Below are 51,806 nucleotides of genomic sequence, written 5' to 3' on the forward strand. Positions count from 1 at the left end.
CGGATCGAAGTTCATCGAGTCTTACCGAGCAGCGACAGGGCCGAACGCAGTGCTACCGACGTAGTGGCCTCGGGCGATTCCGCCAGAACCGAATCCGTGGCCTGCTCGGCCTGCTTGATCGGGAAACCCAAACCTTCGAGAGCTTCGACGATCTGATCGCGGATCGAACTACCGGCGACGACACCGGTGGCCGCGCCGGCCGTCGTCGCAACCGCGTCGACCTTGTCGCGCAATTCGACGACCATGCGCTCGGCACCACGTTTGCCGATGCCGGGGACCCTCGTCAACGCCGTCAGGTTGCCTTCCGACAGTGCACGCCGCAATGCGTCGGGTTCGAGAACTGCGAGAGTTGCCATCGCCAGGCGCGGCCCGACTCCCGAGACCGTCTGCAAGAGGCTGAACAGGTCCTTCGACTCGGTGTCGGAAAATCCGTAGAGCGTCATCGAGTCTTCGCGAACGATCATCGTCGTGAACAGGCGCGCTTCGCTTCCGCGATGGAGCGCACCGAGCGTCACGGGGGTGGCGTTGACCCGATAGCCGACACCCGACGCTTCGATGACCGCATGGTCGAGCGCAATATCGAGTACCTCGCCGCGTACCGACGCGATCATCGTGAACCTGCCTTCTTCATCTCGGCCAATTTTGCCTGATACTTACGCATTTGTTCGGCGGCCATCGCCTCGGCGCGGGCCATTCGCTCGATCATGGGCGCTCGCCAGCAGTGACAGATCGCCAGCGCCAGAGCGTCGGCGGCGTCGGCCGGTTTCGGCGCCGTCTTCAGATTCAGGATTCGAGTCACCATCGCGGTGACCTGCGCCTTGTCTGCGTTACCGCTACCGGTGACGGCGGCCTTCACCTCGCTGGGCGTGTGGAAACACACCGGGATTCCGCGTCTGGCGGCAGCGAGCGCCACAACTCCACCTGCTTGCGCCGTCCCCATCGCGGTACTGACGTTGTGCTGCGCGAACACACGCTCGATCGCGACAACCTCCGGCTTGTACTGCTCGATCCACAGTTCAGCCGCATCGGAAATCCGTAGGAGCCGAGATCCGAGATCCATCTCTGCCGGAGTCCGCACCACGTCGACGGCAATGGGGCGCACTTTCCTGCCGTTGCTCCCGTCGACCACACCCAACCCGCAGCGAGTCAAGCCTGGGTCCACTCCGAGCACGCGCACTTTGTCACACCTCTCCATACCGAACAGCTGTTCGATAGCTTAGCGGTGCGCGGGACTACTGCCCCGCATCAACACGCAACCCGGCCGTGACGAGGACGTCATGGCCGGGTTGAGTTGAAGGGCAATCAGTCTTCGAGGGCCGCGAGAACCTCGTCGGACAGATCGATGTTGGTGTAGACGTTCTGCACGTCGTCCGAGTCTTCGAGTGCGTCGACGAGCTTGAAGATCTTGCGTGCGCCGTCGACATCCAGCGGAACCTCGACGGAAGCGCGGAAATCGGCTTCGGCGGAGTCGTAGTCGATGCCGGCTTCCTGCAGTGCCGAACGTACGGCAACCAGATCCTGTGGCTCACTGACGATTTCGAAGGTTTCACCGAGATCGGTGACCTCTTCGGCGCCGGCGTCGAGCACAGCCATCAGGACGTCGTCCTCCGACTGGCCGTTCTTCTCCAGCGTGACGACGCCCTTGCGAGCGAACAGGTAGGAGACCGAACCCGGGTCAGCGAGGTTGCCACCGTTGCGGGTCATCGCGGTGCGAACTTCACCGGCTGCGCGGTTGCGGTTGTCGGTGAGGCACTCGATCAGAACGGCGACGCCGTTGGGTCCGTAGCCCTCGTACATGATGGTCTGCCAGTCTGCGCCGCCCGCTTCTTCACCGGCGCCGCGCTTGCGCGCACGCTCGATGTTGTCATTGGGAACTGACGTCTTCTTCGCCTTCTGGATGGCGTCGAACAAGGTGGGGTTGCCCGTGGGATCGCCACCGCCGGTGCGTGCCGCCACCTCGATGTTCTTGATCAGCTTCGCGAAGGATTTGCCACGACGTGCGTCGATCACAGCCTTCTTGTGCTTGGTGGTGGCCCATTTTGAGTGGCCGCTCATGCGATTCAAGCCCCTTTCCTGCTGCGTTGCGCACGCCGAATGCGCGTCTTTCAGCTCTGCCGATGTTACCCGTCCCACGTCACAACTCGCTGCATCCCCCGACACGAATTGACCAAACACAGCATTGTTTGCATAGAATGCAAACATGTTGGTGCGAATAGATCACGCCTCCACAACTCCACTCGCGGAACAGATTGCCGCCGGGGTTCGTGGCTCGGTCATCCGCGGCGAAATCGGCCCGGGCGATCGACTGCCGTCCGCTCGCGCTCTCGCCGAGTCGATCGACGTCAATCTCCATACGGTCCTTCGTGCGTACGCAACACTCCGCGACCAAGGCCTGATCGACCTCCGACGCGGACGTGGCGCCGTCATTCGCGCCGAATTCGACTCGGGAAGAACGGCTCTCAACGAATCTGCACGCGAGTTCGTTCGACAGGCCCGAAATCTGGGACTCGACACCGCGCACATGCTCGACCTCATCAAGGAGACCAGCACACAATGACGACCAGCAAGATCCGACTCTGGACAGCGGCCTCGCTGACTCTGATCCCGACCCTGATCCTGGTTCTCGCGCGCTTCGCGTGGGGCGATCGGCTACCCCAGACCGTCGCGAGCCATTGGTCCGGATCGGCCCCGGACGGGTTCAGCACCACAACGACGTTCTTCGCCATCGCGCTGGCACTTTCACTGGTGGCAGTCGTTTTCGCGTGTGTCGTCGCGGCCCGTTCGAGCGCCAATGCTCCCCTGTTTCTGGCCGTCACCTCGATCTCGAGTGCGACGTTGGCGACGATCTGGATTCTCAGCGTCGCCCTCACGATCGACGCCGGAGCACCGGAAGACGCACGTATCGGTTGGTGGATTCTTGCGCCGATCGCGGCCGTGCTCGTCGGAGTTCTGGCGTATGCACTGCCTGAGCAGCAACGCGACCCTGAGACACCACTTCCGACCCCGACGCTGGACACGCCGCTCGCGGCCTCCGAACGTGCAGTGTGGGTCGGGCAGGTCCGCAGCATCTGGCCGTGGATCCTCACCGCCGGCCTCGTCGTTCTCGTGATCGCCACTGCCGCGTATTCGGATTGGTGGGTTGCCGTGATCCTGGGTGTGTCGACCCTCGCGATCACGGCTTTCGCTTCGGTCACCGTGCGCGTCGACCGTCACGGTCTCGGCATCAGTTCCTGGGGCGTTCGATGGAAGAAAATCCCCATCTCGACGGTGAAGTCCGCATCGGTCGATTCGATACGTCCGGCCGAATGGGGTGGATGGGGTTACCGGATCACACCGCGCGGAACGGCCGTCACTCTCCGCTCGGGTGAGGCGATCGTGGTCACTCTCGAGAACGGACGATTGTTCGCCGTGACCGTCGATCACCCGGAAGACGGTGTGAAGCTGATCAATTCGTTGGTTCAGGCTGGCTGATTCACGAACAACACGGCAGCGGCATTGCCGGCGAGGTAGAAGCCGGCGATGCCGAACACCCATCCGATCGCACTGTCGCCGTAACGGGACATCAGCGAGTCCACCTGGCGCAGCGGCTTGTCCAGGCGGTTCCCGGCCACGAGCCGACCGCACAGAAGAATGACTGCCGGTGCGGCCATGATCAGGCAGTAACCGGCAAGTATCGACGCCGACATGACTGAGGACAACCCAGCCGCTGTGATCATCGCGATCGCCGCCAAGTAGGGCAGCATCGTCACCAATTCGGCGGTTCCGGCTGCAATGGCCAGAAGTACGACGCTTCTCGCCGAACGACTCGAATCGAGTACCCGCTCCCGCCAGGCGTGTGTTCGATCAGCCTGACCGGATGTGCGCCGCTTCTCGGAGTCGAATCGAAAACTCAACGCGAACAACGCGATACCGAGGATCAACTGTGCGCCCCGGGCTACCGGAGTGTCGAGAATCGGGGCGACAACCGGCATGCCCACGCGGGCCGTCGTCCAGACGGCTACCCCGACAACAAAATAGAACGTCGTGATGACTACCAGGTAGGTCAGCAGACTGCGAACCTGCGGCCGTCCCGGTTTCAACAACATCCACACCGGGACGACCAACGTTCCGATGCTCGTACTGTCCAACAGGGCGAGGCCGCCCAGGGTCGTCAGAAGGACGAGTTCCACGTCAGTCGTGTCGACGCTCGGGTGTCACCGTGTCCCTCGTCCGGACTGCGTTCACGATGTCGAAAGCACCGATGATCGCCAAAATCACCCCGAGTGGCCCGCCGCGAAACCAGAAGAACTCGGCGTCACGCGCGAACAGCCACAGACAAGCGCCCCCGACGACGAGGAGAATGCCGATCATCAACTCGAAACGAAATTTCATACCTCGAGCGTGTCGTCTCGCTCGGATCCGCACATCAGCCGTCGGAACAACGCCGACCTCATCATTTGGTATGACAAGTCAGGCGCCCCGATGTGCTCTGATAAGTCTGTGGTGACCAGAAGTCGGAGCGTCGGCAAGTGGAACGATCCGCTCATCGCCATCGGTCTGTTCGCGATCGGGGTACTTCTCTACCTCGTCGGCCTGTACAAAATGTGGACCGATGTCGGAGGTGTCGCCGACGTTCCCGTCGGGGTTCGGATCGGGATGCTGGCTCTGCTGTGTGCGATCGACTCGTTTCGGCGGGTGCGCCCGGCAACGGCCTTGGCGGCGGGAGCCGTCATCGTCGCGGTCGACGCCGCCCTGGGCCCCACTCTGCCGATGTGGCTTGTCCTCTCGGATCTCACCTACGCCGCAGTTCTGTACGGGACGGCGCGACTGGGCCGAGTGGTGTGTTCTCTGACCGCGGTGACGGTTGCCGCGCTCACCGCACTCGTTTACCTGTCCACCAGGGACGTTCGCGCTGCGGCTGGGGCGGGCGTCGTGACTGCTCTGTTCTTCGGTACGCCGGTGTGGTGGGCACTGGTCATCCGTCGACAAGTCGAACTGACCGAGGCGGAACGCGAGCGTTCCAGAGTCCACGAAGCACTCGCCGCGCTGGACCGCGAGGCCGCTGTCGCTCACGAACGCGCAACCATGGCGCGGGATCTGCATGACGTGATCGCGAGCCACCTCTCTGCCATCGCCATCCACTCCGAAGCTGCACTCTCCACCGCAACTCTCTCCTCTGAACGGGGTGAACCCGACGATGGCTTGCGGGAGATGATCGGGGCGATCAGATCGAGCAGCCTCGCGGGGCTTTCCGAGATGCGGTCGATGATCGAACTGCTTCACGCCGGGGGCTGCGAGACGCCTGACCCGCGTTCCTCTCCCCCGCGGCTTACCGAGTTGCCCGTTCTACTGAACGCGGCCCGTGCCACCGGCAGCGCAGTGGATGTAGCGATCGACGTCGACGCCGCCGAGCTGCCGAGCGTGGTCGATCACACGGCGTATCGAATCACCCAGGAAGCGTTGACCAACGCACTCAAGCATGCGCCGGGCGCGCCGATATCGATGTCGATCTCCCTCCAGCACAATGCATTACAGATCGACATCCGAAACCCCATCGGTCCCGACATATCCAGTCCGCGGGCACGAACGCGCGGGCTTGCAAACATGCGTCATCGCGCCGAGCTGCTGGGCGGTTCACTCGACGCACTGCCGGTCGACGGAGAATGGACGGTATGCGCGCAGCTACCGGTCCACACACCGAACGGAACGGATCGGTGATCACCGTCGCCCTGGTCGACGACCACGCCGCAATCCGCTCCGGCCTGTCGATGATTCTGCGGCAGCATGACGACATCGATGTCGTTGCGGAAGCGGGAGACGGCGCGTCGGCAATCACCGTCACCCGCACACATCATCCCGACGTCGTGCTGATGGACATCCGGATGCCTGGCACCGACGGCATCGAAGCGACCCGTCAGATCATCGGTACGACCCGCAGCCGCGTTCTGGTGTTGACTACCTTCGACCTCGACGAATACGTCTTCGCAGCTCTGCGCGCCGGTGCATCGGGCTTCCTGCTCAAGACCGCGACAGCGGACGAACTGACCAGCGCCATCCGCAATGTCGCGGGCGGCGATGCGGTGCTCGCTCCCCGAGCCGCACGCGCACTGATCGGCGAGTTCGTTCAGCGCACTCCCAAGCCCGCCGAGCCGCTCGGACTGAGCGAGCTCACCGATCGCGAACGCGAAGTTCTCGTTCTACTGGGTATGGGTCTGTCCAACGCCGAACTGTCGCGTGAACTCGGTGTCGGTGCCCCGACGGTGAAGTCGCATGTATCGCGAGTTCTGTCGAAGCTGCACCTCACCTCACGCGTCCAGGCGGCGATCCTTGCGCGCGAACTCGAGCTGTAGTTCAGCCGAAGTGAACTAGCGCCCTAGCCGCGCACCAGATCGACGAACATCTCGTGGACTCGACGGTCCCCGGTGACCTCGGGATGGAACGAAGTGGCGATCACCGAGCCCTGCCGAACCGCGACGATGCGACCCGCGGCCTCCCCCGCCGCGGCGGGAACCTGCGCAAGCACCTCCACACCCGGACCGACCCGCTCGACCCACGGTGCGCGGATGAAGACTGCGCGGATGGGATCACCGATGATTCCCTCGAACTCCAGGTCGGACTCGAAGGAATCGACCTGACGACCGAAAGCGTTGCGGCGCACCGTCATGTCGATAGCGCCGAGATGTTCGGCGTCCGGCCGGGTGTCGAGTACCTCGCTGGCGAGCAGAATCATGCCTGCACAGGATCCGTAAGCCGGCAGCCCGCCGCGAAGTCGATCACGAAGCGGTTCCAGCAGCTCGAAAACCTGCAGAAGCCGGCTCATGGTGGTGGATTCGCCACCCGGGATCACGATGCCGTCGACCTTGTCGAGTTCCTCGGGTCGCCGGATACCGACTGCGTCCGCTCCCGAATCATCGAGTGCGGCAAGGTGTTCGCGAACATCACCTTGCAGGGCGAGAACACCGATCAACGGACGAGTCATCACACAGTTCCTGTCTTGTTCTCACGGCTGTCCTTGTTCGCACTGCTGTTCTTGTTCTCACTGCTGTCGGGTTCGCGTTCCAGCCGCGTCAAACCCTCCTGAACCACAGCTGCCACCATGTTGCCATCGCGATCGTAGATACGCCCCTGAGTGAGCGCGCGACCGAAACCTGCCGACGGTGAGGTCTGGTCGTAGAGCAACCATTCGTCGGCTCGGAAGGGCCGTAGGAACCACATCGCGTGATCGAGCGAAGCCGTTTGCGTCTTCACGCCCCGGTGCGGGACTTTGGAAGTTCCGAGCAAAGTCATGTCACTGAGGTACGCGAGGGTGCAGATGTGCAGCAGCGGACGATCCGGCAGAGCCTCGCGGTAGCGCATCCACACGCGTTGTTGCGCGGCGAGATCCGGCGCTGACGCGCTCTGCTCAGCGGGCACAATTCTGATGTCCCAGTTCTTCCACTCCTGATAGAACTGCGATTCAGCCAACTTCGGAACAGTCTGCGCATCCGGCAAGTCCTCCGGCGCCGGAACGGAGGGCATCCGATCCTGGTGCTCGATGCCTTCGTCGTCGACGTGGAACGAGGCCGACATCGTGAAGATCGTCTTACCGTCCTGGACTGCATTGACCCGACGCGTGCAGAACGAACGCCCGTCGCGAATCCGGTCGACCAGGTAAACCGTCGGAATCTTCGGGTTGCCCGGGCGCAGGAAGTATCCGTGCAACGAATGCACGTGGTAGCTCTCGTCGACGGTGCTCACGGCAGAAACCAACGACTGCCCGGCAACCTGCCCGCCGAACGTCCGTTGAAGTGCAGTGGGATGGACCGCACCGCGGAAGATGTCCTTCTCCAGGTGTTCGAGCGCGAGGATCTCCTCGATACCAACCATGAGTCCTCCGGAAACTTTGACCGCCTACACAGACCGCCGCACTAGGCGCGATGACGGTTCACAATATCGCCTTGGCGAGCGGGCACGGCACCATGGTGGGCGTGAGTACATTCATCCCGTCCACTCCCCTCGCTCTGGCCGAGCAGATCGCAACGCTGAGCGGATCATTTCCATCGGTGGTGGTAGTAGCGATCGACGGACCGGATTGTGCGCAACCGTCGCGGCTCGCGGAACTGGTCGGGGTTGCAGTCGAGTCGCACAGCAGGCCGAGTGCCGTTGTATCACTGCACGACTACGTGCGGCCGGCGTCGCTGCGATACGAGTTCGGCCACGAGGATGCGCTGAGTTACCGCACTATCTGGTTCGACTACCCGGCACTCGATCGTGAAGTGATCACCGCGGCCCGCACCAAACGAACGCTGTTGCCGAAACTCTGGGACGAAACCACTGATCGCTCGGCTCGCTCGAGCCGTATCCCTGTCCACGAGCGCGCGGTCATCGTGATCGCCGGTCCGATGTTGCTCGGGCGCGGACTGGAGTTCGACGTCACCGTCCACCTGGACATGAGCGAAGCTGCCATGCGGAGGCACACACCGGAGGCGGACCTGTGGACAGTCGACGCACTCCTCGCGCACCGCTCAGCGGTGTCCGAGGAGGTCGATTTCGAGGTCAGGTACGACCATCCGCCCCGGCCTGCGGTGCGGTCTCGCCGCGTTTGATTTCACGGCGGTTGACTTCACTGCGGTTGATCTCACTTCGGGCGATAGAGCCTGGTCAGGCCTTCCTGGACGACCGCGGCAACCATGTTTCCTCGGCTGTCGAAGATGCGCCCCTGCGTCAGTGCCCGGCCGAAGCCCGCCGAAGGCGACGTCTGGTCGTACAACAGCCACTCGTCGGCCCGGAACGGCCGCAGGAACCACATCGCGTGATCGAGCGACGCGCTTTGCATGGCGACATCCATGTGGGGGCCGCGAGAAGAGCCGAGCAACGTCATGTCGCTCATGTATGCGAGCGTGCAGACGTGAAATACCGGGTCGTCCGGGAGCGCCTCGCGGGAACGGAACCACACTTGCTGCTGTGCGGCAGCGCCCGGACGTTTGTTGATGTCTGCCTTCGGCACCATTCGCAGGTCCCAGTCGGACCACTCGCGAGCCAACCATGCGGTCTCGGGGTCCTCCGAATCCTGGGCGATGGCCAGCGTTTCAGGGTCAGGGACGGGCGGCATCTCGTCCTGGTGCTCGATGCCTTCGTCCTGGACGTGGAAGGATGCAGACATCGTGAAAATGGCTTGTCCGTCTTGGATTCCGGTGACCAGGCGAGTCGCGAACGATCGTCCGTCGCGAACACGATCCACCAGGAAGACGGTCGGTTCCATCGGATTTCCCGGACGCAGGAAGTATCCGTGCAACGAATGAACTGAATAGGCCGGATCGACCGTTCGTACTGCCGACACCAATGCCTGGCCGGCGACCTGGCCGCCGAAAGTACGGGTCAGGGTGGTTTCCGCGATGATTCCTCGGAAGATGTCACGCTCGAGGCGTTCCAACTCCAGAATTTCTTCGATCCTCGCCATCGATGCTCCACATCTTCCCGTGTACCGACGTCTACCGACCTTCACACAATGCCTGATGCAGCCCCGGCCACCAAAGTGGGCATCCGAAAACTGGGCACCCGAAAACACTGAGCGACGGGGCGCATCTACTCAGAACGGCGGTAGATCGTCTCCTCGATCGACGGTCCTCCTCTGGACCTTCTTCTTCATCCGCAGGTGCATCCGTATCCGCTGGCGCCGGCGTTCACCCCGCACGCGGGCCGCCTTGTTCTCCAAACGCGTACGTCGACGCCGACCGCCCTCGGGCAGTACAGGCTCGAGCATTCCTGCGAGCAGACCTGACGGCCGAGTTCGGTAACAATGTCCGGTCGCCGAGGTCAGCGTGACGCTCCGGTCCGGATTCGAGGTGTGCACCCACTGACCGGAATGCTTGAGGCGGTGATGATTTCGACAATAGGCACTCAAGTTCGAGGCCACGGTCTTTCCACCACGTGCTGGATCGCGATGATCGAAAGGTTCGGTGTGATCGAGATCGGAATTCCATGCCGCGACATCGCAGTGCAACCACTGACAGCTACCCGATATCACCCTCACCCACGTGTCGAGGACAGCGCCCGGGCGGTACACCATCGCCGAAGGAACTACAGGCGACGGAACTACAGGCGAAGGTACTGGCTCGCCCTCATCGGCAGACTCGAGCGCCGCATCGGCTGGTACCTTCACATTCCGAATCAACGCACCCGCGGCGATGTCACGCGCATGCTCTGCACTGATCACTCCGTATCCGTCGAGGTGAGCGGGTTCGTCTGTACCTGGCGAGTCACCGCCCTGGAGCGCGGATTCCACCATGACCACGTGCACTAACGGCCGACGCACCACAACAATCCCGCTGCGGTCTTGTGGGCAGTCGGCCCGGCCACAGTCGCACGGCAGAATTGTCGACCCAGCTACCAACGCTCCCAAGGCGTCGGCTCGTCGCTGCTCGTATTTACGGGAATCGTGTCGGCACACCGACATCGCCAACTCCCGCAACCGACCGTCGAAAGCCCGTGCGTCCTCCGCCGGAATACTCCCCAAGATCCGCGCCATTCCGTCTTCTGCGGCGCTCACGCCTACGAATCGGTCAGCCAGGGCGCGGCGTCGACGCTCCCGCATCCCCTCCGGATCCACCACGGCGACGATTCGGTCGATGGCCGCCGTCAATCGGCGGCCGGTCAACCCGGTACCGCCATGCATTGGTGGTGCTGAAATCTTCTCGAGGAGTTGGCGTTCCACCTCGTCTATCAAATCGTCATCGACGTTGGCTGTAGCGGAGTCGATCAATCCGACTCGATACAAATCCAGTTCTCCGCGTGCCATAGCGGCACGCGTGCGATGGAGTCGAGTCTTCAGAGAAAAGCCGAGGCCGATCAACTTTCCCGCCGCGGCACGGCCCATGGTCAACGCTGCGCCGAGCTCGGCCTCAGCTAGTTCGTGCGCGGTGGACGACCACGCGCCGGCATCGGAGTGTTCAGCGCTGCGACGCTCGAAAAACTCGGCAACGGCAGCGAGTTTCCGTTCCACGAGCATCGACTCGCGCGCATGCAGTTCGGCAATGAGATCGATGAGGGCGCAGTCGGATTCAGCACCGAACAGCTGCGCTGCGGTACCCGAACTTCCTGCTCCGTTATCAAACATTCCTCCACAATATTCGAAACTATGTTCGAACTTCTACAGTTTCCGGAAATCAGTCCGAAGAATTCCGTTTGACCGAAAATCGTTGCGGAGCAACCCTTGCGGCCACTCTTGTTCCGGCAACGGATTCCCCTACTGAACCAGAGCGTTGACAATGCGGGAGACTTCGGCCGGGTAGATGTGGCTCGAAGATATTCTCGACGACCTCGAGCAACTCGACGCTTCCCAACGTGACGCCTAGTTCCTCCGCGAACTCGCGTCGCAGCGCTGCCTCGGCCGTCTCACCGAACTCGATACCGCCACCGATCAATCGATGGAAGGTTTCCCCCGTGACGGAGTCCGTGCCTTCGAGCATGACTAATCCGACGGCAGTGAGTATCACCAAAAGTGATGGGGTGGGCACAAATACGACTTGGACTTGCCGAGACTCCCGATGACAGACTCGAACATCATTCCCAGACAAAAGAATCCATTGAGGAACTCGATGAACGACGCCAGTACCTGGACCGCACGACTTGCCGCACTCGACCTGACGCTCCCGCCGGTCGCTACCCCGGCAGGCTCCTACCTCCCCGCCGTTCGCACGGGGGCATACGTCTACACATCGGGGCAATTGCCGCTCGTCGACGGCACCACGACGTGCATCGGCAAGTTGGGTGAAGGTGTCTCCGTCGAAGACGCCGCTCAGGCGGCGCGGCTGTGCACTCTCAACGGACTCGCGGCCGTCGACGCCCTGGTCGGGCTCGACCGCATCGTTCGCGTCGTCAAGGTCGTTGGATTTGTTGCTTCCGGATCCGGATTCTCCCAGCAACCCCAGGTGATCAACGGTGCGTCCGACCTGCTGGCCGAGATCTTCGGTACCGCAGGACAACACGCCCGCTCCGCGATCGGCGTCGCAGAACTCCCCCGCAACAGTGCCGTCGAGGTGGAATTCGTGTTCGAGGTCTCCGAAGTCTGAAGACCAACAATCAGTACGTAGTTCCCATCGCGCGCCGGACCTCGTCGAGGGTTCGGCGCGCGAACTCGCTGGCACGGGTATTACCAGCTCTCACGACACCGTGAACAAACCCAGGATCGGCCGCGATCTCGTTTCGACGGATTCGGTGGCCGGCGAAATATTCGTTGACCGCGGTAGCGGTGAGCTCCTTGAGCGCTCGAGCACCACCATTCCCAACTTCAGCTGCAAGGGACTCTTCGTCCCTGCCCAGGCACAGCGCCGCTGTGGTCAGTAGTGCAGATATCCCCGGACGGTTGGCGCGGTCGAAAGTGATCGTCCGTTCAGAGTCGGTCGGCGCCTTCCGGATTATCTTCACTGTCTGGTCGGCCGTCATCGACAGTGAGATCGCGTTGCCATAACTCTTCGACATTTTCCTTCCATCGATACCTGGTACTTCCGGAGCAGAAGTCAGCAAGGCTTGTGGCTCCGGGAATACGCGACCATAACGATCGTTGAAACGGCGCGCAATAACTCTCGTCAACTCCACATGCGGGAGGTTGTCCTTGCCCACAGGCACCAAGTTGCCCTTGCAGAACAACACGTCCGCGGCTTGATGTACCGGATACGTCAGAAGCAAACCACTGAGCGCTCTTCCCGAAGCGTCGTGTTCGGCTTTCACAGTGGGATTTCGATGCAGTTCTGCCTCGGTGATCAGGCTCAGGAACGGCAGCATCAATTGATTCAACTCTGGAACTGCGGAGTGCGTGAATATCGTCGAGCAATGGGGGTCGAGACCAGCGGCGAGATAATCGATTACTGCGCTGTAGACATTCTCGCGCACTCGCCCAATCGCGTCGCGATCCGCGATCACTTGATAGTCGGCAAGAATGACAAACGTTTCGATCCCCAGTGCTTGCAGACGGACACGCTCGATGATCGTGCCGAAGTAGTGTCCGAGATGCAACGATCCGGTTGGTCGTTCACCCGAAATGAGGCGGTATCGCTCCGGGTTGGAAGCGATATCGACATTGAGTTCTGCGCTTCGTCGACGAGTGCTCTCGAAAGAATCCACGATACAGCTCCTGTTTTGGGGGCTGCACGAATCCATATGCCGAGCAAGGCATTCACGGGCTACGTACAGCCCGTGAACATGATTAGACGGACTGCGGAAGCAGCCACCACCATGCCTGTCGAATGCTAGTCATCAGGAAACAATAGCAACCCGCTTGCAGATCGCCTTCCCGTTACCTGACTAGATCGCAACGGGAACCGAGGAAAGAAAACGGCGGTAGCTGCATCTGCAACCACCGCCGTCTCACACAACTATCCCGAGCCCGTCGAACCTGGTGTCACCAGCCGCGCTCTGCGAGGCGGTGTCCAACCGGCAGGTCGTCGACGTTGATGCCGACCATTGCCTCGCCGAGTCCGCGCGAAACCTTGGCGAGCACGTCCGGGTCGTCGTAGAACGTGGTGGCCTTGACGATGGCCTCGGCGCGCTGCTTCGGGTTGCCGGACTTGAAGATGCCCGATCCGACGAACACGCCCTCGGCGCCGAGCTGCATCATCATCGCAGCGTCTGCCGGGGTGGCGATGCCACCGGCGGTGAACATGGTGACCGGCAGCTTGCCGGCCTTGGCGACCTCGACGACAAGTTCGTACGGGGCTTGCAGTTCCTTGGCAGCGACGTACAGTTCGTCTTCGCTCAGCGAGGTCAACCGGCGGATCTCGCCACGGATGGTGCGCATGTGGGTGGTGGCGTTGGAGACGTCCCCGGTGCCGGCTTCACCCTTCGAGCGGATCATGGCCGCACCTTCGTTGATGCGACGCAGCGCTTCGCCGAGGTTGGTGGCGCCACAGACGAAGGGAGCGGTGAACTTCCACTTGTCGATGTGGTTGGCGTAGTCGGCCGGGGTCAGGACCTCGGACTCGTCGATGTAGTCGACGCCGAGGCTCTGCAGGATCTGCGCTTCGACGAAGTGACCGATGCGTGCCTTTGCCATGACGGGGATGCTGACGGTGGAGATGATGCTGTCGATCATGTCAGGGTCGCTCATGCGCGAGACGCCGCCCTGTGCGCGAATGTCCGCGGGGACCCGCTCGAGTGCCATGACGGCGACGGCGCCTGCGTCTTCGGCGATCTTGGCCTGCTCAGCGGTGACAACGTCCATGATCACACCGCCCTTGAGCATTTCAGCCATGCCGCGCTTGACGCGTGCGGTGCCGATGGCGGTGGTGGGGGCAGAGTCGGGGGTGCTCACAGCAAACTCCTGCAGTAGTGGCGTGACAAAAGAAACGAGGCACGGCGAACACACGAGTTCATTCGCACGGAGGCCTCTGGCCAGAACTCTAGGACCAACCGGCCTTCGATTCCGTATCCAATTTGCCATTGCTGGCCTTAAATGGCCGCGGCACCTGATCTGCCGAATGGATCAGCGGATGGAGCGCACTTCCGGATCCTCGGTACCGTCCGCAATCGTCGCCGCTTCCACCAGGAGGTTTGCCAGATCCAACGGGTAGACGGGCTCACCGGACTTGGCCAGTCGGCGGATCTCGTCGGCACTGCACCAGCGATGGCCCGTAATCGCGCGCTGCTCCAATTCCGTATGGCCTTGGAAGACCGGCTCGAAGCCGTGAGTCCGCGTCGCGAAGAACAGCTCTTCCGAACGGATCAGCTCACCGTCGAACGGGAAAATCGCCACACGACGCCAGAGCGGACCTCGCAGATTCTCCGGAGCCACGACGAATCCGGTTTCCTCCTCGATCTCACGAACGGCAGCGGCCCGCAGATGTTCACCGCGTTCGAGCCCGCCGCCGACGGTGAACCAGAAGTACGTGTTCGGGATCTGAGGATCGTGCCCGCGCAGCAGCAGCACCCGATCGTCCTCGTCCAGCATCACCACGCGCGCGGAGGTCCGCGACGTATCGACGGTGATGCCCTCGGGCACCGCGGCCGCGGTGGTGCGCTCGGAGATCTCGAAATACTGAGGCAGCGGCGCCGTTCCTCCGAGGTGAAGCCAGCGAACAAGTCGACGCGTACGGAGTGCAAGGGTGTCTCGCACCGCGTCGTTGTGGAACCGTCTGGCGATCAGAACCCGCGCTTCGGCGTCGGCCAGCTCGGCCACCAGTTGAGGTCGCAGCGACGTCGTGCCGTAGGCGGCTAGAGCGTTGGACAACCGGTTCTCCGCGAGTTCTCGGTCTTGCCGGTCTGCCCGTTCAGCGGCGTCCGCCAAGGTGACGAATCTGCGGGCGTCGTCGGCGCTCATGTCCACGGCCGCCGCGCGGACCACCGCTGCACGGCGGGACAGCGCCGCATCGAGCGCCAACCAGGACTGATCAGAACGCACATGCAGCCGATCGAGTCGATTCGCCGTCCCGTACGCCCACAGTCCGACGACCAGGACGACGGCGGCGACGAGTCCGAGAATGAAGATCGTCAGAGCGGAAAAGGTCATGACCCCACCACACGAACACCGGTGCCGCCGACCGTGACGGTCTCGTAGACACGCAGGATCTGCTCGGCAACCACCGGCCAGTCGTATTCGGCGACAACACTTGTCGCGGTGTTGACCAGAGCACGGCGTCGGTCCGGATCGCCGAGTACGGAATCGATTGCCTCGGCCAGGGCATCGGAGTTCCCGATGGGAACCAGCAAGCCGGCCTGGCCGTCGCGGAGTACCCGACGGAAGGCGTCCAACTCACTCGCGACGACGGCGGTACCGGCCGCCATGGCCTCGACCAGCACGATCCCGAAGCTCTCGCCGCCGAGGTTGGGCGCGCAGTAGACGTCCGCACTGCGAAGTGCCGACGCTTTCTCCTCGTCGCTGACCTGCCCGAGCAGTCGGAGATGCTTGAAGTACTTGCCCGCCTCTTTGCGGAGTTTTTCCTCGTCGCCGCGCCCGACCACGATCACTTCGAGATCAGGATGACGCTCGACCAACTCCGGCAGCGCACCGAGGAGGACGGCCATCCCCTTTCGCGGTTCGTCGTAGCGCCCGAGGAACAGAATGGTTCCACCCTCGCGCGGATAGCCGGGCAACATATCGGCCTCGGCAAACGCTGCGACGTCGACGCCGTTGGGTATTTCGACCGCGTCGGATCCGAGGGACTCGACCTGCCAACGACGCGCCAACTCCGAGACTGCGATCCGGCCACTGATCTTCTCGAGATACGGGGCCAGGACACCCTGAAAAGTGCTCAGCACCAACGACTTCGTGGTCGACGTGTGGAAGGTGGCCACGATCGGGCCTTCCGCGATACGCAACGCGAGCATGGACAGACTCGGCGCATTGGGTTCGTGGATGTGCAGAACGTCGAAGTCACCTTCCGCGATGAACTTGCGGAGGCGGGCGTTCGCCGTCGGGCCGAAGGACAACCGTGCAACAGAGCCGTTGTAGGGAATCGCGACGGCTTTACCAGCGGAGACAACAAAATCCGGCAACTCGTCGTCGTCGGACGACGGCGCAAGCACGCTCACCTTGTGGCCGCGTTCGATCAGTACCTCGGCCAGATCCACCACGTGCGCCTGCACCCCGCCTGGGACGTCGAAGGAGTACGGGCAGATCATGCCGATTTTCATTCACCCTCCATGCGGGCGAGCCGCGATTCGGAGAGATCCGAGCGCCACAGCGGCTGAAGCATGTGCCAGTCAGCGGGGTGCGCTGCGATGTTGACCGCGAATCGGTCGGCCAGTGCCTGCGTGGCCGGGCCGACTCCGCCGGAAACGTCGATCGGCGGGTCGATCTTGAAACCCCACCCGTCGGGAGTGAACCAGCAGTGGACCGGTAGAAGCGGCGCTCCGGTGTCGATCGCGAGCTTCGCCGGGCCTGCGGGCATACGAGTGGGTTCTCCGAAGAACGTGACGGGCACACCCTTCTTCGCCAGATCGCGCTCCCCCAACAGGCACACGATCTTGTTCTCACGCAGATGCTTGGAGAGTTCGACGAACGGAGGATGCTCTCCGCCGCTGAGCGGGAAGATCTCGAAGCCGAGACTCTCGCGATATTCGACGAACCGTTCGTACAGGGATTCGGGTTTGAGCCGCTCGGCCACCGAGGTCAATCCACCCCACTGCTGAACGCACCACACGCCGGCCATGTCCCAGTTGCCACTGTGGGGCAGCGCCAGCACTGCGCCATGACCTGCCGCCATCGCCTTTTCCAGATGTTCCTGGCCCTCGACCAGCGCATGCAATGCTTTACCGGTGGCGACCAGGTCCATCGACGGTAGACGGAACGCCTCACGCCAGTACCGGGCGTACGAGCGCATCGAATCCTTGATCAGCTGATCCGGGACTTCCTCCGGTGTCGTGCCCAGAACTCTCGCGAGGTTCTTCCTGAGTTGTTCGGGTCCGCCCTTGCGTACCGCGAAATCCGCTCCGGCGTCGAACAGCTTGACTGCCACCGATTCCGGCAGGCTTCGCACCAGACGCCAACCCGCGGCGTATCCCAGATCGGTTGCACGCTCGGAAAAACTCATTGCTCTGCCTCGCCGTCGGTGTTCGACTCACCATCGGTCGTAGATGACGCCGGGGCGATCGGCAGAAGTTCCCGGGCGCCAGGTGAATTGCGGACCGCGAGCACTCGTTGGAAGACAGTGACGATACTTCCGGCGGCAAGTACCCACATCGCGATGTGGATTGCCCACGGTAGACCCATGCCCGTAAGGCCCGAGCCGACCAACACGATGATCAGCCGGTCCGGACGCTCGATCCAACCACCGTCGGCAGTCAGCCCGCTCGCCTCGGCGCGTGCCTTCGCGTACGAGATGACCTGCGAGGTGACGAGGCAGATGAGCGTCGCCACGAGAAGCCACTTGCTGTTCTCGTGGTAGACCGCCCACCACGCAAGGCCGGCAAAAATCGCACCGTCGGCCACGCGATCACAGGTGGCGTCCAGGACGGCCCCGTAACGCGTTCCGCCACCGCGAGCACGGGCCATGGCGCCGTCGAGCATGTCGAACATGACGAAGAACCAAATGAACATGGTTCCCCAGAACAGGTGTCCGGACGGAAACAGAGTCACCGCCCCGGCGACACTCGCCACCGTGCCGATCACCGTCACCGCGTCTGGCGTCAGGCCGGTCTTGACCAGCGCCTTCCCCATAGGTGCCGTCACCTTGGACACCGATTCGCGTCCGAAGAAGCTCAACACCGCAGGAAACCTCCCCGTCGTGAGTTCCGGATTGGAACTCGTCGCAGCACAGCATCCTGCCATGAAGCCGGACGCATCGATCTATTGTTGCCAGGCACCGGCGAGTAGTCCCCTGGTCTCCCGCAGCAGTTGCGGCATCACCTTCACCCCACCGAGCACGGTGATGAAGTTGGCGTCGCCACCCCAGCGAGGCACTACGTGTTGGTGAAGGTGCTCGGACAGCGAACCGCCCGCAGCGGCACCGAGATTCAGGCCGACGTTGAATCCGTGAGGATTCGACACACTCTTGATCACCCGCAGCGCACGCTGGGTGAACGCCATCAGCTCGGCGCTCTCCTCCGGCGTCAGATCTTCGAGAGCCGCGACCTTGCGATACGGAACCACCATGAGATGCCCGGGGTTGTACGGGTACAGGTTCAGAACCGCGTAGACATGCTCACCGCGGGCGACGATGAGCCCTTCTTCGTCCGACATCTTCGGGATGTCGATGAACGGCTCACCCGTCGTACCCGGAGTGTTGGGCGCCTCGGTGATGTACGACATCCGATGCGGCGACCAAATGCGCTGCAAATGGTCAGGGTCGCCGACGCCGTGGTCGATCAGCGAACCTGGTCCCTCGTCACCGGGGGCGCTCACTGCGCCACGCTTGGCTGCACCAGTTCGGCTGTCGGCGAGGCGTTCTCGCGACGGCTGATCCACTCGGTGATGATCCGGACGGCGTCGTCGACGGGAATTCCGTTGATCTGGGTTCCGTCGCGGAAGCGGAAACTGACTGCGCCGGCTTCCACGTCACGCTCGCCCGCCAGGAGCATGAACGGGACCTTCTGCGTGGTGTGGTTGCGGATCTTCTTCTGCATGCGGTCGTCACTGAAGTCGACCTCGGCGCGCACACCGGCAGCCTTGAGCTTCTTCGTGACGTCGAACAGGTGATCGGCGAATGCCTCCGCCACCGGGATTCCGACGACCTGCACCGGCGCCAGCCACGCCGGGAAAGCGCCGGCGTAGTGCTCGGTCAGAACGCCGAAGAACCGTTCGATCGAGCCGAACAGAGCGCGGTGGATCATGACCGGACGAGTCTTGACGCCGTCGTTGCCGGTGTACTCGAGCTCGAACCGCTCGGGCAGGTTGAAGTCGAGCTGAATGGTCGACATCTGCCAGGTACGGCCGAGTGCGTCCTTGACCTGAACGGAGATCTTGGGACCGTAGAACGCGGCTCCGCCCGGGTCCGGCACCAGAGTCAGGCCGGAAGCTTCGCCGACCTCGGCGAGCGTTGCGGTCGCCTCTTCCCAGACGTCGTCGCTACCGACGAACTTGTCGGGGTTCTTGGTCGACAGCTCGAGGTAGAAGTCGTCGAGGCCGTAATCCTTGAGCAGGTTCAGCACGAACTGCAGCGTGGTGGTCAGCTCGTCGCGCATCTGCTCACGGGTGCAGTAGATGTGAGCGTCGTCCTGAGTCATGCCGCGCACACGGGTCAAACCGTGGATGACGCCGGACTTCTCGTAGCGGTAGACCGAGCCGAACTCGAAGAGCCGCAAGGGCAATTCACGGTACGAACGTCCGCGAGCACGGAAGATCAGGTTGTGCATCGGGCAGTTCATCGGTTTGAGGTAGTAGTCCTGGCCCGGCTTACGCACGGTGCCGTCCTCGTTGAGTTCCTCGTCGACGTGCATCGCCGGGAACATGCCGTCGCGGTACCAGTCGAGGTGACCGGAGACCTCGTACAGATGGCCCTTGGTGATGTGCGGGGTATTGACGAACTCGTAGCCGGCCTCGATGTGGCGGCTGCGGGAGTAATTCTCCATCTCGGTGCGGATGATGCCGCCCTTGGGATGGAAGACCGGCAGACCGGAGCCGAGTTCGTCGGGGAAGCTGAAGAGGTCCAGTTCGGTACCGAGCTTGCGGTGATCGCGACGCTCGGCCTCGGCGAGCAACTCGAGGTACTCGTCCTGAGCCTCGGCGGACTCCCACGCGGTGCCGTAGACACGCTGAAGATCGGCGTTGTCCTGATTTCCGCGCCAGTACGCGGCGGAGCTACGCGTCAGCTTGAACGCCGGGATGTGCTTGGTGGTCGGAATATGCGGACCGCGGCACAGATCGGACCAGATCTTGTCGCCGGTACGAGGATCGAGATTGTCGTAGATGGTCAGCTCGTTGCCACCCACCTCCATGATCTCGGGATCGTCGATTCCGGACTTGTCGTCGATGAGTTCGAGCTTGAACGGCTCGTCGGCCAACTCGACCCGGGCGTCCTCGATCGAATCGACGACTCGACGCGAGAAGCGCTGCGATCCCTTGATGATCTGCTTCATGCGCTTTTCGAGCTTGGTCAGATCTTCCGGAGTGAACGGACGATCCACCGCGAAGTCGTAGTAGAAGCCGTCTTTGATCGGCGGCCCGATGCCCAGCTTCGCATCAGGGAATTCCTTCTGGACCGCCTGAGCGAGGACGTGGGCCGCGGAGTGTCGGATGACGCTGCGACCGTCTTCGGTAGATGCCGCGACCGGCTCGACGTCGACATCGACCTCAGGAGTCCACGACAGATCCTTGAGCGTTCCCTCGCCGTCCCGCACGACGACGATCACGTCGGGCCCCTTCGTGGGGTATCCGGCTTCGCGCACTGCAGTCCCGGCGGTCGTCCCCGCGGGCACCCGAAGTGGGGCGGCTGAGTGCTCTGGCGCGGGACTTGTCACGGCGATGTGCTCCTAAGGTATTGCGACAGGTTAAGACAGGCGTCGTACCCACTGCGAGCACGCGCACGATCATGTTATCGGCCCTACCGACATGTCGAGACAACCGAGTGAAGGAAACCGACCTCGTTCAGCTCACAGTGGCGACTCGAGCCACGAGTAGTCCAGCCCTACCCATGTCCCGATCAGGCCGAAGGTGCCGAGCACCCACAAAGTCGCCAGGACGAACACTGTGGTGAACAGAACGCCCAACCCTTTGACGAACAGCGACTGCTTGCCGAACCATTCCATGAACCTGTCGTATCGAGCCTTCGCAAAATGAAGGAGTCGATGAGCCCAGGCAAACTCCGACGCCAGGATCCCCAGGCCGGCGAACACGATGAGCCATCCGGGGCCGGGGTACGGAATAGCTACGACACCCGCGGCGAGCACGATCACGCCCACGACTCCGACGCCGATGCGGTACGCAAGATTGAGGGTGGGCCGCGCGGCGATTCCAGCGCGCCACCGCTCCCAGCGGGACTCTGCGTCTTGGAAGACGGACAGGTCTGAATCGTCGACGGGAGAATCGACCTTTTCGGTACTCAAGTCGGTCACCTTTTCCGTCGCGAAATGTCTCTTCGACCAGGCTACCGAAATCGTCGACCGGCGACCTGCGACGACGGTCTGCATGCCGAAATAACTGTGCTCTCGAACGACTGTGCTCTCGAACGACTGTGCTCTCGAACGACTGAAGGCGTCCCCGATGATCGGGAACGCCTTCAATGTTTTCTGTGGTCCCGGCTGGGATCGAACCAGCGACCTTCCGCGTGTGAAGCGGACGCTCTCCCACTGAGCCACGGGACCGTAAGTCATCCGAACGCATGCGCTCGAACGAGTTGGAACATTAACACGGCTGCGCGATGAATACGAATCACCAGGTTGGCATTCGTTTTGCTCCAGGCGACCCCGAAATCTACGAATTCGAGCTGATTTCAGACCGAATTCATCGCCGAGACGGACAGTTGCAACGCGCGCGACGGGCCGATTCGACTCCGAACACGCCACTGAGCTGGTGATTTGTGTGTATCCGACACGGTCGGCTAATGTTTCCAACGCACCGAGGAGAGCGAGCAGCTCCCCAAGCAACACGGTGCGATGCGGACGTGGCGCAGCTGGTAGCGCACAACCTTGCCAAGGTTGGGGTCGCGGGTTCGAATCCCGTCGTCCGCTCGAGAGGTGTGACTCAACCTTTTACGGTGGAGTGGCCGAGTGGTGAGGCAACGGCCTGCAAAGCCGTGCACACGGGTTCGATTCCCGTCTCCACCTCGCGCGATTAGCTCAGCGGGAGAGCGCTTCCCTGACACGGAAGAGGTCACTGGTTCAATCCCAGTATCGCGCACCACGTCAGGCCTTCGGGCCTGATGGTCAAGGTCTGCTTGCAGGTCTGATAGGTTAGAAAAGTACTGAGTTCCGGTAACGGAGTTCATTGCTCATGCGGACGTGGCGCAGCTGGTAGCGCACAACCTTGCCAAGGTTGGGGTCGCGGGTTCGAATCCCGTCGTCCGCTCCATTTTTCTCCAGAACCCGCGCGATTAGCTCAGCGGGAGAGCGCTTCCCTGACACGGAAGAGGTCACTGGTTCAATCCCAGTATCGCGCACCATTTGAGAATGCAAGAAGCCGGAACCCCAAGGGTTCCGGCTTTTTGCATTGAGCAGCGAACACACTAACGGCAGTACTGACGCAAGCCCCCAAGGGAATCCGCGTCAGTACTGCGGTTGATGTAGCTGATCAGGGTGATGGAGCTGATCAGTGAGAGAAGCGGTTCGCTGCCGAGGTCATCGCGCGCAACGAGGACTCCGTGGACGACTCCGCAATACCCATCGCCCAGCTCCGACGTCCGTCGCACTCGGTGAAGATGAACGTCGCGGTGCGGTGACCGATCTGGTGCTGGTGGAAAGACAGGATCTCGAGCGAGATTCCCGCGTCGTGCAGCATCGAGGTCATAGCCGAGATCGCGCCGGTCGAGGTGGCGGACGCTTTCTGGATGCGCTCCCCCAGACCGAGCGTCGCTTCGAAGGTCCACCGACCCGGTGCAATCTTTTCGGATGACCACGCGCCCAGACGGATCGGGCCGCTCATTGCCGCGTACGTGGACTCGAACTCGGTCCAGGACATCGCAGAGCATTCGGCACGCAGGCCGGCAGGCAGAGATTTTCCGTGGCGCGCCGCGAAAGGATCAGCAGCCGTAGAAGAAGAATCAGAAGCGAAGGCGAAGTTGTAAGTCATGATCGTGGTCTTCCTGGAATGAAGTGGAGGACCAACTGGTAGCAAGACGACCCGCAGCGAGGGGTCGGTCCGATTCAGACCCCGCTACGGCGGCTTACTACGAGAATTCGCTTCATGAGAGAAGAGGCTAGGCGGCCTGGTCCCATAAAGCAACCCAGACCGCTTCCGCACAGCAACCCAGACCGCTTACGCACAGGTCAGACCTGAGCCGCCTTGTGGTCGGCGATCAACGCCCGATACCACTCGAAAGAGGTCTTCGGTGTGCGCTTCTGAGTGTCGAAATCGACGTGCACCAGACCGAATCGCTCCTTGTATCCCGCGGCCCATTCGAAGTTGTCGAGAAGCGACCACACAAAATAACCGCGGACGTCGACGCCGTCGTCGATGGCCGACCGGAGGGCGCGAAGGTGCGCGTCGTGATAATCGATTCGTGCTTCGTCCTCGACGATCCCCGCGGCATCCGGCGAGTCGTGGAAAGAACATCCGCTTTCCGTGATGTAGATCGGCGGCAGTGCATCACCGAAGCGCGCGTGGAACGTCCGCAAGATCTCGCCCAGTCCTTCCGGAACGATCGGCCACCCGAAATCGGTTGTGGGATAACCAGTTATCGCGACAGGAGCAAAGGGCAGGCCTGGCGGTAGGTCGACCTCGAGCACGCCCTCGGTCCCCTGGCCTTCCACTGGGGCGGCAATCATCGTCGGCTCGTAGTAATTGATCCCGTACCAGTCGAGCGGCGCCCCGATGATTTTCAAGTCCTCGTCGACAGGGCCGCTGAGCAGCTGCGCAAATTCGTCTGCAGGGTACTTTCCGACCAAGACCGGGTCGGCGAACATCCAATTGACAACGTGGTCGTAGATGTCGGCAGCCATCACGTCTTCCGGGGAATCCGAAGCTGCCCGCACCGGAGCATGATTGGAGGCGATTCCGATGTTCGTGCACCCGGTTGAACGAAGCGCTTCGACCGCGAGGCCGTGCCCGAGCAGCTGGTGATGCGCGGCCTGGAATGCCTCGAACCCCAAGGCCAATCCCGGGGCATGAACTCCCAGGGCATGGCCGTAGAGCGTGTGCACTACCGGTTCGTTGAGCGGCATCCACATTCCGACGCGATCCGACAGTCGCTCACCGACGACCTGCGCATACTCCCCCAGTCGATACGAGGTGTCGCGGTTCATCCAGCCGCCCTGCTCCTGCAAGGCGAGGGGCAGATCCCAGTGAAAGAGCGTGACAGCGGGGGTAATTCCGACCGAACACAGTCGATCGATCAATCGGTCGTAGAAGTCGAGCCCTTTCGCATTCACGGTCCCCGAGCCGGTGGGGAGAATTCGCGACCAGGACAGCGAGAGCCGATAGGCGTCGAGCCCGAGCTGTGTCATCAGTTCGATGTCCGATTCCCAGCGGTGATAATGATCGGCAGCGACCGTCCCGGTGTCGCCCCCGACGACTACACCGGGACGGTCACAGAACTCGTCCCAGATCGACGGTCCGCGACCGTCTTCGGCCACAGCTCCTTCGATTTGATAGGCCGCAGTAGCGGTTCCCCAGACGAAGGAAGACGGAAATTCTGGTGTCGGCTGCCGAGTCATGTCGGTCAGTTAATCAAAGAACCGTGCAAAACACGCAGCTTTGTTGGACACTCGACCAGTATCAAGATCCAGTACCGTTCGGCCTAACCGAACGAACGAGACAAAGGCCCTGCTTGATGACGGATAACACCCGCACCCTGACGAGGGCCCGGATCGCCACTTCGGTGGCCTTCGGACTTCAAGGATTTCTGCTCGCCGCCATTCTGACGCAGCTTCCGCAGTACAAGGACTTGTTCGAGCTGAGCGAGACGCTGGTGGTGGGTGCGGTTGTCACTGTGTCCGTCATCGCCGGACTCGGCAGCGTGCTCGCCGAGATGCTGGCGGTACGGACGTCGAGCAAGATGACTCTGCGAACCGGACTCGCCGTCATCGCAGTCTTCGGCGGGGCAACGGGTATTGCGCCCAACGCGGCGATGTTCTTCGTCTTCCTGGCGATCTACGGCATCGGACTCGGCATGGTCGACGCGGCCGCCAACATGCAGGCGGTCTCGATCCAACACGCCAAGGGCCGGTTCATCCTCTCCTCGTTCCATGCTTCCTGGAGCGTCGGAGCGATTGTCGGCGCTCTCTTCATCTCGGCAACCGCAAGTCTCGACATTTCGATCCGCGTGACGCAGGTGATCGCGGGAGTTGTTGTCGGACTGATGCTTCTGGCCTTCGGCCCGCAACTGCTGGATCGGTCCGAGTCTCCGGTTGCCGATGCAAACATCACGAGCACCGCGAAGTTCACCGTCCCTACCCGCGCCTTTGTCCTCCTCGGCGTCGCGATGGCTTTGTTCTACGCGGTCGACTTCAGCGTCGGAAACTGGTCGACTCTCTACGTCAAGGACGAACTGCTCGCCGACGCCGGGACCGCTGCCCTGTCCGTGGCGGCGTACCAAATCGCGGCACTGGTCGCACGACTGACCGGCGACTACTGGGTCGGCAAGTTCGGTGAGACCACCGTCGTGCGGATCGGCTCTCTCATCGGCGTAGTCGGGATGACAGTCGTTGTGCTCGCGCAATCTCCCGCCGTTGCCATCGCCGGTTTCCTCATCGTCGGACTCGGGGTACCGGTGATCGCTCCGATCTGCTTCAGCGCCGCCGGCCGGATGGCTCCCCCGGATCAGGTCGACGCGGTGATCGCACGCATCAACCTCTTCAACTACGTCGGCACCGTGGTCGGTGGTGGCATCGTCGGCGCAGTCGCTGCGTTCAGTGACCTTCGAATCGGGTTCCTGATTCCGCTGGCGTTCTGCGCGATCTTGATAGTTCTTGCTCCCGCGTTCGCGCCGAAACGAGCCACGAGTCCGGTCACCGAGAACGCCGCGTGAGCACTGCGCCCGTGCAAAGTGGTGTACTTGATCGACCGAATTGTGTGCGCGAGAGGTAGAAACTGACGTGACGATCACCGTTGACCGGGCCGGAATCTGGGATTCCGAAGCAATCGCCGACGTGGCAGCGGTGACATTTCCATTGGCGTGTCCGCCGAACGCGTCGGACGACGACATCAGCGCCTTCATCGACAACGTTCTCTCCGTCGACAAGTTCTCCGAGTACCTCACCGATCCGACGCGAACCGTTCTCAAGGTCATTCGCGACGGTTCGATCGTCGGCTACGCGATGCTTGTCGACGACGAGCCCTCCGACCCGGACGTCAAAGCTGCTGTGACTCTCCGCCCGACGACAGAACTGAGCAAGTTGTACGTGCTTCCGGGTAACCACGGGACCGGCGCGGCAGCATCCTTGATGGACGCCGTCGTCGACCACGCACGACGCAGCGGAAGTGCCGGAATCTGGCTTGGTGTCAATCAGGAGAATCTGCGTGCCCAGAAGTTCTACACCAAGCACGGTTTCACCCAGGTCGGCACGAAGACTTTCCTCGTGGGCGCACAACTCCACCACGATTTCGTGATGGAGCGCCCCGTCAGCTGACGGGCGTGCCGATCAGCCGGCCGCGACCTCGAAACGAGAAAGTGCGAGCAGACGCGAGGTCGCGCGCAGGTACTTCTTCTTGTACCCGCCGGCGAGCATCTCGGGAGTGAAGATCTCGTCGAGGCGTGCGCCGGAGACGGTGACCGGGATACTCGCGTCGTACAAGCGGTCGGCGAGAACCACGATGCGCAGTGCAACCGACTGATCCGTTGCGGGGTGGACGCCGTCGATGAAGACGGCCTTCACACCCTCGACCAGCTTGTTGTACCGCGACGGATGCAGGGTGCTGAGGTGCTTGCACAGCTCGTCGAAGTTGTCGAGCGTGGCACCGTCGATGGCGTCGGCCCGAGAAACCAATTCCTCCGACGAGATGGGCTCCGGTGCGGGCGGGAGGTCACGGTGACGGTAGTCGGGGCCGTCGACGCGAATCGTCTCGAAGATCGAGCCGAGCTTCTTGATCTCACGCAGGAAGTCCTGAGCGGCGAAGCGACCCTCACCGAGCTGGCCGGGAAGCGTGTTCGACGTCGCGACGATGGACACGCCGCGCGCGGAAAGCTCCGAGAGGAGGCGGGAGACGAGCATGGTGTCGCCCGGATCGTCGAGCTCGAATTCGTCGATGCAGAGCACGCTGTGGTCGGCGAGCGCTTCGACAGCCTTGTTGAAGCCGAGAGCACCGACGACGTGTGTCAGCTCGACGAAGGTTCCGAACGCCTTCGGCGACGGAACGCTGTGGAAGATCGATGCCAGCAAGTGCGTCTTACCGACACCGAATCCACCGTCGAGGTACAGGCCGGCGCCGGTCGCCTGGGTCTTCTTCCCGAACAATCCACGGCGTCCACCACTACGGATCTTGGTGACGCGCTTGGAGAATTCCTCGGCCTTGGCAACGGCAGCTGCCTGGCTCGGTTCCTTCGGATCAGGAATGTAGGACGCAAAACTCACCTCGTCGAACATTGCGGGAGGCACCATTTGAGCTACCAGTTGATCGGCGGGTACCACCGGGCTGCGATCGACAAGACGTTCATGCATCCGTCAAGGGTATCTACGTGATGTGATCTCTCATGTGCACCGTATGGATATTGCGACCTACTTCACACCAGGCCACGAAGACGAGCTCCGCAGCCTGTACGCCTATCCGGAGAATCTCTCGCAACCCTGGATGCGTGTGAACTTCGTTTCCAGCATCGACGGGTGCGTCTCCGTCGACGGGGTGAGCGGCGGACTGGGCACACCTGCAGACAAGTCGGTATTCGGGATCTTGCGCGAACTCTGTGACGTCGTCGTGGTCGGCGCAGGCACAGCGCGAGCCGAGAACTACGGGGGTGTGCAGATCTCGGACGCAGCCCGGGCCCGACGCACGGCCGGCGGCCTTGCTCCGGTGCCACCGATCCTGGTCGTCTCGGCGCACGCGTCGATCGACCCCGGAAGCCGACTCCTTCGCGATACCGAAGTTCCACCGATCCTTGTTGTCGGTCGCGACGCTGACTCCGCGGCAATTTCGGCGCTGAGATCTGCCGGAGCGCAGGTGGAGGTGACGGACTCACCGAACGTCACCAGCGGCGACATCGACAGGGCCTTGTCGGTTCGCAAGCTCCGTCGCGTGCTGTGCGAGGGCGGACCGTCACTTTTCGGCCAGTTGATCGAGGACAATGCCGTCGACGAACTCTGCGTCACCACGTCACCTCAACTGGTGGGTAGCAAAGTCGGCCGAATCTCACTCTCCCCCAACGCAATGCCCACAGCCATGCGTCCCGCGCACATCCTCGGCGATTCGGACGGCACGATCCTCACTCGATGGGTTCGTCAGCAGCCACGTCGATGAACCTGGCACTCTGGTCGGCATGCGCAGAGTTGCTTTGATGGCCGTCGTCCTCGCGACGTGTTGTGCGTGCGGCGCCGGACCGTCGCTTCGGCCCGCCGTCGCGGTCGAAGGCCGCACCGACGGCAGCCCGGCCCAGAGCGAGGGCCCGTCGCCCGATGCGCCGCCGGCTGTCCCTGGCGTCCCGACCGACGACATTCCGTGGCGAGACTGCACCGGCACGTCACTCGCCGACCAGGCTCTCGCAGCGTCGAGCGCCGGAGTCATCCTCGAATGCGCCGAATTCAGTGCCCCCATCGACGTGACCGGCGCCATCGACGGCAACTTCACGGCCGGGTTGACCCGCGCTCGTACGTCGTCGACGCCTGCCGACGCATACCCGATCGTGTTCACATCCGGCACCGATCGTTCGTCGGGAAACTCGCTCGCCATGCTCGCCGCATCCGGCTTGAACACGGTTCTCGCCGAACATCCCGTGGTTGCCCTCGATCGCCGCGGAATCGACAGGTCCACCGCAATCGACTGCATGACGCCGGAAATTCGGCGCGGACTTCACGATCTGGGCCAATTCGACTCGGACACCACCGGTGACGCCGCCGATGCGGTCGCGGCCCTCGGTCACGACGCCACCATTGCCTGCACGGACTACCTCGACCCCCAAGAACTGAAGTTCGGCGCCGACTCCGCAGCCGAGGACATCGACGCGTTGCGCACACGGTGGGGCGTCGAGACCATCGCTCTGTGGTCGGCAGGGTCCGGCTCGGACATCGCGCTGAGCTATGCGGCAGCCCACCCGAACAACCTCGCGAGATTGATCCTCGATTCTCCCGCTCCTGTGGCCACTGACGCTGCCACCGAAGCCGAGAGCCGCGTGCAGGGCGAGGAAGCGGCATTGACCGCGTTCGCTCAGCGATGCGTGGCGCTGGGGTGCTCGCTCGGACCGGATCCGAAAAAAGCGGTCACCGACTTGATGGAACGCGCTCGGGCCGATGAATTCCAACCACTGTCCGCCGCAGCAGTGTCTAACGCGATTTCGGCAAGCCTGTGGACAGCCGGAACCAATCGTGAGCAAGAAACCCGCTCACTCGCCGACGCTCTGACCGCGCTCGGTACCGGAAACGCTTCACCGATTCGGGAGCGCGCCGCCCGGGCGGAGAACGAGGTGGACGGCGACGGCCAGTTCATCGGACGGTGCACCGACGGTGTGCAGTGGCCGGGGATCGGGCGTGTCCGCGAACTGGCGGACACGTGGGGCACCAACTATCCGGTATTCGGTCGAGACGCCGCGCTCGGATTGCTCGCATGCGCCAGCTGGCCGTCGACCGCCAACTCTCCCCTGCCCAACCAGTTGAAGCCCGCCGTCCTCGTACTGAGCGGTCAGGGTGACCCGGCCGTCGGGAACTCCGGACTCTCGACCGTCACCGGCGTCGTGACTAACGCAGGGTCGCGCTTCGCAACCCTGGACTGGCAGGGTGCGGGTCATCCCGCGGCGCAATCCACGTGCACTCAACAGGCGATGCGCCTCTACCTCGGCGACGCCTCCCTGCCCAGCAACGGAAGCGTGTGTCCGGCCTGACTCGGGCGCTTGTCCACCACGACCGAAAAGGGGTGCATCCCCCGATCACACCCTGCTCCGGTGTACCGTGCCGAAGTGTTCCTTCGACAGCTCGAGCCGCGTACCGGGCGGACAACCCAACAAGTCGTCAACTTCGTTTTGTGGCCGATCGCCGTGATGACCGTGCTCAATCGTGTCATCGTCACAGCAGTCAACGGCGCCATTACCGATGACTTCCGACCGGTCTACAACGCCGCGCTGGCGTTCTGGAACGGGCGTGACGTCTACACCGCAGATTTCAACTCGGTAGACCCCCATTACCTGTACCCACCATCGGGTTCGTTGTTGATGGCGCCCCTGGCCATCCTCGATCCCGAGCGTTCGCGGTGGCTGTTCATCGGTGTCAATGCCGTCGCCATCCTCGTGGCCCTCTACCTGCTGTTGCGCCTGTTCGACCTGACGATCAGTTCCATTGCCGCGCCGATTCTCGTGCTCGGCGCTTTCATGTCGGAGACGGTCACCAACACATTGGTGTTCACCAACATCAACGGGCTCGTGCTGCTCGGCGAAATTGCCTTCCTCCTGCTGCTGATGCGCAAGAAGGATCTGTGGGCCGGCGCCGCGATCGGGCTCACCATCGCAGTGAAACCCACTCTCGCGCCGCTGCTCCTGCTGCCACTCGTTCGCGGCCAGTGGAAGGTGTTCGTCACCGCCCTGGGCATCCCGTTCATTCTCACCGTCGTGGCGTGGCCACTGGCGTCGGATCCGATGGACTTCGTCCGCCGCACCGTGCCGTACCTTCTCGAATCGCGTGACTACTTCAACAGTTCGATTGTCGGAAACGGCGCTTACTTCGGTCTGCCCGAATGGTTGATCCTGCTGCTGCGCGTCGTGTTGGCCGCCATGGTCGCCGTCTCTCTGTGGCTTCTGTACCGCTACTACCGCAACGACGAACTCTTCTTCCTCACCACCGCAACCGGTGTGATCATGACCGCATCGTTCCTGCTGCCCTCACTCGGCCAGATGTACTACTCGATGATGCTGCTCCCGCTCCTGATGTCCGTGGTGCTCAAGAACTCGGTCATGCGGAACTGGCCGGCCTGGCTCGCCGTCTACGGCTTCATGACTTTCGACAGTTGGTGGTCGAACCGCTGGCCGACGTTCGGTCGGGCCGCCGAATACACCAAGAGCACCCTCGGCTGGAGCCTCCTGCTGATCGTGATCTTCTGTGTCCTCGGCTACCGGTATCTGGTCGCGCGTCGCGAAGGTCGCTTGGATCGCGGAATCGATCCCGCCTACCTCCTCGATCCCCCGCTCGCAGCCGTCTCACCTGCCGGCGAAGCCGAAACGGCGACAAAGCATTAGCGTGGAGGCATGAGTTCTTCACACGATGGCATCGACAGCACACCTGAGGTCACGTACACCGAGAGCGAGTGGCGCGAAAAATTGACGCCGGAGGAGTTCGCGGTTCTGCGGCAAGCCGGCACCGAACGGCCCGGCGTGGGCGAATACACCGACACCACCACCGAAGGTGTGTACTCCTGCCGCGCGTGCGGCGCCGAACTTTTCCGCAGCACGGAGAAGTTCGAATCACATTGCGGGTGGCCGTCGTTCTTCGATCCCGCAAACTCCGACGCCGTCATCCTGAAGGAAGACGTGAGCCTCGGGATGCGACGCGTCGAGGTGATCTGCAAGAAGTGCCACAGCCACCTGGGCCACGTCTTCGAGGGTGAGGGATACCCGACGCCGACCGATCAGCGGTACTGCATCAACTCGATCTCGCTGGTTCTCAAGCCTGCTGAGTAAGCAGTCCGTGGGCTACCCCCGTGGTACGGGAGTAGCCCACGGTTCGAGACTTCGACTCAGAAGTCCCAGTTCAGCGCAGTCGGGCTCAGACCGGTCGCATTCAGGTCCTCGTTGCGAGCGACAAGACCGTCTTTGACGGAACCGATCCCGCCACCGATCGCGCCGGAAGTGATGTCCGTCAGTGAGGCGTCGCCGCCCGTGACCTCCTTCGTCACGATCGCAGCGGACGCTCCCGAGACCGCGTCGTCGAAGGCGCCTCGCGCGATCTCCTGCAACCTCGAACCGATCGGAAGCGGGTTCGGGTCCGGCCCGACACGATCCGGCGTCGTCTTCAATCCTGCGTTCGCGAGCCCCTTGATGAAACCGTCGCGCCCTTCGGTCACGACCTTGCCACCGTCGATCGACTGGCGGTGATCCATCGACATCTGACCCAGTTGAATGGCGAGACCGGAGAAGACGCCTGCCGCAGCCTCCACTGCCGCAGCCTCGATCACTCGTATCAATAATTGCTGCAACAACATTCGGACCGTGAGAGTTGTTGCCACCTCCGCCGCCACGACTCCGGCGGTACTGACACCCAACGTCGGGACAGCGGCCGCCACCATGGCGGCAATCTCGAGCGCCAGTGCGCTCAGCGCCGCGAGGATCGACAGTTTGGTGTACTCGATGTCCGTGCCTGTGTCGGTGCACGACTGACCCAGTTCGGCTGCAGCAGAGGACAACCGCTCGAAGACCTCCGCAACTCCACCGGCCTCCGACCAATACCGAGACAACGAGTCGCCGGCTTGACCGTCGATCGATGCCAGTACGGCCTGCAATCCGTAACCACCGGCAGCGGCCGAAGCCTCGATTTGATCGGCCGCACCTGACCAGGCATCACCCAATCGCCACAGTGCCGTTTCGTCTCCTTGCGGCCAGTCGCTGCCTACCGCGACCGACGCAACCGCCTGTAACCAGCCCGGAATCTCGAGTCCCATCAGAGCCCACCCGCCATGTCGTCGGCGAGCGAGGAGTCGATCGATTCGAAACGATCGGCAATCTCGATCAGCGTGGCGGTCAATTCGCGCATCGCGCCCGCGACCAGCGACATCCCACCAACCGCTGACGCCGAACCGGGAAGATATGCGCCCGAGAAAGTGGTTCCGAACTCGTCGCCTCCCCAGCAACCCTCTTCGGCGGCGACCACTGCGTCGAGAGCGCTCCGAGCCTCGTCGAGATCGGCAGCGACCACCGCGAAGGCTGGTGCAGCACTCTTCATCGCGGCCACGTCCACACCTAGTTCAGACATTGCCGGAGCTCCTCAGAACGGTGCGGTCCCAGTGTTCGTCGCCGGTGACCGGTGTGGAGCTCGGACGAGGCTCGAGAATCTCGCGCAATCCGAGCACACCCGGAACCAGGTCCGGCAAGTCGATTGTGGCCGCCTCCGTGAACGGCTTCGTCATCTCGGCAACCTGTCGGCGCATGTCTTCTGCCGCAGAGGTGGCCGTATCCAGAATCAGATTCCCCAACGCTGCCGGCGAATGCTTGCCGTAAGAACTCCCCGAGAGGGTAACTCCCACAATTGCCCCCGAAGCGTCCACGACGATTTCGACGCAGCCGTCACTCGAACGCGCGCTCGCCGCGGATCGAGCGATCCTCTCCTGCAAGTCCGCCAGCGATCGCGTTCGCTCCAACAGAACGTCCTGCATCGAATCGATCTGGGCCCGAAGAACTTCGACTTGCCCCCGCATCGAACCAACATCCGCTGCACTCACGATGGCCCCCACCTTCGATAGATCGTGACACCTGATTCAGGCGCTCACGAGGTTCGACGCGAGAGGTGGCCGATCGGTTCCGTCAGCGCGAACGAAGCACCGGCGGATCGAACGCCTTGACCGGCGGCAGGGCCCCGTCGAATTTCTCGATCTGCACCAGAACGTGCTGGCCGGTGCAGCCGTGCGAGAGCGAGGACGTACCGATGTCCGGTGTCAGAACGTTGGGATTTCCGTGCACACACATGGCGTCGGGATCGGCAGGATCGAGCGGGTCGTACCACGCACCGGTGGACAGCTGGACGACATCGCTCCGCAAATCCGAATCGACGATCACACCAGCAAGGCACGCCCCACGATCGTTGAACACGCGCACCACGTCTCCGGCCGACACGCCGCGCGCGGCCGCTGCATCGGGGTGCATACGAATTGGCTCGCGTCCCTGAATCTTCGACGCCTGGCTCGCAGCGCCGTGATCGAGTTGGCTGTGCAGCCGCGACTTGGGCTGGTTGGCGATCAGGTGAAGCGGAAACTGCGAGGCACGCGGGCCACCCAACCATTCGTCGGGCTCGTACCAGCGCGGATGCCCGGAGCAGTCGTCGTAGCCGAAGGACTCGATGGTCTCGGAGAAGATCTCGATCTTCCCACTGGGAGTCGAGAGCGGATACTTCTCGGGATCCTCGCGGAAGTCGCCGAAGAGCACGAGGTTGTCTTCGGTTCGCATCCGGTAGTGCCCGTCTGCCCAGAAATCCTCGAACGTCGGTGTGTTGCCGCCGTCTGCATCGACAAACGGCCGCCATTGATCGTAGAGGTGCTCGATCCACTCCTGTGAGGATCGCCCCTCGGTGAACTGTTCCCCGAATCCGAGCGCAGAAGCCAGATCGGCAAACGTGTCGTAATCGTCACGCGAGTTCTCGAAAGGTGGAACGACCTGCTGCATCGCAACCAGAAGCGGGTCGTTCCGAGTGCAGCTCAGGTCATTTCGTTCGAGCGAGGTGGTCGACGGGACAACGATGTCGGCGCTGCGAGCCATCGGCGTCCAGTACGGATCGTGAACGACGATCGTGTCCGGCCGTGCAAACGCGCGTCGCAGCCGCGGGAGATCTTGATGGTGATGGAAGGGATTGCCACCGGCCCAGTAGACCAACCGGATGTCGGGATAGGTCAGGCGTCGGCCGTCGTAGTCGAACTCCTCCCCGGGCGAGAGCAGCAGATCGGAAATCGCGGCTACCGGTATGAAATCCGACACCGGATTCAGACCTTGGGAAAATGTCGGCAACGGGTACGGGACCGGGGCTAGACCGGGTTCGTTCATCGAACCGTAGCCGTGCCCGAAACCGCCACCCGGAAGACCGAACTGGCCGAGCATCGCTGCGAGTGTCACGCCCATCCACGGCGCCTGCTCACCGTGTTTGATGCGTTGCAACGACCACGTGACGGTCACCAGCGTCCGGCCAGACGCCATTCTCCGAGCTAGGTCGGTGATGAACTCGGCAGAAACTCCGGAGATCTCCTGGGCCCAGCGGGGATCTTTCGGGACTCCGTCCGTCCGTCCGAGCAGGTAGTCCTCGAAGCGTTCGTAGCCGACACAGAAGCGGCCCAGGAATTCGCGATCGTGCAGGTTCTCCGACGCCAGGACAAACGCCAGGGCAAGCATGATTGCCACGTCGGTGCCCGGAACGGGTGCGATCCACTCGCAGTCGCCATCGACGTCGTCACGCAGCGGACTGAACGAGACGATCTTTCCGCCGCGGGCCCGAAACGCGTTGAGCGCCCCGAGCGTCGGATGATCGCTCGTACCACCGGCATTGACTCCGGTGTTCTTGATCGGCACTCCCCCGAACGAGACGAGGAGATCGGAATGCTCCGCGATGACGTCCCACGACGTGGAGCGCGCGAACAACTTCCAGTGCGTTCCGACCACACGCGGCATGATGACGCCGGTGGCACCGAGCGAGTAGCTGTGGACCGACTTGGTGTATCCGCCCAGCTGATTCAGAAATCGGTGAACTTGGCTCTGCGCGTGATGGAATCGACCGGCGCTGGCCCAACCGTACGAGCCACCGAAGATCGCGTTGTTTCCATGTGTGTCGACCACGCGGCGCAGTTCACGGGAGAGCAGTTCTGTCAGCTCGTCCCAGGAGACCGAGACGAATTCGTCCGCTCCACGTTGGTCGCTGGGACCCGGTCCGTTCTCGAGCCAACCTCGGCGCACCGCCGGGCCGGCAACGCGAGCTCGACTGCGCACCGAACCGGCGAGGTTACCGAGCATCGGCGAAGGGTTCGAATCACCCTCGTACGGATGCACTGCGGTCACCTCGCCGGCGACCGACTCGGCGGTGAACATTCCCCAATGGGACATGTGTTGACGACGCCGGTTCGGTGCAGTTGTCACAGAAACTACCTTCGAAGTAGGTCAGGGAAGGGAAAGGACCAGCTTCTCGATGTCCACGCGCGGCCCCGTGAAGAACGGCACCTCTTCGCGAACGTGCAAGCGAGCTTCGGTGGCACGCAGATCGCGCATCAGATCGACGATACGGATGAGCTCCGGCGCTTCGAACGCAAGAATCCACTCGTAGTCCCCCAGCGCGAAGGCCGGGACCGTGTTGGCGCGAACGTCCTTGTACGAACGAGCAGCCATACCGTGATCGGCGAGCATCTTGCGACGCTCCTCGTCGGGGAGCAGGTACCACTCGTACGAGCGGACGAACGGGTAGACGCAGATGTAGTCGCCCGGATCCTCACCCGCGATGAAGGAGGGCACGTGGCTCTTGTTGAACTCCGCGGGGCGGTGCACCGCCGAGTTGCTCCAGATCGGAGCACTCGCCTGTCCGAGGACCGTGGTGCGACGGAAATCCGCGTACGCGGCCTGCAGCTCCTCGATGCTGGCCGCGTGGGTCCAGATCATGAAGTCCGCGTCGGCGCGCAAGCCGGCGACGTCGTAGATGCCGCGAACCACGACGCCCTTGTCTTCGAGACCCTCGAAGAACAAGCGGGCGTCCTTGACCGCAGCTTCCCGATCATCGCCCAGCACACCGGGTTCCACCTGGAACACGGAGAACATGAGGTAACGGATTTCAGAGTTCAGTTTGTCGAAATCAAGGCGTGCCATGGGTCTATCGTGCCACTCGCTCGAATATCCGTGTAGCCGCCGTCGTGCCGACTGCGACACACGCCGGAACCCCGACACCGTGCAGCCACGACCCAGCCACTTCGAGACCGTCGAACTGCGTCATCTCGGACTCGATTTCAGCCACGATTTCCGTGTGACCTGGGGCGTACTGCGGAAGGCCTCCGTGCCACCGCTGGACGAAGCTTGCTCTCGGCTCCTCGGTGATTGCGGTCACGACCTCGAGATCGGCCCGCGCGAGTTCGATCAGTTCCCCATCCGGCCGGTCGACGATCTCCGATGCACCGAATCGGCCGAACGACACCCGAACGAGATGCTCGCCGCGATCAGCGAGGTGCGTCCATTTCCGACTCGACAACGTGAACGCCTTGGCGGTCAGGTCGGCGTCGGTGGCAACAAGAATCCCCGAATTCTGCGGAAGATCGACCTGCCCGGACAGCCGGAGCGCCACCACCGCGGACGACGCCAGTTCGATCCGCGCAGTGATCCTCGCGATCTTCGGATCAACTCCGGCCAACAGCGTCGCTGCACGCGGCGCCGGGACCGCCAGAATCACCGCGTCGACGCTGCCGAGCGGATTGACGTGCCAACCCGTCCCGTCCCGGCGTAACCCCGAGGCCTCGCCGCGGACGAAAGTCGCGTCGGCGGCCTCCCGTAGCGCATCGAGCAGGACGCCGTAACCGTCCCTGAGCGCTCCGAACACCGGTCCGGGTGCAGGGGTCGGCAACGCAGCCGCGACTGCATCCGTGAGGCTTTGAGCCCCGGCATCGAGCGCCGCAGCGAGCGTCGGCAATGCTGCGCGGACGCCGATGGTCTCCGCCAGCCCCGAGTACACCCCGCCCAGAAGCGGATCCACCGATCGACTGACCACCTGATCACCGAATCGCTGCGAAACCAGTTCGGCAACACTGCAATCGGAACCGCGAGTCCACTCGAACGGGATGGCCGGCTCGGCCGCTATGCGCGCCAGGGTCTGCTCGTCGACAATATCTCGCACCGACTCCGCCGACGCCGGAATTCCCATCAGGGTTCCGGTGGGCAACCGATTCAGTGATCCCTGAGACCAGATCAACGGGCTCAACCCCGCGGGATAGACGATCTGATCGGTCAATCCCAGCTCGGCGAGAAGCGCGGGAACCTCGGGCCGACGGGCGATGAACGCCTCGGCACCGATGTCGATCGGTCCGCCGCCCAGATCAACTGTTCGCAGCTTCCCGCCCAGTCGCGGTGAGTCGTCGACGACCGTGATGTCGGCATCGGAACCCAGACTGCGCCGAAGCCGGTACGCGGCAACCAGACCGGAGATTCCGCCTCCGATCACCGCGACCGACGGCCCAGTGGTCGTCACAGCGAGTGCACCAGCTCCACCGCCGCGGTGATCGCCGTGGGATCGGTGTCGGGAAGAACTCCGTGGCCGAGGTTGAAGATGTGGCCGATGGCACCGGCTTCAATCGCGCGATCCCCTTCGGCGGCGATCCGTCGTACTTCGCGATCGATCACCTCGGGGCCCGCGAACAGGACCGCGGGATCGAGATTGCCCTGCAGTGCCTTGCCCGGACCGACACGACCTGCCGCGACGTCGAGCGGGATCCGCCAGTCGACACCCACGACGTCGGCGCCGGCCTCCCCCATCGCGCCGAGGAGTTCACCGGTTCCGACTCCGAAGTGGATGCGCGGAACGCCGGCAGCGGCAACCTCGGCGAATACGCGCTCGGAATGCGGGAGAACAAATTCCCGGTAGTCGGCCAGCGAGAGTGCGCCGGCCCACGAGTCGAACAACTGGACTGCGTCGACACCTGCCTTGAGCTGCGCTTGCAGGAAGCAGATCGTGGTGTCCGCCAAGCTTCCGAGCAACGCGTGCCAGGTCTTCGGGTCGGAGTGCATGAGCGCTTTGGTCTTCTCGTGGTTCCGGCTCGGACCGCCCTCGACCAGATACGACGCCAACGTGAACGGCGCTCCGGCAAAACCGATCAGCGGAGTCGAGCCCAACTCGGCGGTGAGAAGCCGAACTGCCTGCGCGATTGCGCCTACCTCTTCGGGGACCAGACGCGGGAGTGCTGCGACGTCGGCGACGGAGCGAACCGGATTGGCAACCACCGGTCCGACGCCGGCAACGATGTCGAGATCGATTCCCGCGGCTTTGAGCGGAACAACGATGTCCGAGAACAGGATTGCCGCGTCCACGTCGTGACGGCGCACCGGCTGCATCGTGATCTCACAGACCAGTGCCGGATCGAAACATGATTCCAACATGCCGATCCCCGCGCGGATCTCGCGATACTCCGGCAGCGAACGCCCGGCCTGGCGCATGAACCACACCGGCCGTCGGCTCGGAGTGCGTCCGGTCGCCGCGGCAAGCAACGGTGCGTCGGGCAAAACTCGCCGAGCGCTGTATTCCGCCGACCCGGTGGTGCCTGAATTCATGTTGTCCAACCCGCTCATCAGTCCTCGCGCTCTCCGCCAACGTGTGTCTTCGATCGACTCAATGCTGCCATGTCCCACACTCCGGATCGGACACCCGAGCGGTTCGTGAGCGCCCCCACACCCGAGCCACACTCGGTCGGCGCGCCTCCACCTACCCGCCCGCATCCCCGACTAACGTCCTGACCTGTGACGACATCCGGATCGACAGCCGACCCGGCCGAGTTCCGTGCCGCCGTGGAGGCGATGACCGCTGCGCGGGTTCGGCCCGAGATAGAGGTCGGTCCCATCCGTCCGCCGCAGCGTCTCGCTCCGTACAGCCACGCCGTGGGGGCGGAGGTACTGCATCCGGACTCCGACGTCGTGGCAGAGCAATCCGAAGGTGACGCTTTCGGCCGCCTCATCCTGCTGTTCGATCCGGACGGCGACGAGGCGTGGAACGGCACCATGCGGTTGGTCGCCTATATCCAGGCCGATCTCGACGAAGCCGTCGCCGCGGATCCACTGCTTCCCGAAGTAGCCTGGAGTTGGCTGGTGGACGCGTTGGAGGCGGGGCCGGAACCTTTTGTCGCCCTGGGCGGTACGGTCACGGCCACAACTTCGGTGCGCTACGGCGACATTGCTGGGCCGCCCCGAGCCCATCAGCTCGAACTCCGAGCGTCCTGGACTGCAACTTCGTCCGAACTGGCCCACCACGTCGAGGCTTTCTGTGAAGTTCTCGCCTATGCGGCGGGACTTCCTCCCGCCGGGATAACCACGCTGTCGCGGCAGAACGACTGACTCTGCTACTCGTTTGAGCATTCCCCCGGAAAAATACTAGAACCTGTTCTAAAATGAGTCATGCAACGTCTCAGCGGACTCGACGCGACCTTCCTCTACTTGGAAACACCGACCCAGCTATTGCACGTTTGTGGACTTGTCCTGCTCGACCCCACGACCATCCCGGGCGGTTACGACTACCGGAAGCTGCTTCGCGAGTTGGACTCGCGGATGGCCACCATGCCGACCTTCCGGCGCAAACTCAAGGATTCGCGCCTCAATCTCGACTACCCGGTGTGGGTCGACGATCACGATTTCGACATCGAGCGGCATTGCCATCGGACCGCGGTACCCGCGCCGGGCACCCACGCGGAACTGGCGGAACTTGCCGGGCACATCGCCAGCCAGCCATTGGATCGGTCGCGTCCACTGTGGGAGATGTGGGTCATCGAGGGACTCGCCGACGGACAGATCGCGGTCATGTCGAAGATCCATCACAGCGCCGCCGACGGCATAACCGGCGCAAACATCCTGGCTCAGCTGTGCAGCCTCGAACCGGATTCACCGGCCCTGGTGGACCCCGACGCTCAGGGTGCAGGCGACGCGGGAACGCTTGACATCGCACTCGGCGGGCTCATGGCCGTGATCGCACGGCCCGCACGAATTGCCCGACTTGTTCCCGGCGGAATCGCCATGCTCCCCAAGTGGGTGACGCGCGCACGGAAGGGTGAAGCCATGCCTGCGCCGTTCACCGCGCCGCGGACCTCGTTCAACGGCGCCATCACCGGTCACCGCAACGTCGCGTTCAGCCAACTCGATCTCGCGAAGGTCAAAGCCGTCAAAGACCGTCACGGCGTGAAGGTCAACGACGTGGTTCTCGCGCTCTGCGCCGGAGCATTGCGTAAGTACCTGGAAGAACGGGACGAACTGCCGGAGGATTCCCTCGTCGCCATGGTGCCGGTGTCGGTCCACGGCAAATCCGATCGTCCGGGCACGAACCAGATCTCGGGCATGTTCACGCAACTCGGCACCCAGATCGCCGATCCGGTCGAACGTCTGCACGCGATCAGCGATTACAACGCTACCTCGAAGAACCACAACGAAGCACTCGGGGCGAACATGCTTCAAGACTGGTCGCAGTTCGCATCGCCGGCGGTGTTCGGCGCCGCTATGCGCGTGTACTCGTCACTCAAGCTCGCCGAACGTCACCCCGTCGTGTCCAACCTGGTGGTCTCCAACGTGCCAGGGCCGCCGGTCCCGCTCTACTTTTTGGGCGCGCAAATCAAAGGAATGTTCCCCCTCGGTCCGATCTTTCACGGGGCGGGCCTCAACGTGACGGTGATGTCGCTCGACGGAAAACTCGACGTCGGCATCGTCAGTTGCTCTGATCTGGCACCCGAATTGGATGAGCTCGCGCAAGGTTTCGGGGCAGCTCTCGACGAACTGTTCGAGGCTGAGGTGACAACCACTGTCCCCACTGCGACGTAGAGTCAGTGACCATGTCCGAAGTCACCGATGATGCGACCGAGCCCACCTCCGACGTAGTTCCGCTGCTCGTACCTCGTGACGGAGTTCCGGAAGTCATCACCACTGCCGCCGGCGTCGCAGCCGCCGCGGCCGCGTTGGCCTCCGGCCACGGCCCGCTCGCGGTGGACGCCGAGCGGGCATCCGGATTCCGCTATTCGGCACGGGCGTACCTGATCCAGCTCCGACGCGAAGGCGCGGGATCGTTCCTGCTCGATCCGATTCCGACGGCGCAGGATCTACAGCCGTTGGCCGAGGCGATCAACCCGTTGCAATGGGTGCTTCACTCTGCGGATCAAGATCTCCCCGGCCTCGCAGAATTGGGCCTGACACCGGCGGAACTCTTCGACACCGAATTGGCGGGACGACTGGCGGGCTTCGAACGAGTCGGACTGGCCGCAATAGTCGAACGAACCCTGCGGGTGGAACTTCGCAAGGGTCACGGCGCTGCCGACTGGTCCACGCGTCCGCTGCCGGACGCGTGGTTGAACTACGCCGCCCTCGACGTCGAAGTGCTTCTCGAGCTGCGCGACGCGATGGAGGCCGAACTCGAATCGCAGGGAAAGCTCGAGTGGGCGAAGGAAGAGTTCGAGTACATCCGGCTGGCCGGCCCGCCTAAACCCAAGCCTGACCGTTGGCGTCGTACGTCGCACATCACCTCACTCAAGACCACCCGTCAGTTGGCGGCAGTGCGGGCGCTGTGGCAGGCCCGTGAGGATCTCGCACGCAAACGCGACGTGTCTCCGAGCCGGGTACTTCCCGACTCCGCGATCATCGATGCCGCTCTCAAAGATCCTCAGTCGTTGGACGCGCTCCGCTCCCTTCCCGTCTTCGGCGGACCACGTCAACGTCGTTATTCGCGTATTTGGATGGATGCACTCGAAGCCGCGCGCAGGCTCCCCGACAGTGAGCTTCCGCCGAAGACTCCGCCGATCGTCGGGCCCCCCGCCGCCGGTCGCTGGGCTCGACAGGATCCAGCCGCTGCCGACCGGTTGACGGCGGCGCGCGCAGCACTGTCGGACCTGAGCAAAGAGGTTTCGGTACCGGTGGAAAACCTGCTCCAACCCGATCTGGTCAGGCGCCTGTGCTGGGACTGGAGATTGGAACCCGACTCGGACATCGCCGAAGTCGAGAGCGCAATCGAGACCAAGCTCACTTCCGGTGGCGCACGTGGCTGGCAACGCACTTTGACGGCTCCCGTCCTCGCAGAGGCACTGAACTCCGTGGTCCCGGCCGAGCCCGAAGTGGAAGAGCCGAAATCCTGACCTGACCCCGGTGTGAAGTTGGAGCAATTCGGCACGTTAAGTTACCGGTCAGTAATGGGCAGTAGTACGCTCGATACGAGGCCGGACGCCTGGCCGTGATCGCCGAACCAACGTCTCACCGCCCTTCGGTGCGGTGGGCAGCTCCATCAGGAGGAATTCGCGTGGCTCCATCCACAAACAACCAACGCAACGTCGTCTTCGTCGACGGCATTCGCACCCCGTTCGGCAAGGCCGGCCCGAAAGGCATGTACGCCGACACACGCGCAGACGATCTCGTCGTCAAGGCGATTCGTGAGCTGCTTCGTCGTAACCCGCAGCTCGATCCCGCGCGGATCGACGAAGTGGCCGTCGCAGCCACGACGCAGACCGGTGACCAGGGCCTGACCATCGGCCGCACCGCTGCGATCCTCGCCGGTCTCCCCGAAACCGTTCCCGGATTCGCCATCGACCGCATGTGTGCCGGCGCGATGACGGCCGTCACCACCACCGCGTCGGGTATCGGCTTCGGCCAGTACGACGTCGTGATCGCCGGTGGCGTCGAGCACATGGGCCACCATCCGATGGGTGAGGGCGCAGACCCCAACCCGCGTTTCCTCGCCGACCGCCTGGTCGATCCGAGCGCCCTCGTGATGGGTAATACCGCCGAGAACCTGCACGACCGGTTCCCGACCATCACGAAGGACCGCACGGACGCATACGCCGTGAACAGCCAGAACAAGTACGAAGCCGCCAAGAAGGCCGGCTTCATCGCCGACACCTTGGTCCCCGTCGCCACTCGCAGTTCCGCGGGCTGGGGTCTGGCCACCGAGGACGAGCCGCCGCGCCCCGGAACCACTGTCGAAGATCTCGCGAAGCTCAAAACGCCGTTCCGCCCGGCCGGACGCATCACCGCCGGTAACGCCGCCGGACTCAACGACGGCGCCACCGCCGCCCTGCTCGCCGGTGAGGACACAGCAGCAGAGCTAGGCCTGCCGGTCGGCATGCGCATGGTCGGGTTCGCCTACCAGGGCGTCGACCCCGCCGTCATGGGCATCGGCCCGGTTCCCGCCACGGAGAAGCTCCTGGCCCGTACCGGCCTGAAGATCGAGGACATCGGACTCTTCGAGATCAACGAAGCCTTCGCCGTTCAGGTTCTCGCGTTCCTCGAGCACTACGGAATCGCCGACGACGACCCGCGCGTCAACCAGTGGGGCGGCGCCATCGCGTGTGGCCACCCCCTCGCTTCCTCGGGCGTTCGCCTGATGACGCAGCTCTCCCGCCAGTTCGCGACACGCCCCGACGTGCGCTACGGCTTGACCACCATGTGCATCGGCCTCGGCATGGGCGGCACCGTCATCTGGGAGAACCCGAACCACGCTGACTACCAGGCAGGAGTCAACTAAATGTCTGATATTGCAACAGCATTCGCCGACGAGGTCGTCACGAACGCCTACACCAAGATCATCTCGGTTCCCGGTATCGAGGGCCCGTTTGCACTGATCACCCTCGACAACGGCTTCGACCACACCAAGCCGTCGTCCTTCGGTCCCGGCGGACTCGCAGCATTCGACGCTGCCCTCGACGAAGCCTTTGCCGCCAACCCGGTTGCCGTCGCGGTCACCGGCAAGCCCTTCATCTTCGCCGCCGGCGCGGACCTCAAGGGTGTTCCCGCGATCACCTCGCGTGAACAGGGACTCGAGCTGGGCCGCTTGGGCCACAAGGTGTTCCGACGCCTCCGTGAGTCCTCCGTTCCCACGTTCGCCTTCATCAACGGCGTCGCCCTGGGCGGCGGCCTCGAAGTAGGCCTGCACAGCCACTACCGCACGGTTGCCGCCAACGCGGGCGCGCTGGGCCTTCCGGAAGCATTCCTCGGTCTGGTCCCCGGTTGGGGCGGAACGCAGCTGCTCCCCAACCTGGTCGGCCCGTCCAACGCCGTCACCGTGGTGATCGAGAACTCGCTGAACCAGAACAAGGTGCTCTCTCCCAAGAAGGCACTCGAACTCGGCGTCGTCGACGTCGTTCTCGACTCCGCCGACTTCATCGAGCAGTCCCTCGCCTGGGCGTCGCAGGTCCTCGCCGGCACCGTCACCCCCGCTCGCCCCGAGATCGATCGTGGCCAGGGCTGGGACGACGCGATCGCCCGCGCGAAGGCGATCGTCGACGGCAAGACCAAGGGCAATGCACCCGGCGCCGTCAAGGCCGTCGAGCTGCTCGAACTGGCTCGCAGCACCGACATCACCGATGCCGCTTCGCTCGACAAGGGCTTCGCGGCCGAGGACGAGGCTCTTGCCGATCTCCTGCTGACGGACGAGCTCCGTGCTGGTCTGTACGCCTTCGATCTGGTGAACAAGCGCGCCAAGCGTCCCGCCGGAGCACCCGATCGCTCACTCGCTCGTAAGGTCAGCGGCGTCGGCATCGTCGGTGCCGGCCTCATGGCCAGCCAGCTCGCGCTGCTCTTCGTCCGCCAGCTCAAGGTGCCGGTCATCCTGACCGATATCGACCAGGAGCGCATCGACAAGGGTGTCGGCTACGTCCACACCGAGATCGAGAAGCTCCAGGGCAAGGGACGCCTGTCCCCCGACGCCGCGAACCGCCTCAAGGCACTCGTTTCCGGCTCGCTCGACAAGGCCGCGTTCGCCAAGACCGACTTCGTCATCGAAGCCGTCTTCGAGAACATGGACGTCAAGAAGAAGGTCTTTGCGGAACTCGAGCAGTTCATCGCTCCCGAAACCATCCTCGCGACCAACACCTCCTCGCTCTCCATCACGGAGATGGCGTCCGGGCTCGAGCATCCCGAGCGTGTGGTGGGCTTCCACTTCTTCAACCCGGTGGCCGTGCTTCCCCTCCTCGAGATCATCAAGGGCGAGAAGACCGACGACGCAACTCTCGCAACGGCTTTCGCCACCGCGAAGTCACTGAAGAAGTCCGCCGTCCTCTGCGGCGACAAGGCCGGATTCGTCTTCAACCGCCTCGTCACCCGCACCTTGGGTGAGGTCATGTCTGCCGTCGACGAAGGCACCCCCTTCGACGTCGCAGACAATGCGATCGCCGAACTCGGTATGCCGATGTCGCCGTTCACGCTGCTGGCCCTCGTCGGACCCGCCGTGGCACTGCACACCGGCGAGACCCTGCAGGAGTCGTACCCGGACCGGTTCAAGAGCTCACCCGGACTCGAAGCACTCGTCGAGGCCCGCAAGCCCGGCGTGTGGACCTGGGGCGAGAACGGTCAGGCCGTCGACCCCGAGGTCGCCGCACTGTGGCCGCAGGGTGACAAGGCGTCCACCTCGGAAGAGGTCCTCGAGCGCACACGTCGCGCGTTCGCCGAGGAAATTCAGATCATGCTCGACGAGGGCGTCGTAGCGGCGGCCGAGGACATCGACCTCTGCCTGCTGCTCGGCGGCGGATTCGGATTCTGGAACGGCGGCATCACGCCGTACCTCGACCGCACCGGTACCTCCGAGGCCGTCAACGGCAAGCGCTTCCTCGCGCCCGGTGTTGCCAGCGTCTGAGAATGTCGATAGACCCGTCACGGACGGCGTGCCCTCGGGTACGCCGTCCGTGACGTTTGCGGCGGCTCAGAAGAGTGTTCCCACATCGTCTTTCACGATGTTCTCGAGCGCGCGCTCAGCCACTGCGGCGATGGTCATCGATGGATTGCACGCGGCGGAGTTGCCCGGCAGCAGAGCACCGTCGAGCACGTACAACCCCCGCTGGCCGAGAACCCGCCCGTCGAGGTCGCACACCGAGTTCATGCAGGCACCGCCGAGGGGATGCCACGTGGACGGCAGTATCGCGTTCGTGTCGGTGAGTAGACCGCCTGCCGCGATCCGGTGGGCCGCCGGCCCGATGTGGCCTTGCTGGATCGCCGAATCCCCGTCCTTCGGCCAATGGAGCACCGCCTCACCCCGCGCCGAGTCGTACACGAACCGACCTCGGTCGCGGCTCACACCGAATCCGACCATCACCGTGCTGTGGGCGTCGAACGCCACGGGCGGGAACGACGCCTGTATGACGGTGAACGCGTTGTGCGGGTCTTCCCAGTTCCGGCTGCCGTAGACGACCGGTCCGCCCTGCGTCGCACCGAAGTTCTCGGCGAGATCCGACCAGATGTAGATCCGGTCGGCATTGGTCCCCCACCCCGCGCCGAGCTCGTCCGGCAGATCCGTGATCCGCCCCGTTGCCGCGGCGCGGACCAGGAGTTTGGTGGTGTTCATGCTGCCGGCAGCCATCACGAGCGCATCCGTCGTCAAGATCTTGTTCTCGAGAACCGTGCCGGCAATATCGGTCCGGTTCACGTACACGCGCCACCGCCCGTCAGCTGCCCGTTCGACGTCGGTGACCTGGTGCAAGGTCTCCACGTTCACCAATCCGGTCGCTTCGGCAGCGGAAATGTAGGTGACGTCCACCGAATGCTTGCCACCGTTGTTGACCCCGAGTGCGCCGTCACCGTTGGTGTACGACGGCTTCATCTCACCCCGAAGTTCGGCCAACGCGAAGTTCCAGTCGATCGGCATCGGAATTTTCGACACCGGAAGACCGGAACGCGTTGCGTTGCGCGCGAAGACGCGTGCCGCCTCGTAGTTCGGACTGGAGATCAGTTCTTCGGGTGCAGTTTCCAGTTGTAGCATCCGTGCCACCCGCGGGTAGTGGACGCGGTCCATTCGTGCATAGTCGAGTTCTTCCGGGAAATGCGCGTTGAACACCGCTGCTTCCGGCTGCAGCGTCATCCCTTGGTACACAAGCGATCCGCCGCCCACGCCGGCAGCGCAGATCGCTGTCATGTTCTCACCGGTCACCGTCTCCAGCAAACCTGCATAGGGCTCGAAGATCGCCGGCCTACCGAACAGAGTCGGGTTGGACTGATGCCAGAGGATGCGCTTGTCCGGACGTGCGGGATGCGGAAAAGTTTCGGCATTCGGCCCCGTCTGCCACCGAATCCCTCTCTCCAGCAGGGTGACCGGAACTCCGGCCTCGGCCAAGCGAAGAGCCGTCACCCCGCCCCCGAAACCTGAGCCGATTACCACGACGCGGTGCTCTTCACGTGTCAGCGGAATCCCGGTTGCGGCCTTGGCAGTGCGTTGCGCCATCATCGCAACTCCCACGGCGGCCGTACCGGCCAAGAACGATCTACGTTTGACTCCGGACATGACTGGTGCTCCCTCGAAGAATGTCGCCAGAGAATTCCGGGCACGCCAAAACTAGACACTCACGCAAGGAAGTGTCAAGGTATTGACGGCAACGACGATCTACGAGGTGGATCGCATCGCGGGTCCAAGCCATCGCCCGAGAAAGGCCCGCAGGGAGTCGTCGGAATGGACGAGGTCACTGTCGAAAGCAACAACCGAAAGCCCCAGGCGCACGGCGATTTCCACCGTCTCGTCCAACTCCGCCTCTGTGGCGAGACCACGTTCGACCATGGGAGCGAGCATCTGGCGAGCGAAAGGTACTGCTCGACTCATCATTTCGAGGTCGAAGACGGGGTTTCCCCGCTCGGCAAGCAGCAGCGTCGCCAGAACCGGGTGCGCGCGAACCGCTGTGCGCGCGGCAACGATGAATTCGACGACGTAGTCGCACGCCGTGTCGACCGACTCCACCTGTGCCGTGATCTCCCCGAGAACCTCGACAGCGAGACCGCCCATCGCCTGGGAGACGACCTCTTCACGTGTGCCGAAGATCGAGTACACCGTCTGGCGCGAGACACCGGCCGCGGTGGCAACTGCGGCAATGTTCACAGCCTCGAATCCGCCACCTTCGATCAGACCGAGGGCGGCGCCGAGAATCTTCTGCTGTGATCGCACGATGAAAGTATCGCGCACCGAAATTCCGGGCGACGAAACGCAGTGCACATCCGAGTCCTACCTGCATAAACGGCACGAATGGTTTCGTTTGGCCGCCAAATAGCAGTAGGTTAGGCTGCCCTTCATGAAAACTTCTGTTCGGGGCCTCGCCGCCCTCGGTGCGGCTGCGATTGCAGTCACCGCACTTGTCTCGTGCTCCTCTGATTCAGACACCTCGACAGCATCACAAGGTACGGACGGATTCCCCGTCAGTATCGAGAACACCTTCGGCACGACGACGATCGAATCCAAGCCCGAACGGCTCGTCACCCTCGGCTGGAACGCACAAGACATCCTGTACGCACTCGATCTCACTCCGGTCGGCCAGCCCAAGTACACCTACGGCGCGGACGACAACGGAGTCATGCCGTGGGCGCAGGATTACTTCGACGCGGACAAGACCACACTCTTCGACATGCCGGCGAGCGGCGAGCCGCCGGTCGAGACCATTGCGTCATTGACACCGGATGTGATCCTGGCGCCGTACGAGGGCTTCGAGGAGTCCGTCTACAACCAGCTGAGCAAGATCGCACCGACGGCTGCTTACCCCGGCGCAGCGTGGCAGACGACCTGGCAGGACCAGACCCGAATCGTCGGCAAGGCCGTCGGTAAGAGCGAAGAGGCCGACAAGCTCGTCGACGGCCTCGACGCAACTCTCGCCGATACCGCCGCAGCCCACCCGGAGTTCGCCGGAAAGACATTGGCAGTGGTCAACTTCGACACCGATTCGAGCAACATCAACGTCTACCTGCCCACCGATCCGCGTGTCCAGGTGCTGACGGAACTCGGATTCGTCAATGCGCCCGGCGTCGAAAAGCTCGCGGCGGACAATGCAGGCGGAACCTTCTTCAAGACGATCTCCTACGAGAACATCGCCGACATCGACGCCGATGTGATCGTCGGCTTCACCGACGGCTCCGGCGATCCGTCCGGCATCCCTGCAGTCGGCGGGCTCGACGCGGTCAAGCGCGGATCTACCGCCTTCCTCAGCGACACTCGCGTCATCGGCGGACTGAGCAACGTCAACGTCCTCAGCACGCCGTGGGTCCTCGGCCAGATCACACCGACGTTGAGCGAAGCCGCAAAGCGCGCGACCGCCTAGATAAGATGCAGTGTCGGTCACGGTCTTTATGCTCACCTGCATGGCTGAACTTTCGATCTCCGTGACCAGACACGTCAAAGCATCGGTCGACACCGTGTGGCAGGTCCTCACGGACCTCGACAATGCTGCCGACACCCTCTCCGGCGTGATCCGGATCGAGCGTCTCGCCGGAGAGGGATACGCCGTCGGCACCAAGTGGCGTGAAACTCGGAAGATGATGGGCAAGGAAGCAACCGAGGACATGTGGGTCACCGAGGTCGAGGCTCCCACCCGCACGGTCGTCAAAGCCAACTCCCACGGCATGAACTACACGAGTGGGTTCACCCTGAAGCCTGACGCCACAGGCACGATGCTCGAGATGTTTTTCTCCGGTGAATCCGAATCCCCCTCACGCATCTCGAAGATCTTCACAGCGGTATTCGGTCGATTGGGCGCGCGGGTGACCCGGAAATTCATGGCCAAGGATCTCGAGGACATCGCGACAAAAGCCGAGCGTCTCGCGGGCAGGTAAACCGCCTTCACCTGCATTGATCTTATTGTCTGCATGGTCACTGCAATCAATACTTCATCTCTGCGACCGGTTGATTCGACCTCGGAATGGACTCAGCTGGATAACGGCGCGTGAGTCCCCGCCAAATCTGCCCCGGTGGGCGTAGCGTGCAGAGTGCTCGCGGATGGATCGACGCATCGGGGTGTCGACCGTAGGGCCTTTTGAGGGGGCAGGAATGGCATTCAGCGGAACCGCCGCCGGCGGTGGATCCGGCGCTACTCGCGCCGACGTCGGACATGCAGTGCTCTTCGCCGGCGCCGCCGCGCTCGGTGGTTTTCTGTTCGGATACGACACCGCCGTCATCAACGGGGCCGTCGGTGCGATCCGAGACAAGTACGACATCGGTGCTTCGGGCACCGGGCTCACGGTCTCGCTGACCTTGCTCGGCGCAGCACTCGGCGCCTGGATCGCAGGCACACTCGCAGATCGCCTCGGCCGCATCCGCGTCATGCAGATAGCCGCGGTGCTGTTCATCATCGGCGCCGTCGGTTCCGCCATTCCGTTCAGCGTCTACGACCTCACCTTCTGGCGCGTGGTCGGCGGCCTGGCAGTGGGCTTCGCATCCGTCATCGCCCCGGCGTACATCGCGGAGATCTCCCCCGCTGCGATACGCGGTCGCCTCGGTTCGATGTACCAGTTGGCGATCGTTCTCGGAATCGCTGTATCGCAGTTGGTCAACTACGCACTTCAAGCCGCGGCCGGTGGCGATCGCAATCAGATCGCGGGTCTCGAAGCCTGGCAGTGGATGCTGATGCTCGAGGCCGTTCCCGCAGTCCTGTACCTGATCATGACAACCACGATTCCGGAGTCTCCACGATTCCTGGTGGCGCAGGGCAAGGACGATCGTGCGCGCAAGATCATCTCCGATCTCGAAGGTGGAGATCACGACGCCGTCACCGTGCGCATGAACGAGATCCGCGAATCACTGACGGAGAAACAAGCCAAAACCACGGTGCGTCAGCTCTTCTCAAAGCGGCTCGGCGTATCCCATCTGGTCTGGGTCGGCATCGCACTCGCCGCACTGCAGCAGTTGGTCGGCATCAACGTGATCTTCTACTACTCGAGCACCCTGTGGCAGGCAGTTGGTTTCGGAGCCGATCGCTCGCTGCTCATCAGCGTCGTGAGCGCCTTGGTGAACATCGTCGGTACGTTTGTCGCCATCGCCGTCATCGATCGCGTCGGGCGGAAGCCACTGCTCCTGGTCGGCTCTGTCGGTATGGCCATCTCGTTGGGCACCGCAGCGTTCTGTTTCCATTCGGCAACAGTGACGAAGAACGAGATCGGTGAATCCGTGGCGACGCTTTCCGGCGCCAACGCCACGATCGCACTCATCGGAGCCAACGCGTTCGTCTTCTTCTTCGCTTTGTCCTGGGGTCCCGTGGTGTGGGTACTGATCTCCGAAATGTTCCCCAACCGGGTACGCGCCGCTGCAGTCGGAATCGCCACCGCCACCAACTGGGTCGCGAACTTCCTGGTGTCCTGGACGTTCCCGGCACTCGCCGATTGGAATCTGTCGTACACCTACGCCGGATACGCAGTCATGGCACTACTGTCGCTGTTCGTCGTCCTGAGGTTCGTGAAGGAAACGCGAGGCAGCACACTCGAATCCGTGCAATAGCGCTCTCCCGGTTTCACACCTTCACACCGAAAAGCGGTGGGCCCCGGTTTTTTACGGGGGGCCCCCCCGTTAGGGAATTT

Annotated in this window: 52 protein-coding genes and 6 tRNA genes (1 of these 58 running past the window's edge); 25 read left to right on the forward strand and 33 right to left on the reverse strand. The window is 63.1% G+C overall.

What is annotated here, in order from left to right; translation table 11 throughout:
• From ruvB to ACFWAD_RS13480, 4 genes are all read right to left on the reverse strand, one after another.
• Positions 1-15, reverse strand: partial view of a Holliday junction branch migration DNA helicase RuvB gene (ruvB, locus tag ACFWAD_RS13465; RefSeq protein ID WP_378445879.1) — the 5' portion only. Its footprint begins 1,083 nt before the window's first position; the window shows 15 of its 1,098 coding nt (coding positions 1-15); the start codon lies at positions 13-15; the stop codon falls past the left edge of the window.
• Positions 12-611: a Holliday junction branch migration protein RuvA gene (gene ruvA / locus ACFWAD_RS13470; protein WP_378544514.1), complete on the reverse strand. Its 600-nt coding sequence runs from the start codon at positions 609-611 to the stop codon at positions 12-14. The genes ruvB and ruvA overlap by 4 nt, the downstream gene beginning before the upstream one ends.
• On the reverse strand, positions 608-1,177 hold the full coding sequence (ruvC, locus tag ACFWAD_RS13475; protein ID WP_243617247.1) for a crossover junction endodeoxyribonuclease RuvC: 570 nt from the start codon (positions 1,175-1,177) through the stop codon (positions 608-610). Before ruvC ends, ruvA begins: the two co-directional genes overlap by 4 nt.
• A 125-nt stretch (positions 1,178-1,302) precedes the next feature.
• Positions 1,303-2,055, reverse strand: a complete 753-nt coding sequence (locus tag ACFWAD_RS13480; protein WP_230817251.1) for a YebC/PmpR family DNA-binding transcriptional regulator — start codon at positions 2,053-2,055, stop codon at positions 1,303-1,305.
• 145 nt (positions 2,056-2,200) lie between these two features.
• Between ACFWAD_RS13480 and ACFWAD_RS13485 the strand changes: the two genes are divergently transcribed.
• A complete protein-coding gene (locus ACFWAD_RS13485) occupies positions 2,201-2,557 on the forward strand; it encodes a GntR family transcriptional regulator (protein WP_378544517.1) in 357 nt (118 codons plus the stop codon).
• Positions 2,554-3,471 (forward strand): hypothetical protein, encoded by a 918-nt coding sequence (locus tag ACFWAD_RS13490; protein WP_378544520.1) that lies wholly within the window; start codon positions 2,554-2,556, stop codon positions 3,469-3,471. The genes ACFWAD_RS13485 and ACFWAD_RS13490 overlap by 4 nt, the downstream gene beginning before the upstream one ends.
• On the opposite strand, the gene ACFWAD_RS13495 is transcribed toward ACFWAD_RS13490, so the two are convergent.
• Together ACFWAD_RS13495 and ACFWAD_RS13500 are read right to left on the reverse strand one after the other, a co-directional pair.
• Complete coding sequence (locus ACFWAD_RS13495) at positions 3,459-4,169, reverse strand: GAP family protein (RefSeq protein ID WP_378544523.1); 711 nt, start codon at positions 4,167-4,169, stop codon at positions 3,459-3,461. The two genes, ACFWAD_RS13490 and ACFWAD_RS13495, sit on opposite strands and share 13 nt — an antisense overlap.
• A 1-nt stretch (position 4,170) precedes the next feature.
• Positions 4,171-4,371, reverse strand: coding sequence for a hypothetical protein (locus ACFWAD_RS13500; RefSeq protein ID WP_378544526.1), 201 nt, complete (start codon positions 4,369-4,371; stop codon positions 4,171-4,173).
• Positions 4,372-4,482: 111 nt separating this feature from the next.
• Between ACFWAD_RS13500 and ACFWAD_RS13505 the strand changes: the two genes are divergently transcribed.
• Both ACFWAD_RS13505 and ACFWAD_RS13510 read left to right on the forward strand, forming a co-directional pair.
• Positions 4,483-5,697, forward strand: a complete 1,215-nt coding sequence (locus ACFWAD_RS13505) for a sensor histidine kinase (RefSeq protein ID WP_378544529.1) — start codon at positions 4,483-4,485, stop codon at positions 5,695-5,697.
• Positions 5,652-6,329, forward strand: coding sequence for a response regulator (locus ACFWAD_RS13510; protein WP_378544532.1), 678 nt, complete (start codon positions 5,652-5,654; stop codon positions 6,327-6,329). The genes ACFWAD_RS13505 and ACFWAD_RS13510 overlap by 46 nt, the downstream gene beginning before the upstream one ends.
• A 23-nt stretch (positions 6,330-6,352) precedes the next feature.
• On the opposite strand, the gene pdxT is transcribed toward ACFWAD_RS13510, so the two are convergent.
• On the reverse strand, positions 6,353-6,958 hold the full coding sequence (gene pdxT / locus ACFWAD_RS13515; protein WP_317552997.1) for a pyridoxal 5'-phosphate synthase glutaminase subunit PdxT: 606 nt from the start codon (positions 6,956-6,958) through the stop codon (positions 6,353-6,355).
• The gene (gene tesB / locus ACFWAD_RS13520; RefSeq protein WP_378544535.1) at positions 6,958-7,845 is read right to left on the reverse strand and encodes an acyl-CoA thioesterase II; all 888 of its coding nucleotides are present in this window, start codon (positions 7,843-7,845) and stop codon (positions 6,958-6,960) included. Before tesB ends, pdxT begins: the two co-directional genes overlap by 1 nt.
• Positions 7,846-7,895: 50 nt before the next feature.
• On the opposite strand from tesB, the gene ACFWAD_RS13525 reads away from it, so the two are divergent.
• The gene (locus ACFWAD_RS13525; RefSeq protein ID WP_378544538.1) at positions 7,896-8,564 is read left to right on the forward strand and encodes a hypothetical protein; all 669 of its coding nucleotides are present in this window, start codon (positions 7,896-7,898) and stop codon (positions 8,562-8,564) included.
• Between the two features lie 32 nt (positions 8,565-8,596).
• Here ACFWAD_RS13525 and ACFWAD_RS13530 read toward each other — a convergent pair whose 3' ends face one another.
• The 3 genes from ACFWAD_RS13530 to ACFWAD_RS13540 all read right to left on the reverse strand — a co-directional run bounded on the left by ACFWAD_RS13530 (position 8,597) and on the right by ACFWAD_RS13540 (position 11,426).
• Entirely contained in the window at positions 8,597-9,418 is an 822-nt protein-coding gene (locus tag ACFWAD_RS13530) for an acyl-CoA thioesterase II (RefSeq protein ID WP_019748291.1), read from the reverse strand.
• A 129-nt stretch (positions 9,419-9,547) separates the two neighbouring features.
• On the reverse strand, positions 9,548-11,074 hold the full coding sequence (locus tag ACFWAD_RS13535) for a DUF222 domain-containing protein (protein ID WP_378544541.1): 1,527 nt from the start codon (positions 11,072-11,074) through the stop codon (positions 9,548-9,550).
• A gap of 49 nt (positions 11,075-11,123) precedes the next feature.
• The gene (locus tag ACFWAD_RS13540; protein ID WP_378544544.1) at positions 11,124-11,426 is read right to left on the reverse strand and encodes an NUDIX domain-containing protein; all 303 of its coding nucleotides are present in this window, start codon (positions 11,424-11,426) and stop codon (positions 11,124-11,126) included.
• A 129-nt stretch (positions 11,427-11,555) separates the two neighbouring features.
• Here ACFWAD_RS13540 and ACFWAD_RS13545 point away from each other — a divergent pair, with 129 nt between their 5' ends.
• Complete coding sequence (locus ACFWAD_RS13545) at positions 11,556-12,029, forward strand: RidA family protein (protein WP_378544547.1); 474 nt, start codon at positions 11,556-11,558, stop codon at positions 12,027-12,029.
• 10 nt (positions 12,030-12,039) lie between these two features.
• Here the strand turns inward: ACFWAD_RS13545 and trpS are convergent, their stop codons facing one another.
• From trpS to ACFWAD_RS13595, 10 genes are all read right to left on the reverse strand, one after another.
• Positions 12,040-13,080 carry a tryptophan--tRNA ligase gene (gene trpS, locus ACFWAD_RS13550; RefSeq protein WP_378544550.1) on the reverse strand — a complete coding sequence of 347 codons (1,041 nt, stop codon included), beginning with the start codon at positions 13,078-13,080 and terminating at the stop codon, positions 12,040-12,042.
• Positions 13,081-13,357: 277 nt separating this feature from the next.
• A complete protein-coding gene (pdxS, locus tag ACFWAD_RS13555) occupies positions 13,358-14,266 on the reverse strand; it encodes a pyridoxal 5'-phosphate synthase lyase subunit PdxS (protein ID WP_003943338.1) in 909 nt (302 codons plus the stop codon).
• Positions 14,267-14,437: 171 nt separating this feature from the next.
• Complete coding sequence (locus tag ACFWAD_RS13560; protein WP_378445867.1) at positions 14,438-15,460, reverse strand: NUDIX domain-containing protein; 1,023 nt, start codon at positions 15,458-15,460, stop codon at positions 14,438-14,440.
• Positions 15,457-16,584 carry a glycosyltransferase family 4 protein gene (locus ACFWAD_RS13565; protein ID WP_378533293.1) on the reverse strand — a complete coding sequence of 376 codons (1,128 nt, stop codon included), beginning with the start codon at positions 16,582-16,584 and terminating at the stop codon, positions 15,457-15,459. Before ACFWAD_RS13565 ends, ACFWAD_RS13560 begins: the two co-directional genes overlap by 4 nt.
• Positions 16,581-17,483, reverse strand: a complete 903-nt coding sequence (locus ACFWAD_RS13570; protein ID WP_378533295.1) for a phosphatidylinositol mannoside acyltransferase — start codon at positions 17,481-17,483, stop codon at positions 16,581-16,583. The genes ACFWAD_RS13565 and ACFWAD_RS13570 overlap by 4 nt, the downstream gene beginning before the upstream one ends.
• Complete coding sequence (pgsA, locus tag ACFWAD_RS13575; RefSeq protein WP_378533297.1) at positions 17,480-18,157, reverse strand: phosphatidylinositol phosphate synthase; 678 nt, start codon at positions 18,155-18,157, stop codon at positions 17,480-17,482. The genes ACFWAD_RS13570 and pgsA overlap by 4 nt, the downstream gene beginning before the upstream one ends.
• An 81-nt stretch (positions 18,158-18,238) precedes the next feature.
• Positions 18,239-18,793 carry an HIT domain-containing protein gene (locus ACFWAD_RS13580; RefSeq protein ID WP_264614478.1) on the reverse strand — a complete coding sequence of 185 codons (555 nt, stop codon included), beginning with the start codon at positions 18,791-18,793 and terminating at the stop codon, positions 18,239-18,241.
• Positions 18,790-20,847: a threonine--tRNA ligase gene (gene thrS, locus ACFWAD_RS13585; protein WP_378544554.1), complete on the reverse strand. Its 2,058-nt coding sequence runs from the start codon at positions 20,845-20,847 to the stop codon at positions 18,790-18,792. Before thrS ends, ACFWAD_RS13580 begins: the two co-directional genes overlap by 4 nt.
• A gap of 132 nt (positions 20,848-20,979) precedes the next feature.
• Positions 20,980-21,432 carry a TIGR02611 family protein gene (locus ACFWAD_RS13590; RefSeq protein WP_378544557.1) on the reverse strand — a complete coding sequence of 151 codons (453 nt, stop codon included), beginning with the start codon at positions 21,430-21,432 and terminating at the stop codon, positions 20,980-20,982.
• A 186-nt stretch (positions 21,433-21,618) separates the two neighbouring features.
• Positions 21,619-21,690 (reverse strand) — tRNA-Val (locus tag ACFWAD_RS13595).
• A 293-nt stretch (positions 21,691-21,983) separates the two neighbouring features.
• Between ACFWAD_RS13595 and ACFWAD_RS13600 the strand changes: the two genes are divergently transcribed.
• The 5 genes from ACFWAD_RS13600 (at position 21,984) to ACFWAD_RS13620 (ending at position 22,487) form a co-directional block, all read left to right on the forward strand.
• Positions 21,984-22,056 (forward strand) — tRNA-Gly (locus ACFWAD_RS13600).
• Positions 22,057-22,081: 25 nt separating this feature from the next.
• Positions 22,082-22,152: transfer RNA gene (locus ACFWAD_RS13605), tRNA-Cys, on the forward strand.
• Position 22,153: 1 nt separating this feature from the next.
• A tRNA-Val gene (locus ACFWAD_RS13610) sits at positions 22,154-22,228 on the forward strand.
• 92 nt (positions 22,229-22,320) lie between these two features.
• Positions 22,321-22,396: transfer RNA gene (locus tag ACFWAD_RS13615), tRNA-Gly, on the forward strand.
• Between the two features lie 16 nt (positions 22,397-22,412).
• Positions 22,413-22,487, forward strand: a tRNA-Val gene (locus ACFWAD_RS13620).
• A gap of 146 nt (positions 22,488-22,633) precedes the next feature.
• Here ACFWAD_RS13620 and ACFWAD_RS13625 read toward each other — a convergent pair.
• Positions 22,634-23,113, reverse strand: a complete 480-nt coding sequence (locus tag ACFWAD_RS13625; protein ID WP_166809520.1) for an alpha-isopropylmalate synthase regulatory domain-containing protein — start codon at positions 23,111-23,113, stop codon at positions 22,634-22,636.
• 197 nt (positions 23,114-23,310) lie between these two features.
• A complete protein-coding gene (locus tag ACFWAD_RS13630; RefSeq protein ID WP_378533303.1) occupies positions 23,311-24,696 on the reverse strand; it encodes a GH1 family beta-glucosidase in 1,386 nt (461 codons plus the stop codon).
• Between the two features lie 116 nt (positions 24,697-24,812).
• Here ACFWAD_RS13630 and ACFWAD_RS13635 point away from each other — a divergent pair, with 116 nt between their 5' ends.
• On the forward strand, positions 24,813-26,009 hold the full coding sequence (locus tag ACFWAD_RS13635) for an MFS transporter (RefSeq protein WP_378533305.1): 1,197 nt from the start codon (positions 24,813-24,815) through the stop codon (positions 26,007-26,009).
• A gap of 67 nt (positions 26,010-26,076) precedes the next feature.
• Positions 26,077-26,610 (forward strand): GNAT family N-acetyltransferase, encoded by a 534-nt coding sequence (locus tag ACFWAD_RS13640; RefSeq protein ID WP_378533307.1) that lies wholly within the window; start codon positions 26,077-26,079, stop codon positions 26,608-26,610.
• Positions 26,611-26,622: 12 nt separating this feature from the next.
• Here ACFWAD_RS13640 and zapE read toward each other — a convergent pair whose 3' ends face one another.
• Entirely contained in the window at positions 26,623-27,639 is a 1,017-nt protein-coding gene (gene zapE, locus ACFWAD_RS13645) for a cell division protein ZapE (protein ID WP_003942629.1), read from the reverse strand.
• A gap of 43 nt (positions 27,640-27,682) precedes the next feature.
• Here zapE and ACFWAD_RS13650 point away from each other — a divergent pair, with 43 nt between their 5' ends.
• From ACFWAD_RS13650 to msrB, 4 genes are read left to right on the forward strand one after another with little or no spacing between them, the layout of a single operon-like run.
• Positions 27,683-28,432: a pyrimidine reductase family protein gene (locus ACFWAD_RS13650; RefSeq protein ID WP_378544560.1), complete on the forward strand. Its 750-nt coding sequence runs from the start codon at positions 27,683-27,685 to the stop codon at positions 28,430-28,432.
• Positions 28,433-28,451: 19 nt separating this feature from the next.
• Positions 28,452-30,005, forward strand: coding sequence for an alpha/beta fold hydrolase (locus ACFWAD_RS13655; RefSeq protein ID WP_378533311.1), 1,554 nt, complete (start codon positions 28,452-28,454; stop codon positions 30,003-30,005).
• 60 nt (positions 30,006-30,065) lie between these two features.
• Positions 30,066-31,349 (forward strand): glycosyltransferase family 87 protein, encoded by a 1,284-nt coding sequence (locus ACFWAD_RS13660; RefSeq protein ID WP_378533313.1) that lies wholly within the window; start codon positions 30,066-30,068, stop codon positions 31,347-31,349.
• Positions 31,350-31,358: 9 nt separating this feature from the next.
• Positions 31,359-31,790 carry a peptide-methionine (R)-S-oxide reductase MsrB gene (msrB, locus tag ACFWAD_RS13665; protein ID WP_378533315.1) on the forward strand — a complete coding sequence of 144 codons (432 nt, stop codon included), beginning with the start codon at positions 31,359-31,361 and terminating at the stop codon, positions 31,788-31,790.
• Between the two features lie 56 nt (positions 31,791-31,846).
• Here the strand turns inward: msrB and ACFWAD_RS13670 are convergent, their stop codons facing one another.
• The 7 genes from ACFWAD_RS13670 to hemE form a co-directional block, all read right to left on the reverse strand.
• A complete protein-coding gene (locus tag ACFWAD_RS13670) occupies positions 31,847-32,767 on the reverse strand; it encodes a hypothetical protein (protein ID WP_378533318.1) in 921 nt (306 codons plus the stop codon).
• The gene (locus ACFWAD_RS13675) at positions 32,767-33,078 is read right to left on the reverse strand and encodes a hypothetical protein (protein WP_378533320.1); all 312 of its coding nucleotides are present in this window, start codon (positions 33,076-33,078) and stop codon (positions 32,767-32,769) included. The genes ACFWAD_RS13670 and ACFWAD_RS13675 overlap by 1 nt, the downstream gene beginning before the upstream one ends.
• Positions 33,071-33,544, reverse strand: coding sequence for a YbaB/EbfC family nucleoid-associated protein (locus tag ACFWAD_RS13680; protein WP_378544563.1), 474 nt, complete (start codon positions 33,542-33,544; stop codon positions 33,071-33,073). The genes ACFWAD_RS13675 and ACFWAD_RS13680 overlap by 8 nt, the downstream gene beginning before the upstream one ends.
• Positions 33,545-33,626: 82 nt before the next feature.
• Positions 33,627-35,903: a molybdopterin guanine dinucleotide-containing S/N-oxide reductase gene (locus ACFWAD_RS13685; RefSeq protein WP_378544624.1), complete on the reverse strand. Its 2,277-nt coding sequence runs from the start codon at positions 35,901-35,903 to the stop codon at positions 33,627-33,629.
• A 54-nt stretch (positions 35,904-35,957) separates the two neighbouring features.
• Positions 35,958-36,653 carry a hydrogen peroxide-dependent heme synthase gene (gene hemQ / locus ACFWAD_RS13690; RefSeq protein WP_019748269.1) on the reverse strand — a complete coding sequence of 232 codons (696 nt, stop codon included), beginning with the start codon at positions 36,651-36,653 and terminating at the stop codon, positions 35,958-35,960.
• Positions 36,654-36,657: 4 nt separating this feature from the next.
• Positions 36,658-38,019: a protoporphyrinogen oxidase gene (locus tag ACFWAD_RS13695; protein WP_378544567.1), complete on the reverse strand. Its 1,362-nt coding sequence runs from the start codon at positions 38,017-38,019 to the stop codon at positions 36,658-36,660.
• Entirely contained in the window at positions 38,016-39,113 is a 1,098-nt protein-coding gene (gene hemE, locus ACFWAD_RS13700) for a uroporphyrinogen decarboxylase (protein WP_378533326.1), read from the reverse strand. Before hemE ends, ACFWAD_RS13695 begins: the two co-directional genes overlap by 4 nt.
• A 168-nt stretch (positions 39,114-39,281) precedes the next feature.
• Here hemE and ACFWAD_RS13705 point away from each other — a divergent pair, with 168 nt between their 5' ends.
• The 5 genes from ACFWAD_RS13705 to ACFWAD_RS13725 all read left to right on the forward strand — a co-directional run bounded on the left by ACFWAD_RS13705 (position 39,282) and on the right by ACFWAD_RS13725 (position 46,128).
• Entirely contained in the window at positions 39,282-39,872 is a 591-nt protein-coding gene (locus tag ACFWAD_RS13705) for a DUF3000 domain-containing protein (protein WP_003942604.1), read from the forward strand.
• Between the two features lie 60 nt (positions 39,873-39,932).
• A complete protein-coding gene (locus tag ACFWAD_RS13710) occupies positions 39,933-41,339 on the forward strand; it encodes a wax ester/triacylglycerol synthase family O-acyltransferase (protein ID WP_378533328.1) in 1,407 nt (468 codons plus the stop codon).
• A gap of 11 nt (positions 41,340-41,350) precedes the next feature.
• Positions 41,351-42,640, forward strand: a complete 1,290-nt coding sequence (locus tag ACFWAD_RS13715; RefSeq protein WP_378533330.1) for an HRDC domain-containing protein — start codon at positions 41,351-41,353, stop codon at positions 42,638-42,640.
• Positions 42,641-42,801: 161 nt separating this feature from the next.
• A complete protein-coding gene (locus ACFWAD_RS13720; protein WP_378544570.1) occupies positions 42,802-44,022 on the forward strand; it encodes a thiolase family protein in 1,221 nt (406 codons plus the stop codon).
• Positions 44,023-46,128, forward strand: coding sequence for a 3-hydroxyacyl-CoA dehydrogenase NAD-binding domain-containing protein (locus ACFWAD_RS13725; protein WP_283304526.1), 2,106 nt, complete (start codon positions 44,023-44,025; stop codon positions 46,126-46,128).
• A 66-nt stretch (positions 46,129-46,194) separates the two neighbouring features.
• Here ACFWAD_RS13725 and ACFWAD_RS13730 read toward each other — a convergent pair whose 3' ends face one another.
• On the reverse strand, positions 46,195-47,766 hold the full coding sequence (locus ACFWAD_RS13730; RefSeq protein WP_378544573.1) for a GMC oxidoreductase: 1,572 nt from the start codon (positions 47,764-47,766) through the stop codon (positions 46,195-46,197).
• A 99-nt stretch (positions 47,767-47,865) separates the two neighbouring features.
• Positions 47,866-48,417: a TetR/AcrR family transcriptional regulator gene (locus ACFWAD_RS13735; protein ID WP_378544576.1), complete on the reverse strand. Its 552-nt coding sequence runs from the start codon at positions 48,415-48,417 to the stop codon at positions 47,866-47,868.
• A gap of 124 nt (positions 48,418-48,541) precedes the next feature.
• Here ACFWAD_RS13735 and ACFWAD_RS13740 point away from each other — a divergent pair, with 124 nt between their 5' ends.
• From ACFWAD_RS13740 to ACFWAD_RS13750, 3 genes are all read left to right on the forward strand, one after another.
• A complete protein-coding gene (locus ACFWAD_RS13740) occupies positions 48,542-49,558 on the forward strand; it encodes an iron-siderophore ABC transporter substrate-binding protein (RefSeq protein ID WP_378544579.1) in 1,017 nt (338 codons plus the stop codon).
• A gap of 40 nt (positions 49,559-49,598) precedes the next feature.
• Positions 49,599-50,069, forward strand: a complete 471-nt coding sequence (locus ACFWAD_RS13745; protein ID WP_378544582.1) for an SRPBCC family protein — start codon at positions 49,599-49,601, stop codon at positions 50,067-50,069.
• Positions 50,070-50,283: 214 nt separating this feature from the next.
• Entirely contained in the window at positions 50,284-51,726 is a 1,443-nt protein-coding gene (locus ACFWAD_RS13750) for a sugar porter family MFS transporter (RefSeq protein WP_378445834.1), read from the forward strand.
• The last annotated feature ends 80 nt before the right edge of the window (positions 51,727-51,806 follow it).

The sequence above is a fragment of the Rhodococcus sp. NPDC059969 genome (assembly GCF_042738325.1).
Classification (GTDB): domain Bacteria; phylum Actinomycetota; class Actinomycetes; order Mycobacteriales; family Mycobacteriaceae; genus Rhodococcus_F.

What these genes read in the sequence shown, in the direction of transcription:
- ruvA (WP_378544514.1), bottom strand. Translation starts at nt 611, where the DNA reads ATGATCGCGTCGGTACGCGGCGAGGTACTCGATATTGCGCTCGACCAT.
- ACFWAD_RS13480 (WP_230817251.1), bottom strand. Translation starts at nt 2,055, where the DNA reads ATGAGCGGCCACTCAAAATGGGCCACCACCAAGCACAAGAAGGCTGTG.
- ACFWAD_RS13485 (WP_378544517.1), top strand. Translation starts at nt 2,201, where the DNA reads ATGTTGGTGCGAATAGATCACGCCTCCACAACTCCACTCGCGGAACAG.
- ACFWAD_RS13490 (WP_378544520.1), top strand. Translation starts at nt 2,554, where the DNA reads ATGACGACCAGCAAGATCCGACTCTGGACAGCGGCCTCGCTGACTCTG.
- ACFWAD_RS13500 (WP_378544526.1), bottom strand. Translation starts at nt 4,371, where the DNA reads ATGAAATTTCGTTTCGAGTTGATGATCGGCATTCTCCTCGTCGTCGGG.
- ACFWAD_RS13510 (WP_378544532.1), top strand. Translation starts at nt 5,652, where the DNA reads ATGCGCGCAGCTACCGGTCCACACACCGAACGGAACGGATCGGTGATC.
- pdxT (WP_317552997.1), bottom strand. Translation starts at nt 6,958, where the DNA reads ATGACTCGTCCGTTGATCGGTGTTCTCGCCCTGCAAGGTGATGTTCGC.
- tesB (WP_378544535.1), bottom strand. Translation starts at nt 7,845, where the DNA reads ATGGTTGGTATCGAGGAGATCCTCGCGCTCGAACACCTGGAGAAGGAC.
- ACFWAD_RS13525 (WP_378544538.1), top strand. Translation starts at nt 7,896, where the DNA reads ATGACGGTTCACAATATCGCCTTGGCGAGCGGGCACGGCACCATGGTG.
- ACFWAD_RS13530 (WP_019748291.1), bottom strand. Translation starts at nt 9,418, where the DNA reads ATGGCGAGGATCGAAGAAATTCTGGAGTTGGAACGCCTCGAGCGTGAC.
- ACFWAD_RS13535 (WP_378544541.1), bottom strand. Translation starts at nt 11,074, where the DNA reads ATGTTTGATAACGGAGCAGGAAGTTCGGGTACCGCAGCGCAGCTGTTC.
- ACFWAD_RS13540 (WP_378544544.1), bottom strand. Translation starts at nt 11,426, where the DNA reads ATGCTCGAAGGCACGGACTCCGTCACGGGGGAAACCTTCCATCGATTG.
- ACFWAD_RS13545 (WP_378544547.1), top strand. Translation starts at nt 11,556, where the DNA reads ATGAACGACGCCAGTACCTGGACCGCACGACTTGCCGCACTCGACCTG.
- ACFWAD_RS13560 (WP_378445867.1), bottom strand. Translation starts at nt 15,460, where the DNA reads ATGACCTTTTCCGCTCTGACGATCTTCATTCTCGGACTCGTCGCCGCC.
- ACFWAD_RS13565 (WP_378533293.1), bottom strand. Translation starts at nt 16,584, where the DNA reads ATGAAAATCGGCATGATCTGCCCGTACTCCTTCGACGTCCCAGGCGGG.
- ACFWAD_RS13570 (WP_378533295.1), bottom strand. Translation starts at nt 17,483, where the DNA reads ATGAGTTTTTCCGAGCGTGCAACCGATCTGGGATACGCCGCGGGTTGG.
- ACFWAD_RS13625 (WP_166809520.1), bottom strand. Translation starts at nt 23,113, where the DNA reads ATGACTTACAACTTCGCCTTCGCTTCTGATTCTTCTTCTACGGCTGCT.
- ACFWAD_RS13630 (WP_378533303.1), bottom strand. Translation starts at nt 24,696, where the DNA reads ATGACTCGGCAGCCGACACCAGAATTTCCGTCTTCCTTCGTCTGGGGA.
- ACFWAD_RS13635 (WP_378533305.1), top strand. Translation starts at nt 24,813, where the DNA reads ATGACGGATAACACCCGCACCCTGACGAGGGCCCGGATCGCCACTTCG.
- zapE (WP_003942629.1), bottom strand. Translation starts at nt 27,639, where the DNA reads ATGCATGAACGTCTTGTCGATCGCAGCCCGGTGGTACCCGCCGATCAA.
- ACFWAD_RS13650 (WP_378544560.1), top strand. Translation starts at nt 27,683, where the DNA reads ATGGATATTGCGACCTACTTCACACCAGGCCACGAAGACGAGCTCCGC.
- ACFWAD_RS13655 (WP_378533311.1), top strand. Translation starts at nt 28,452, where the DNA reads ATGCGCAGAGTTGCTTTGATGGCCGTCGTCCTCGCGACGTGTTGTGCG.
- msrB (WP_378533315.1), top strand. Translation starts at nt 31,359, where the DNA reads ATGAGTTCTTCACACGATGGCATCGACAGCACACCTGAGGTCACGTAC.
- ACFWAD_RS13670 (WP_378533318.1), bottom strand. Translation starts at nt 32,767, where the DNA reads ATGGGACTCGAGATTCCGGGCTGGTTACAGGCGGTTGCGTCGGTCGCG.
- ACFWAD_RS13675 (WP_378533320.1), bottom strand. Translation starts at nt 33,078, where the DNA reads ATGTCTGAACTAGGTGTGGACGTGGCCGCGATGAAGAGTGCTGCACCA.
- ACFWAD_RS13685 (WP_378544624.1), bottom strand. Translation starts at nt 35,903, where the DNA reads ATGTCCCATTGGGGAATGTTCACCGCCGAGTCGGTCGCCGGCGAGGTG.
- hemQ (WP_019748269.1), bottom strand. Translation starts at nt 36,653, where the DNA reads ATGGCACGCCTTGATTTCGACAAACTGAACTCTGAAATCCGTTACCTC.
- hemE (WP_378533326.1), bottom strand. Translation starts at nt 39,113, where the DNA reads ATGAGCGGGTTGGACAACATGAATTCAGGCACCACCGGGTCGGCGGAA.
- ACFWAD_RS13710 (WP_378533328.1), top strand. Translation starts at nt 39,933, where the DNA reads ATGCAACGTCTCAGCGGACTCGACGCGACCTTCCTCTACTTGGAAACA.
- ACFWAD_RS13715 (WP_378533330.1), top strand. Translation starts at nt 41,351, where the DNA reads ATGTCCGAAGTCACCGATGATGCGACCGAGCCCACCTCCGACGTAGTT.
- ACFWAD_RS13725 (WP_283304526.1), top strand. Translation starts at nt 44,023, where the DNA reads ATGTCTGATATTGCAACAGCATTCGCCGACGAGGTCGTCACGAACGCC.
- ACFWAD_RS13730 (WP_378544573.1), bottom strand. Translation starts at nt 47,766, where the DNA reads ATGTCCGGAGTCAAACGTAGATCGTTCTTGGCCGGTACGGCCGCCGTG.
- ACFWAD_RS13740 (WP_378544579.1), top strand. Translation starts at nt 48,542, where the DNA reads ATGAAAACTTCTGTTCGGGGCCTCGCCGCCCTCGGTGCGGCTGCGATT.
- ACFWAD_RS13745 (WP_378544582.1), top strand. Translation starts at nt 49,599, where the DNA reads ATGGCTGAACTTTCGATCTCCGTGACCAGACACGTCAAAGCATCGGTC.
- ACFWAD_RS13750 (WP_378445834.1), top strand. Translation starts at nt 50,284, where the DNA reads ATGGCATTCAGCGGAACCGCCGCCGGCGGTGGATCCGGCGCTACTCGC.